The organism is Acidovorax sacchari, assembly GCF_042847045.1.
GTDB lineage: Bacteria > Pseudomonadota > Gammaproteobacteria > Burkholderiales > Burkholderiaceae_C > Paracidovorax > Paracidovorax sacchari.
Window position 1 is genome coordinate 890,252 of sequence record NZ_AP035783.1, and the last position, 56,303, is coordinate 946,554.

General features: G+C 70.1%; 45 protein-coding genes and 1 tRNA gene (2 of these 46 running past the window's edge). 21 read left to right on the plus strand and 25 right to left on the minus strand.

Features of this window, described 5'->3' with window-relative positions; genetic code table 11:
- On the minus strand, positions 1-2,068 hold the 5' portion of the coding sequence (locus ACGHC0_RS04065) for a ribonuclease catalytic domain-containing protein (protein ID WP_415267501.1). Its footprint begins 14 nt before the window's first position; only the first 2,068 of its 2,082 coding nucleotides appear in the window; its start codon is at positions 2,066-2,068; the stop codon falls past the left edge of the window.
- A 150-nt stretch (positions 2,069-2,218) separates the two neighbouring features.
- Here ACGHC0_RS04065 and ACGHC0_RS04070 point away from each other — a divergent pair, with 150 nt between their 5' ends.
- On the plus strand, positions 2,219-3,874 hold the full coding sequence (locus ACGHC0_RS04070) for a Wzy polymerase domain-containing protein (RefSeq protein WP_415267502.1): 1,656 nt from the start codon (positions 2,219-2,221) through the stop codon (positions 3,872-3,874).
- On the opposite strand, the gene ACGHC0_RS04075 is transcribed toward ACGHC0_RS04070, so the two are convergent.
- On the minus strand, positions 3,871-4,467 hold the full coding sequence (locus ACGHC0_RS04075) for a YqiA/YcfP family alpha/beta fold hydrolase (protein WP_415267503.1): 597 nt from the start codon (positions 4,465-4,467) through the stop codon (positions 3,871-3,873). The genes ACGHC0_RS04070 and ACGHC0_RS04075 overlap by 4 nt on opposite strands.
- Positions 4,468-4,584: 117 nt before the next feature.
- Here ACGHC0_RS04075 and rodA point away from each other — a divergent pair, with 117 nt between their 5' ends.
- Positions 4,585-5,745, plus strand: coding sequence for a rod shape-determining protein RodA (rodA, locus tag ACGHC0_RS04080; RefSeq protein WP_415267504.1), 1,161 nt, complete (start codon positions 4,585-4,587; stop codon positions 5,743-5,745).
- A gap of 24 nt (positions 5,746-5,769) precedes the next feature.
- Here the strand turns inward: rodA and ACGHC0_RS04085 are convergent, their stop codons facing one another.
- Positions 5,770-7,143, minus strand: a complete 1,374-nt coding sequence (locus ACGHC0_RS04085) for an amidase (protein ID WP_415267505.1) — start codon at positions 7,141-7,143, stop codon at positions 5,770-5,772.
- A 174-nt stretch (positions 7,144-7,317) separates the two neighbouring features.
- On the opposite strand from ACGHC0_RS04085, the gene tldD reads away from it, so the two are divergent.
- Positions 7,318-8,778 (plus strand): metalloprotease TldD, encoded by a 1,461-nt coding sequence (gene tldD, locus ACGHC0_RS04090; RefSeq protein WP_208943864.1) that lies wholly within the window; start codon positions 7,318-7,320, stop codon positions 8,776-8,778.
- A gap of 98 nt (positions 8,779-8,876) precedes the next feature.
- Here tldD and ACGHC0_RS04095 read toward each other — a convergent pair whose 3' ends face one another.
- The gene (locus ACGHC0_RS04095; RefSeq protein WP_368354098.1) at positions 8,877-9,884 is read right to left on the minus strand and encodes a hypothetical protein; all 1,008 of its coding nucleotides are present in this window, start codon (positions 9,882-9,884) and stop codon (positions 8,877-8,879) included.
- A 365-nt stretch (positions 9,885-10,249) separates the two neighbouring features.
- On the opposite strand from ACGHC0_RS04095, the gene ACGHC0_RS04100 reads away from it, so the two are divergent.
- From ACGHC0_RS04100 to ACGHC0_RS04110, 3 genes are all read left to right on the plus strand, one after another.
- Positions 10,250-10,816: a hypothetical protein gene (locus tag ACGHC0_RS04100; RefSeq protein WP_415267506.1), complete on the plus strand. Its 567-nt coding sequence runs from the start codon at positions 10,250-10,252 to the stop codon at positions 10,814-10,816.
- Positions 10,817-11,092: 276 nt separating this feature from the next.
- Complete coding sequence (locus tag ACGHC0_RS04105) at positions 11,093-12,238, plus strand: 3-deoxy-7-phosphoheptulonate synthase (protein ID WP_368354100.1); 1,146 nt, start codon at positions 11,093-11,095, stop codon at positions 12,236-12,238.
- Between the two features lie 120 nt (positions 12,239-12,358).
- Entirely contained in the window at positions 12,359-12,667 is a 309-nt protein-coding gene (locus tag ACGHC0_RS04110; RefSeq protein ID WP_368354101.1) for a hypothetical protein, read from the plus strand.
- Here ACGHC0_RS04110 and mpl read toward each other — a convergent pair.
- Entirely contained in the window at positions 12,661-14,082 is a 1,422-nt protein-coding gene (gene mpl, locus ACGHC0_RS04115; RefSeq protein ID WP_415267507.1) for a UDP-N-acetylmuramate:L-alanyl-gamma-D-glutamyl-meso-diaminopimelate ligase, read from the minus strand. The genes ACGHC0_RS04110 and mpl overlap by 7 nt on opposite strands.
- A 190-nt stretch (positions 14,083-14,272) precedes the next feature.
- Here mpl and ACGHC0_RS04120 point away from each other — a divergent pair, with 190 nt between their 5' ends.
- From ACGHC0_RS04120 to ACGHC0_RS04150, 7 genes are all read left to right on the plus strand, one after another.
- Positions 14,273-14,875 (plus strand): hypothetical protein, encoded by a 603-nt coding sequence (locus tag ACGHC0_RS04120; RefSeq protein WP_368354103.1) that lies wholly within the window; start codon positions 14,273-14,275, stop codon positions 14,873-14,875.
- Positions 14,872-15,456: a TlpA family protein disulfide reductase gene (locus ACGHC0_RS04125; protein WP_415267508.1), complete on the plus strand. Its 585-nt coding sequence runs from the start codon at positions 14,872-14,874 to the stop codon at positions 15,454-15,456. The genes ACGHC0_RS04120 and ACGHC0_RS04125 overlap by 4 nt, the downstream gene beginning before the upstream one ends.
- 109 nt (positions 15,457-15,565) lie before the next feature.
- Positions 15,566-16,024, plus strand: coding sequence for an acetyl-CoA carboxylase biotin carboxyl carrier protein (gene accB / locus ACGHC0_RS04130; RefSeq protein ID WP_415267509.1), 459 nt, complete (start codon positions 15,566-15,568; stop codon positions 16,022-16,024).
- 151 nt (positions 16,025-16,175) lie between these two features.
- Positions 16,176-17,525, plus strand: a complete 1,350-nt coding sequence (gene accC / locus ACGHC0_RS04135) for an acetyl-CoA carboxylase biotin carboxylase subunit (protein ID WP_092836144.1) — start codon at positions 16,176-16,178, stop codon at positions 17,523-17,525.
- 87 nt (positions 17,526-17,612) lie between these two features.
- Entirely contained in the window at positions 17,613-18,494 is an 882-nt protein-coding gene (gene prmA / locus ACGHC0_RS04140; protein WP_415267510.1) for a 50S ribosomal protein L11 methyltransferase, read from the plus strand.
- Between the two features lie 51 nt (positions 18,495-18,545).
- Positions 18,546-20,084: a DUF3426 domain-containing protein gene (locus ACGHC0_RS04145; RefSeq protein ID WP_415267511.1), complete on the plus strand. Its 1,539-nt coding sequence runs from the start codon at positions 18,546-18,548 to the stop codon at positions 20,082-20,084.
- Positions 20,085-20,179: 95 nt separating this feature from the next.
- Complete coding sequence (locus ACGHC0_RS04150) at positions 20,180-21,076, plus strand: carbohydrate kinase family protein (RefSeq protein ID WP_368354108.1); 897 nt, start codon at positions 20,180-20,182, stop codon at positions 21,074-21,076.
- An 82-nt stretch (positions 21,077-21,158) separates the two neighbouring features.
- On the opposite strand, the gene ACGHC0_RS04155 is transcribed toward ACGHC0_RS04150, so the two are convergent.
- The 8 genes from ACGHC0_RS04155 to ACGHC0_RS04190 all read right to left on the minus strand — a co-directional run bounded on the left by ACGHC0_RS04155 (position 21,159) and on the right by ACGHC0_RS04190 (position 31,503).
- Complete coding sequence (locus ACGHC0_RS04155; protein WP_368354109.1) at positions 21,159-21,788, minus strand: histone; 630 nt, start codon at positions 21,786-21,788, stop codon at positions 21,159-21,161.
- Between the two features lie 188 nt (positions 21,789-21,976).
- Positions 21,977-23,176 (minus strand): ribonucleotide-diphosphate reductase subunit beta, encoded by a 1,200-nt coding sequence (locus ACGHC0_RS04160; protein ID WP_368354110.1) that lies wholly within the window; start codon positions 23,174-23,176, stop codon positions 21,977-21,979.
- Between the two features lie 137 nt (positions 23,177-23,313).
- A complete protein-coding gene (locus ACGHC0_RS04165) occupies positions 23,314-26,265 on the minus strand; it encodes a ribonucleoside-diphosphate reductase subunit alpha (RefSeq protein WP_415267512.1) in 2,952 nt (983 codons plus the stop codon).
- A 367-nt stretch (positions 26,266-26,632) separates the two neighbouring features.
- The gene (gene ampD / locus ACGHC0_RS04170) at positions 26,633-27,265 is read right to left on the minus strand and encodes a 1,6-anhydro-N-acetylmuramyl-L-alanine amidase AmpD (RefSeq protein WP_368354112.1); all 633 of its coding nucleotides are present in this window, start codon (positions 27,263-27,265) and stop codon (positions 26,633-26,635) included.
- On the minus strand, positions 27,252-28,742 hold the full coding sequence (locus ACGHC0_RS04175) for a sigma-54-dependent transcriptional regulator (protein WP_415267513.1): 1,491 nt from the start codon (positions 28,740-28,742) through the stop codon (positions 27,252-27,254). The genes ampD and ACGHC0_RS04175 overlap by 14 nt, the downstream gene beginning before the upstream one ends.
- Before the next feature lie 20 nt (positions 28,743-28,762).
- Positions 28,763-30,472, minus strand: coding sequence for a sensor histidine kinase (locus tag ACGHC0_RS04180; protein ID WP_415267514.1), 1,710 nt, complete (start codon positions 30,470-30,472; stop codon positions 28,763-28,765).
- Between the two features lie 9 nt (positions 30,473-30,481).
- Positions 30,482-30,709 (minus strand): PP0621 family protein, encoded by a 228-nt coding sequence (locus tag ACGHC0_RS04185; protein WP_415267515.1) that lies wholly within the window; start codon positions 30,707-30,709, stop codon positions 30,482-30,484.
- A complete protein-coding gene (locus ACGHC0_RS04190; RefSeq protein WP_415267516.1) occupies positions 30,706-31,503 on the minus strand; it encodes a cytochrome C assembly family protein in 798 nt (265 codons plus the stop codon). The genes ACGHC0_RS04185 and ACGHC0_RS04190 overlap by 4 nt, the downstream gene beginning before the upstream one ends.
- An 80-nt stretch (positions 31,504-31,583) precedes the next feature.
- On the opposite strand from ACGHC0_RS04190, the gene ffh reads away from it, so the two are divergent.
- Positions 31,584-32,963: a signal recognition particle protein gene (gene ffh, locus ACGHC0_RS04195; RefSeq protein WP_208942073.1), complete on the plus strand. Its 1,380-nt coding sequence runs from the start codon at positions 31,584-31,586 to the stop codon at positions 32,961-32,963.
- 158 nt (positions 32,964-33,121) lie between these two features.
- On the opposite strand, the gene mdoH is transcribed toward ffh, so the two are convergent.
- From mdoH to ACGHC0_RS04225, 6 genes are all read right to left on the minus strand, one after another.
- Entirely contained in the window at positions 33,122-35,206 is a 2,085-nt protein-coding gene (gene mdoH / locus ACGHC0_RS04200) for a glucans biosynthesis glucosyltransferase MdoH (RefSeq protein ID WP_415267517.1), read from the minus strand.
- A 292-nt stretch (positions 35,207-35,498) separates the two neighbouring features.
- Positions 35,499-36,914, minus strand: coding sequence for a sigma 54-interacting transcriptional regulator (locus ACGHC0_RS04205; protein ID WP_368354118.1), 1,416 nt, complete (start codon positions 36,912-36,914; stop codon positions 35,499-35,501).
- Positions 36,915-36,927: 13 nt separating this feature from the next.
- Entirely contained in the window at positions 36,928-37,698 is a 771-nt protein-coding gene (locus ACGHC0_RS04210; protein ID WP_405045319.1) for a hypothetical protein, read from the minus strand.
- Entirely contained in the window at positions 37,688-39,148 is a 1,461-nt protein-coding gene (locus ACGHC0_RS04215; RefSeq protein ID WP_415267518.1) for a sensor histidine kinase, read from the minus strand. The genes ACGHC0_RS04210 and ACGHC0_RS04215 overlap by 11 nt, the downstream gene beginning before the upstream one ends.
- A 14-nt stretch (positions 39,149-39,162) precedes the next feature.
- Positions 39,163-40,512, minus strand: coding sequence for a tRNA (N6-isopentenyl adenosine(37)-C2)-methylthiotransferase MiaB (miaB, locus tag ACGHC0_RS04220; protein ID WP_368354121.1), 1,350 nt, complete (start codon positions 40,510-40,512; stop codon positions 39,163-39,165).
- A gap of 117 nt (positions 40,513-40,629) precedes the next feature.
- Positions 40,630-41,076: a hypothetical protein gene (locus tag ACGHC0_RS04225; RefSeq protein ID WP_415267519.1), complete on the minus strand. Its 447-nt coding sequence runs from the start codon at positions 41,074-41,076 to the stop codon at positions 40,630-40,632.
- A gap of 126 nt (positions 41,077-41,202) precedes the next feature.
- Here ACGHC0_RS04225 and ACGHC0_RS04230 point away from each other — a divergent pair.
- Positions 41,203-41,279, plus strand: a tRNA-Met gene (locus tag ACGHC0_RS04230).
- A gap of 55 nt (positions 41,280-41,334) precedes the next feature.
- Positions 41,335-41,760 (plus strand): GNAT family N-acetyltransferase, encoded by a 426-nt coding sequence (locus ACGHC0_RS04235; RefSeq protein WP_368354123.1) that lies wholly within the window; start codon positions 41,335-41,337, stop codon positions 41,758-41,760.
- On the opposite strand, the gene ACGHC0_RS04240 is transcribed toward ACGHC0_RS04235, so the two are convergent.
- The 6 genes from ACGHC0_RS04240 to ACGHC0_RS04265 form a co-directional block, all read right to left on the minus strand.
- Positions 41,757-42,092 carry a DUF3325 family protein gene (locus ACGHC0_RS04240; RefSeq protein WP_415267520.1) on the minus strand — a complete coding sequence of 112 codons (336 nt, stop codon included), beginning with the start codon at positions 42,090-42,092 and terminating at the stop codon, positions 41,757-41,759. The genes ACGHC0_RS04235 and ACGHC0_RS04240 overlap by 4 nt on opposite strands.
- Complete coding sequence (locus ACGHC0_RS04245) at positions 42,089-43,630, minus strand: PepSY-associated TM helix domain-containing protein (RefSeq protein WP_415267521.1); 1,542 nt, start codon at positions 43,628-43,630, stop codon at positions 42,089-42,091. Before ACGHC0_RS04245 ends, ACGHC0_RS04240 begins: the two co-directional genes overlap by 4 nt.
- Positions 43,627-43,926: a hypothetical protein gene (locus ACGHC0_RS04250; protein ID WP_368354126.1), complete on the minus strand. Its 300-nt coding sequence runs from the start codon at positions 43,924-43,926 to the stop codon at positions 43,627-43,629. The genes ACGHC0_RS04245 and ACGHC0_RS04250 overlap by 4 nt, the downstream gene beginning before the upstream one ends.
- On the minus strand, positions 43,926-46,445 hold the full coding sequence (locus tag ACGHC0_RS04255; protein WP_415267522.1) for a TonB-dependent receptor domain-containing protein: 2,520 nt from the start codon (positions 46,443-46,445) through the stop codon (positions 43,926-43,928). Before ACGHC0_RS04255 ends, ACGHC0_RS04250 begins: the two co-directional genes overlap by 1 nt.
- An 88-nt stretch (positions 46,446-46,533) precedes the next feature.
- On the minus strand, positions 46,534-47,568 hold the full coding sequence (locus ACGHC0_RS04260) for a FecR family protein (protein ID WP_415267523.1): 1,035 nt from the start codon (positions 47,566-47,568) through the stop codon (positions 46,534-46,536).
- Positions 47,565-48,080: a sigma-70 family RNA polymerase sigma factor gene (locus tag ACGHC0_RS04265; protein ID WP_415267524.1), complete on the minus strand. Its 516-nt coding sequence runs from the start codon at positions 48,078-48,080 to the stop codon at positions 47,565-47,567. Before ACGHC0_RS04265 ends, ACGHC0_RS04260 begins: the two co-directional genes overlap by 4 nt.
- A gap of 278 nt (positions 48,081-48,358) precedes the next feature.
- On the opposite strand from ACGHC0_RS04265, the gene ACGHC0_RS04270 reads away from it, so the two are divergent.
- The 5 genes from ACGHC0_RS04270 to ACGHC0_RS04290 form a co-directional block, all read left to right on the plus strand.
- Complete coding sequence (locus tag ACGHC0_RS04270) at positions 48,359-49,030, plus strand: response regulator transcription factor (RefSeq protein ID WP_415267525.1); 672 nt, start codon at positions 48,359-48,361, stop codon at positions 49,028-49,030.
- Positions 49,027-50,460, plus strand: a complete 1,434-nt coding sequence (locus ACGHC0_RS04275; RefSeq protein WP_415267526.1) for a sensor histidine kinase — start codon at positions 49,027-49,029, stop codon at positions 50,458-50,460. The genes ACGHC0_RS04270 and ACGHC0_RS04275 overlap by 4 nt, the downstream gene beginning before the upstream one ends.
- Positions 50,461-50,572: 112 nt before the next feature.
- Positions 50,573-51,814: an efflux RND transporter periplasmic adaptor subunit gene (locus ACGHC0_RS04280; RefSeq protein ID WP_415267527.1), complete on the plus strand. Its 1,242-nt coding sequence runs from the start codon at positions 50,573-50,575 to the stop codon at positions 51,812-51,814.
- Positions 51,815-51,884: 70 nt separating this feature from the next.
- Entirely contained in the window at positions 51,885-55,091 is a 3,207-nt protein-coding gene (locus ACGHC0_RS04285) for an efflux RND transporter permease subunit (RefSeq protein WP_415267528.1), read from the plus strand.
- Positions 55,088-56,303, plus strand: partial view of an efflux transporter outer membrane subunit gene (locus ACGHC0_RS04290; RefSeq protein WP_415267529.1) — the 5' portion only. 197 nt of this gene lie beyond the right edge of the window; the window shows 1,216 of its 1,413 coding nt (coding positions 1-1,216); it begins with the start codon at positions 55,088-55,090; its stop codon lies off the right edge, out of view. The genes ACGHC0_RS04285 and ACGHC0_RS04290 overlap by 4 nt, the downstream gene beginning before the upstream one ends.

A 56,303-nucleotide genomic window follows, 5' to 3' on the forward strand; every position in this document is an offset into this window, starting at 1 on the left:
GCTGTGCGTTCGTTCCCTCGGCCTCGTTGACGTCCACCGCGATGGCGATCGGGCCGGCCACGGCTTCCTCGTCGTCGCCCTCGGGCTCGCCGGCGATGGCGTCGTCCCCCGGATCGGCCGGATCGTCCAGGCGCTCGACCACCGTGCCGTTCACATCCAGCGTGATGTCGTCGATCTCGCCCAGCTTCACGCGCACGCGCGCCCCGCGGGGCAGCGCCTGGGCGCCCAGCACGGGCAGCACCAGCGGCAGCTCGTCCGCGCGCACCAGGTAGCTGCCGCCGCCACCGTCCTTGATCACGCTGGCATCGATTTCGGCGATGCCGTTCTGGCGCAGGTACTGCAGCGTCCAGAAGCGCTCCATGCCGGCCTGGTAGCCGTTGTAGGCGCTGTAGGCCGCGTCGAAGCTGCTGATGATGGAGAACAGGTCCGCATCCTTGGGCTTGAACGGCGCCGCGAGCGCGGCCGTCTTGCCGTGGCGCACGCAGGCGATGATCTGCCACTGGTTCACCAGATCGACGTAGCGGCGCAGCGGCGAGGTCGCCCAGGCATAGCTTTTCACGCCGATGCCCGCGTGGGGCAGGGCCTTGGTGCCCATGCGCACCTTCATGCCGGGCGCGAGGCTCGCCTGGCTGCGGTAGATGCCGGGCACGCCATGGTCGGCCAGCAGGCCGCCCCAGGTGCTGTTGGCCACGATGGCGGCCTCCGCCACGATCAGGTCCAGCGGCGCGCCGCGGCGGCGCGTGGTGATCGAGACGGTCTCGGCGCCGGTCGGCTCTCCGCCCTCGGGCACGCCCGCAAGGCGGAAGTTGTAGTCGGGCCGGTTGAAGGTCTCGGGCTTGCCGCGCACCACCTCGCGCTGCGCCTTGAGCTTGCGCGCCAGGCGGTGGAGGAACGACAGTTCGGCCCGGCGCTCTTGCAGCGCGGCGGGCGTGCCCTCCACCTCCACGGACGGGTCCTGCAGCCACTCCTCGGTGACGATGTGGTCCAGCCGGTCGTGGCGCAGGTTCACTGCCACGGGCACGCGTTCGAGCTTCGTCTCCGAGCCGGTGATCTCCAGCGTGGCCTCGTCGATGGACACGTAGAGCGAAACCGCCGGGTTCGCGCGGCCTTCGTCCAGCGTGTAGATCTGCACCACTTCGTCCGGCAGCATGGTGATCTTGTAGCCCGGCATGTAGACGGTGGACAGCCGTTGCCGGCCGAGCTGGTCGAGCGGTGAGCCCGGCACGATCGCCAGCCCGGGCGCGGCGATGTGGATGCCCAGCACCACCGTGCCGGTGCCCAGGCCCTGCACCGAGAGCGCGTCGTCGATCTCGGTGGTCTGCGAGTCGTCGATCGAATAGGCCTGCACGGGCGCCAGCGGCAGGTCGGCCGGCGGCTGGGGCGCCGTGAGCGACGGAAAGCCCGTGCCCTTGGGGAAGTTGTCGAACAGGAAGCGCTTCCAGTGGAACTGGTAGGGCGAATCGATGGCACCCGCCTGCTGCAGCAGGTCGAGCGGCGCCTTGTGCGTGGCGCGGCTGGCTTCCACCACCGCCTTGTACTCGGGCGCGTTCTTGTCGGGCCGGAACAGGATCCTGTAGAGCTGCTCGCGGATCGGCTGCGGGCATTCGCCGCGGCCCAGCTGCTCCGCCCAGGCTGCGATCTGCTCCTGGACCAGGCGCTTCTTCTCGATGCCGGCCAGCGCCTGCTGCAGGATCTCGGCCGGCGCCTTCTTGAAACGGCCCTTGCCGGCGCGTCGGAAGTAGTGCGGTGCCTCGTAGAGCGCGAACAGCGCGCCCGCCTGCTGGGCCAGCGTGGCGTTCTCGGAGAAATAGTCGCGGGCGAGGTCGGCGAAGCCGAATTCCTCTTCCGGGGCGAACTCCCAGGCCAGGGGCAGCTCGATGGTCGCGGCCAGGGCCTGGCCCTCGCGCAGCAGGTCGGCCGGGGCCGGCTTCTCGAACTTCAGCAGGATGTGGGCGGCCTTCACCTTCACCCGCTTGCCCGATTCGAGCTCGATCTGGGCCGAGCTTTCCGCTTCGGACAGGATGCGGCCGGCCAGGAACTTGCCGGCTTCTTCAAACAGTGCGTGCATGGCGGGATTGTCCCATGGGCCGCGCACCCGGCCGGCCCGGCGCGGCAGGAGCCGCCGGGCGCCCTATGATCTGGCGCTCGCCGGTGCCTGCCGCGCCCCCTTTTTCGCGACCGACTCCGTCCGCTTCCGCTTCCGCGTCCCTCCCATCCGATGACCGCGCCCGCGCAATCCCCCTGGCTTTCCCCCCTGCTCGCCTGCAGCGCCGCCGTGGCCATTGCGCTGCCCTTCCTGTACGGGCACACGACTCCGCCGCTGTCCAATTTCTGGCCCCTTGCCGTTTCCGGCCTGTGCGCCTTCGCGGTGGCGGCCGCCCTGGTCGCCGCCTGGTCGCGCCAGCCGGCCGGCGCGGCGGGCGACGGCCTGCGCCAGGGCGCGGCAAAGGCGGTGGCGGCCGGCATGCTGCTCGCGGGCCTGGTGGGCGCCGCGATCGGCCTGGCCCAGTTCTTCTGGGGCGATCCCGGCTGGGCGCCCTGGATCTATCCCTCCACGCACGGCATCGCCATGGGCAACCTGCGCCAGCGCAACCAGCAGGCCACGCTGCTGTGCATGGGCGCCTGGGCGCTCGCATGGTGGGTGGCGCGCACGCAGGGCAGCGAAAGCCGGCGCCTGCGGCCCGCTTCCGTGGCGCTGGCGCTGCTCGCCTTCTGGGCGCTGGCGCTGCTCGCGGCCGGCGCGGCGGCCACGGCGTCGCGCACCGGGGCGCTGGAATGGGGTTGCATGCTGGTCCTGCTGCTGCTCTGGCGCCGCTCCCTGGGCGCGCCGGCCCTGGCCCTCGGCATGGCGGGCATCGCGCTCTATGCCCTGTTCTCCGGGCTGCTGCCCATCCTGCTGGAGCGCTGGACAGGCTTCGCCATGGACGGCCTGTTCGCGCGCCTCTCGGCGCCGGAGCATGCCTGCGACAACCGCCGCGTGCTCTGGTCCAACGTACTGCACCTGATCGCCCAGAAGCCCTGGACGGGCTGGGGGTGGGGCGAACTGTCCTACGCCCACTACATCACCGAATACCCCGGCAGGCGCTTCTGCCTGCTGGTGGACAACGCCCACGACCTGCCGCTGCACCTGGCCGTGGAACTGGGCCTGCCTTTCGCGCTGGGCGCCTGCGGCCTGGTGCTCTGGCTCGTGTGGCGCGCGCGGCCCTGGCGGGAAGCCGACCCGGCCCGGCAGCTCGCCTGGGGGCTGCTGGCCATCGTCGGCGTGCACAGCCTGCTGGAGTTCCCTCTCTGGTACGGGCCCTTCCAGCTGGTGACGGCCTGCGCGCTCGCGCTGCTGTGGCCGCGCTGCTGGCGGATGCCGGCGCGCGCCGCCCTGCGCGTCCCGCTGCTGTGCGCCGCCGGACTGGCGGCGGGCCTCTGGCTGGCCGGCATCGCGCTGCTGGTGCGCGACTACCACCGCGTCTCGCAGCTCTACCTGGCCGTGGACCAGCGCGATCCTGCCTTCCGGGAGGACACCGAACGGCGTGTCGCCCATGGCACCGTCTTCTTCCGCGACACCCTGGATTTCGCCATCCTCACCACCCTGCGGCCCACGCAGTACAACGCTGCACGCGTACACGCCCTCGCCAGCCGGCTGCTGCACTACTCGCCCGAGCCCCGCGTCATCGAGGCGCTCATCGACAGCGCCACCCGGCTCGGCCTGGACGGCGAGGCCGACTTCCATACGCGGCGCTACCGCGATGTGTATCCGCAGGAATATGCCAGCTGGCTGGCCAAGCGGCCGGCGCCGGCTTCCGCCGTCCCGCCGGCGACGAGCCCTTCCGGACCACGGCCGGGCCTTCCCGGACCGCGACCGAGCCGCCCCCTGCGCTAATCCACCAGGCCGCAGAACGCCACCACTTCGCCGAGGTGGTCCGGGAACGTGCTCAGCGCGTGGTCGCCCCCTTCGAGCAGACGCACCTGCGCGCCGGCGTGGCGGGCCGCCATTTCCCGCCAGTCCAGGAGCTCGTCCCCCTTGGCGATGATGGCCAGCTTCGGGCCGGTCGGGGGAAGGCCCCGCACGTCCAGTGCCCGGAGCTCGGCGATGTATTCCGGCCGGAAGTAGAAGTGCTCTGCGGGATCGTGCCAAGCCGTCTGTTCGCCGATATAGCGCTCCAGGTCCCGGGCCGGGTCCACCGCCGGGTTCAGCACCACGCTCGTGCATCCCGGCTTCTGCCGGGCCACCCAGCTCGCGTAGAACCCGCCCAGCGAGGAGCCCACCACGGCCATGCGCTGCGCCGGCCAGTCCGCGATGCCCTGGGCGACCAGCGCCATCGCCTCCCGGGGCGACGGGGGCAGCTGCGGGCACCAGAAGTGCGCGTCCGGCCGGTGGGCCGCCATCCATTCCGCCATCTGCCGCGCCTTGGCCGAGCGGGGAGAGGAGCGGAAGCCGTGCAGGTAGAGCAGGTGGGTGGTGGTGTGCGGCATGGTCGGACGGGGTGGGAACGTGCGCAGGCAGGCGGTGAGGGCGATGGGGCACTGCGGCGGATGGGTCATTGTGCCGCCGGCCGGCCCCCGCGGGGCGGCCACCGATAATGGCGCCCCATGTCCGCCGTTTTCGACAAGCCTTCCCTGCCGCAGCGCATCCTGCCCCTGTTCCGGGGCTTCGACTGGCCGCTCATCGCGGTGCTGCTGCTGCTGTCGTCGATCGGCCTGGTGGCCATGTATTCCTCGGGCTACGACCACGGCACCCGCTTCTACGACCACGGCCGCAACATGATCCTGGCGGCGGGCATCCTCTTCGCCGTCGCGCAGATTCCTCCGCAGCGGCTCATGGCCCTGGCGGTACCGCTCTACGCGGTGGGGGTGGCCCTGCTGGTGGCGGTGGCGATGTTCGGCATCATCAAGAAGGGCGCCCAGCGCTGGATCAACGTGGGCATCGTGATCCAGCCGAGCGAGATCCTCAAGATCGCCATGCCGCTCATGCTGGCCTGGTGGTTCCAGAAGCGCGAGGGGCAGCTGCGTCCGCTGGATTTCGCGGTGGCCGGCGTGCTGCTCGCCGTGCCCGTGGGCCTCATCATGAAGCAGCCCGACCTGGGCACCTCGCTGCTGGTGCTCGCGGCCGGGCTTTCGGTCATCTTCTTCGCGGGACTGCCCTGGAAGCTGGTGCTGCCCCCGGTGATCCTGGGCGGCATCGGCATCGCCCTCATCGTGTGGTTCGAGCCACAGCTCTGCGCGGACGGCATGCGCTGGCCGGTGCTGCACGACTACCAGCAGCAGCGCATCTGCACGCTGCTCGATCCCACGCGCGATCCGCTGGGCAAGGGCTTTCACATCATCCAGGGCATGATCGCCATCGGCTCGGGCGGTGTGTGGGGCAAGGGCTTCATGGCCGGCACGCAGACCCACCTGGAATTCATCCCCGAGCGCACCACCGACTTCATCTTCGCGGCCTATTCCGAGGAGTTCGGCCTGGTGGGCAACCTGTTCCTGATCGTCTGCCTGCTGCTGCTCGTCTGGCGCGGGCTGGCCATCGCCCTGGGCGCGACGACGCTCTTCGCGCGCCTGATGGCCGGCGCCGTGTCGATGATCTTCTTCACCTACGCTTTCGTGAACATGGGCATGGTGAGCGGCATCCTGCCCGTGGTGGGCGTGCCGCTGCCCTTCGTGAGCTACGGCGGCACCGCCATGGTCACGCTGGGGCTGGCGCTGGGCGTGCTGATGTCCATCGCCCGCGCGCAGCGGCAGCCGCTGGCCCCGGCCTGAGGGGCTGGCGGCCCCCTCAGTCCGTCAGTCCGCGCGCAGGCACGCCTCCACGGCGCGGCCTGCCCGCAGGATGCGGGCATCCGCGCCGTGCAGCCCTGCCACCGACAGCCCCACCGGCAGTTCGCCCGGGGCCTCGCAGGGCAGCGACAGCGCGCAGCCATCCAGAAAGTTGATCACCGACGTATTGCGCAGCACCAGGGCGTTGGTCGCGAAGAAGTGGGCGTCGTCCTGCTCCAGCGGTGCACGCAGCGGCGCACGCACCGCCACCGTGGGCATCAGCCAGGCGTCCAGGTGGCCCAGACGCTCCTGCGCGGCGGCCTGCAGCAGGGTGCGGGCATCCTGCACATCGATGTAGTCCGCTGCCAGGATGGCTTCCCCCCGCCGGGTGCGCTGCGCCACGCGCGGGTCGTAGCGGGCCGCCACGGAGGCGTCCACGAGGCGTGCGCGATGCACCTGCCAGGCCTCCGCCGCGATCAGCCCGCCCGCCGCGTTGATGCGCGGCAGCCCTTGCAGCTCCGGAAAGGCCACCCGTTCGATGCGGGCCCCCGCCGCGGAAAGCCGGCGCAGCGCGCTCTCGAACGCGGCGGCCACCTCGGGCTCCAGCCCGTCCATGACGAGATCCTGCACCACCCCCAGCCGCATCCCGGCCAGCGGCAACGCGCCGGCAGCGTCGGCATCGCTTCCCTCGCCCGACAGCACCGCGTCCAGGATCGCGCAGCAATCCACGCTGCGCGCCAGCGGCCCGACGGAGTCGAGGCTGCGCGAGAGCGGATACGCGCCCGCGAGCGGCACCCGCCGTGCCGTCGGCTTGAAGCCCGTGAGCCCGCAAAACGCCGACGGAATGCGGATGGAGCCACCCGTGTCCGTGCCCAGTGCCGCGGCAGCCAGGTCCAGCGCCACCGTGGCCGCCGCGCCGGAGCTCGATCCGCCGGTGACCCGGCCGGCATCCCGCGGGTTCGCCGGCGTGCCGTGGTGGGGGTTGAGGCCCAGGCCGGAAAAGGCGAACTCGCTCATGTTGGTGCGGCCCAGCAGAATGGCGCCCGCGGCGCGCAACCGGGCCACGGCGGCCGCGTCGCGCGGGGCGGGCGCGGCATCGGCGAGCACGGCGGAGCCGGCGCGCGTCACCTGCCCGCGCACATCGAACAGGTCCTTGACCGACACCGGCAGGCCCGCGAGCGGGGACGGCACGTGGCCCGCGGCACGGGCCAGGTCGCTCGCACGCGCCGCCAGCCGCGCGGCCAGCGCGTCCACTTCGCCGACGTAGGCGGCGCCTCCGCCAGCACGGTGCGCCGCGATGCGCTCCAGTGCCGCCTCCACCAGGGCCTCGCTCGTCGTGGCGCCTTCGGCCAGGGAGCGGGCGAGTTCGCGGATCGTGGGAAGGGTGGGGCGGTCGGACATGGGCGGCGGTCTCCTGGGCTGGGCCGGGTGGATGAAGCAGGGAAAGGGCTGACCGTGCATTCTTGCAGGCCGGCGCTGCGCCCCGGCCCCGGACGGGTCCCGAGAGGCCACGACGGCAGGCGGGATGTGGCGCCCCCGCGGACGGGCGGCGGCGGGCCCTTCTAGAATCTCCGGATGATCTCCCGCGAACCGACCATCGAACGCCTGTCCATCGCCCGCCAGCTGCTGCTGGAACCCTTCGGGCTGGACGAAACCCACCTCGCGCGCGCGCTGTCGGACATCCGGGCCCACCGGGTGGACGACGCCGACCTCTACTTCCAGTACACCCGCAGCGAGGGCTGGAGCCTGGAGGAAGGCATCGTCAAGACCGGCTCCTTCAGCATCGACCAGGGCGTGGGCGTGCGGGCCGTGAGCGGCGAGAAGACCGCGTTCGCCTATTCGGACGACATCTCCGAGGCCTCGCTGCGCGACGCGGCGCACACGGTGCGCTCCATCGCCGCGGCGGCGCAGCAGGGCCGCGCGAAGGTCGCCGCCCGCAAGGTGGCGGCCAGCCGCTCCCTCTACCCCGACCTGGATCCGATCGCCACGCTCGACAGCACGGCCAAGGTGGCGCTGCTGGAAAAGGTGGAGCAGCGCGCCCGCGCCAAGGACCCGCGCGTGGCCCAGGTCATGGCCGGCCTCGCGAGCGAATACGACGTGGTGCTGGTGGCCCGTGCCGACGGCACGCTCGCGGCCGACGTGCGCCCCCTGGTGCGCCTGTCCCTGACGGTGATCGCCGAGCAGGGCGGCCGCCGCGAGATGGGCTCCGCCGGCGGTGGCGGCCGCTTCGGACTGGCCTACTTCGACGACGGGCAGATCGGCCGCTACGTGGACGAGGCCGTGAATGCGGCCCTGGTCAACCTGGAGGCCCGCCCGGCGCCTGCCGGCGAGATGACGGTGGTGCTCGGCCCCGGCTGGCCCGGCATCCTGCTGCACGAGGCCGTGGGCCACGGCCTGGAGGGCGACTTCAACCGCAAGGGCTCCAGTGCGTTCAGCGGGCGCATCGGGCAGCGCGTGGCCGCCAAGGGCGTGACGGTGCTCGACGACGGCACCATCGCCGACCGCCGCGGTTCGCTCAATGTGGACGACGAAGGCCATGCCAGCCAGCGCAACGTGCTCATCGAGGACGGCATCCTCCGGGGCTACATCCAGGACTCGCTCAATGCCCGCCTGATGGGCGTGGCCCCGACGGGCAACGGCCGCCGCGAAAGCTACGCCCACATCCCCATGCCCCGCATGACCAACACCTACATGCTGGGTGGCGACAAGGACCCGGCCGAGATCGTGGCCAGCATCCAGCGCGGCCTCTATGCCACCAACTTCGGTGGCGGGCAGGTGGACATCACGAGCGGCAAGTTCGTGTTCTCCGCCAGCGAAGCCTACTGGGTGGAAAACGGCAAGATCCTCTACCCCGTCAAGGGCGCAACCATCGTCGGCAGCGGCCCGGAATCGCTCAAGCGCGTGAGCATGATCGGCAACGACATGGCGCTCGACAGCGGTGTCGGCACCTGCGGCAAGGAAGGCCAGAGCGTGCCCGTGGGCGTGGGCCAGCCCACGCTGCGCATCGACGGCCTGACCGTCGGCGGAACGGCCTGAGGGCACGCTCCCGCCCGGCGCGCAGTGCGCGCGGGCAGCGAAAAGCCCGGCGGTGAATGCGTCACCGGCCGGGCTTTTTTCATCCCCGCAGGACTGCGTCAGGCCGCGACCACCACGCCCGCAGGGCGCTGGCGACGGAAGCCCAGCACGCCGGCGCCGGCGGCGACCAGGGCGCCGATCAACAGCACCACCAGGGTGCCCCAGGATCCGCGCGCAACGTTCCTGGCGGCTTCTGCGCCGGCCTCGCGGGCCTTCTGCTCGGCCTGCTGCTTGGCTTCCTCCAGCTTGGCGCGGGCCTGGTTGTAGGTCTGCTCATAGTTGCTGGCGATCTGCTCGGCCTCGGCGCGGGACTTGCCCGTGCGTGCCACGATGATGTTCACCAGCGCTTCCTTGTCCGCCGCGTTCAGCACCCGCTCGCCGCGCTGCATCACGCCGGCCAGCCAGCTCTTCGCATCCACGTCGGCGGTCTGCGGGGCCTGCGCCGCGCTGCTCGCGCTGGCCTGGGCCTGGCTGGCGGCGGCCTGGGCTTCGTTCTTCAGGTTCTCGGGCTGCAATTCCGGCTTGCCGGTCTGGCGCAGCAGCTTTTCGAGTTCGGCCTGCAGACTGTTCGCATCCAGCGAGATGCCGGCCTGGTCGAGCTGGCGCTGCACCACGTTGCCCAGTGCCGGAGCGGCTGCGGAAACCCCTGCACCGGCCACGGCACCCACCGTGGTCAGCCCGGTCTTCGCCGCGCCACCCGCTGCGTTGAGGGCGCTGCCCGTGGCGCTGACGACCAGGTACACGGTCACCAGCGTCGTCATGCCCCAGGCCAGCAGGCCGTGCAGGGCGCCCGAGCGGCGCGCGAGATAGCCTGACACGAAGCCGCCGACGGCGATGGCCAGCAGCGTCGTCACCCCGGCCCAGATGCCGGCGCCCACGCCGAAGCCGCTGAAGGGATTGCGATCGCCCAGGGGGTCGATCGCCGAGGCACCGATGGCCGTGCCCAGCACGGAGAGCACGAGATAGACGATCAGCGAAAGGACGAGGCCGGCGAAGACGGCGCCCCAGGAGACGGTGGGCACCCCGAGGCGCTCCTCGTGGATGACGGCGGTGGTGTGGACGGACATGGCAGCTCCTCAGGTAGATATGCACGGCGCTGGGCACCGCGGCGATGGCGACCCGGCGGCCACGCTGTCACCGTGTCGCACCGTGATCCGCAGGCTTCGGCCCCGGATGCTGTCGAGCTTAGGAAGCGCCTGTAAGCATTCGCGTCTCCCGATACACCGTGCACCGGTAGGACGGGGCCGTATGGAAGAGCTGCGTTCCGCTTTGCAGCATGCCCGGGCATCGCAGTCTTGCTACATTGGGCCCATGTCCCACGGTTTCCGCCGCCTGCGCCCGTCGCACCTCCCAGGCCCCCGCACATGCGGCGGGGAGGGCCTGGCCGCTGCCGGCCTGGTTCCGCAACGTTGACGCATCGCCCCGGTCTAGCATGGCGACGCATCCTGCCCCGCTTCCCAGCAGCCTGCAGACCTTCGGCGACATCAGCCGCTGGCTGCGCGAAAGCGTGGCGGACGAGGATTCCCTGCAATTCCGGGAAGCCGTGACGGCGCTGTCGGCGCGGGTCGAGGCGGCCGTGCAGATCCGCCGTGCCCGGCAGGTCGATCCGCAGGCCGTGCTGGAGTGTGCAGGCCAGTTGCTGGACGAGGCGCGCGCGCACCAGCTCTTCCTCTCCGGCCTGGGGTCCGCGTGGCATGCCCTGTACGAGTTCGGGGCCTATGAAAGCGCGCTGCGCCAGCTGATCCGGGCCACGGCGGCCTGGCAGGAGGCCCTGCAGCGGCGCAGCCGCAACGAGGCACAGCGCTTCCATGCATTCGAAGGGGATGCCTGGAGGGCCCTGGGCGAGGCCGTGCTCGCGATCGACCTGTACCAGCAGGGCGGCGTGGGCCCGAGCGACATGCAGGACCTGCTCGCCAGCAGTCCCCTGTCCCTGCCCGCCCACGGCTGGTGGTCGCGCCTCGGGGCCTGGCTGGGCCGCCGGCGCGGCGCGGCGCGCTGACCGGGGCCGTGCTGCCGCCGCCGATGCGTGTCGCCGATGCGCAACGTGGCGCGCTGCCGTGCCGCGCCGGGAAAAAGAGTGCTACATTGGCAGATATGCCGATTCGCAGCGCGTTTTACTTTTGGTCCTTTTGGTTCTCTGTCCCTGGCGGATGAGAGGTTAGCGCGCAGCCACCCCTGAAAGCACCTACCCCCTGAAGACCGCCGAAGCTGAAAAGCCCGGCGGTTTTTTGTTTTTCCCGTCCCACTTTTCGAACCACCTCACGAGGAAGCAGCCATGACGGCCCCTGTCCAATCCGCACCCTCTTCCAGCGATGCCTGGTACCGCCACGTCGAGAAAACCAGCGAAACCGACGACGAACGTATCAAGGACATCACCGTGCTGCCCCCTCCCGAACACCTGATCCGCTTCTTCCCCATCCGGGGCACCGCGATCGAAACCCTCATCTCCCGCACGCGGCACCGCATCCAGGACATCATGGCCCGCCGCGACGACCGCCTGCTGGTCGTGATCGGCCCGTGCTCCATCCACGATCCCGCCGCTGCGCTCGAATACGCGCGCCGCCTGCAGGCCGTGCGCGCCCAGTACGCCGACACGCTGGAAATCGTGATGCGCGTCTACTTCGAGAAGCCGCGCACCACCGTGGGCTGGAAGGGCCTCATCAACGATCCCTACCTCGACGAGAGCTACCGCATCGACGAGGGCCTGCGCATCGCGCGCCAGTTGCTCATCGACATCAACCGCCTGGGCGTGCCGGCCGGCAGCGAGTTTCTCGACGTGATCTCCCCGCAATACATCGGCGATCTCATCAGCTGGGGCGCGATCGGCGCGCGCACCACCGAGAGCCAGGTGCACCGCGAGCTGGCATCCGGCCTGTCCGCACCCATCGGCTTCAAGAACGGCACGGACGGCAACATCCGCATCGCCACGGACGCCATCCAGTCCGCGAGCCGGGGCCACCACTTCCTCTCCGTGCACAAGAACGGGCAGGTCGCCATCGTCAACACGCAGGGCAACCGCGACTGCCACGTCATCCTGCGCGGCGGCAAGACCCCCAACTACGATGCCGACAGCGTGGCCGCCGCCTGCAAGGACCTGGAAGCCGCCAAGCTGCCGCCGACCCTCATGGTGGACTGCAGCCATGCCAACAGCAGCAAGCAGCACGAGCGCCAGCGCGACGTGGCGCGCGACATCGCCGGCCAGATCGCCGGCGGCTCGCACAGCATCTTCGGCGTGATGGTCGAGAGCCACCTCGTGGCCGGCGCCCAGAAGTTCACGCCGGGCAAGGACGATGCCTGCGCGCTGGAATACGGCAAGAGCATCACCGATGCGTGCCTGGGATGGGAGGATTCCCTGGGCACGCTGCAGGAGCTGTCGGACGCCGTGCAGGCGCGCCGCGCCGCCGTCGCCCTGGCGGCCTGACCTGCGCCGGGCCTGCCCGCGCGACCCCCGGGTTTACCGGGAGGCGGCGGCGGTTGCGGACGGGGGAGGCCGCCGTGTAAGCTTTTCGGCATCTCCCTCACCGGCACAAAGGCTTTTCCCATGCGCAGCGAAGTCACCGTCCTCCTCGGGCCCGGCCAGGAATTCCGCTTCGATCTTGAAGGCGAGGTACCCATGGCCCACGAGATCGCGCGCCGCTGGCTCGACGAGGAGTTCGTTCGCCTGGAATGCGAGCCGCTGCGCGCCAGCGGCAAGGTGCTGACGGCCGACAAGGTGCTGGTCGTCGCCCAGGCCGCGGGCCCGGCCCTGCTGGCGCAGGAATGGGGCCGCCGGTTCGCCGCGGCGGCGTCCGCGGCGCTGGCCCGGCCGGTGGTGCGCGTCGATCTGCCGGCGATGGCGATCAGCTACTGACCGGCGCGCTCCGCCAGGGCGCCCAGCAGCCGGGCGTGGATGCCGCCGAAGCTGCCGTTGCTCATGCACACGACATGGTCGCCCGGCCGTGCCGCCGCGGTGATCCGTTCCACCAGGGTGGCGATGTCGCCCGCCGTGCAGGCCCTGCTCCCCAGCGGGGCGAGCGCCTCGGCTGCATCCCAGTCCAGCCCCGCCGTGTGGCAGAAGGCGAGGTCGGCGGCTTCCAGCGCCCAGGGAAGCTGCGACTTCATCGTGCCGAGCTTCATGGTATTGCTGCGCGGCTCGAAGGCCGCGAGGATGCGCGCATGCGGCCCGACACGGCGGCGCAGGCCGTCCAGCGTGGTGCGCAGCGCGGTGGGGTGGTGCGCGAAATCGTCGTACACCGCGACGCCGCCGGCCGTGCCGCGCAGTTCCATGCGCCGCTTGACGTTGCGGAACCGTCCCAGCGCCGCCGCGGCCTCGGAGGGCGCCACGCCCACATGGTCCGCGGCCGCGATGGCCGCCAGTGCGTTGAGCTGGTTGTGCACGCCGCTCAGCTCCCACTCCACGCGGCCGACGGCATGGCCGCCGCGCAGCACGTCGAAGGCCTGCGGCTCGCCGCGCGCCGTGAAATCGCTCACCGCCGCACCGAAACTGGCCATGCCGCTCCAGCAGCCCTGGTGCAGCACCCGTGCCAGGCTTTCCTCCAGCCCGTTGAACACCACCCGGCCCGAAGGCGGCACCGTGCGAACGAGGTGGTGGAACTGCCGCTCGATCGCGGCCAGGTCGTCGAAGATGTCCGCGTGGTCGAACTCGAGGTTGTTCAGCACCGCGGTGCGCGGGCGGTAGTGGACGAACTTGCTGCGCTTGTCGAAGAAGGCCGTGTCGTATTCGTCGGCCTCGATCACGAACAGCGGCGCGCCGCCGGCCGGGCCGTCCTGCGCCACCGGCCGCTGCGCCGCGCCCAGCCGGGCGGAGACACCGAAATCCAGTGGAACGCCGCCCACCAGGAAGCCGGGCTGCAGGCCCGCGCATTCGAGGATCCAGGCGAGCATGGACGTGGTCGTGGTCTTGCCGTGCGTGCCCGCCACCGCGAGCACATGGCGCCCCTGCAGCACATGCTCGGCCAGCCACTGCGGGCCGCTCGTGTAGGGGGTTCCCGCGTCGAGGATGGCTTCCATCAGCGGGAACTTGGGACTGCCGTCGGGAAGCCGCGCGCGGCTCACCACGTTGCCCACCACGAACATGTCCGGTGCCAGGTCCAGCTGTTCGGCGCCGTAGCCTTCGATCAGTTCGATGCCCAGCGCGCGCAACTGGTCGCTCATCGGCGGATACACCCCGGCATCGCAGCCCGTGACCTTGTGGCCCGCCTCCCGCGCCAGCGCGGCCAGGCCTCCCATGAACGTTCCGCAAATGCCCAGAATGTGAATATGCATGGGCGCCGATTCTAAGGTTCGGCCCGCACGCTCCGGCGGGCGGGCTGTCGATGCTATGCATTCAATAGCGACAGGCTGCCGCTGGCAGGGCTGCAGGGCAAGACCCCGCTCCGGGCGGGCGCATTGTGTCTCCCCGCCGCCGCCCCATCCCGCCACAATGCGGGTATTCCCTCCCTACCGAGACGCCGCCATGTCCAACGCCCTCGCCACCGAGATCGCCAATGCCGCAGCCCGCCTCGTCGTCGAGGAGGGGCTCGAATGGGGCCCGGCCAAACGCCGGGCCGTCCGGCAGCTGGGCCTGCCCGCCCGCACCGCGCTGCCCGACAACGATTTGGTGGAAAACGCCGTGCGCGAGTACATCGGCCTTTTCTGCGCCGACACCCAGCCTGCCGAACTGCGTGCACTGCGCGAACTGGCCCTGGTCTGGATGGAGCGCATGGCGGAGTTCCGCCCGCACCTCGGCGGGGCCGTCTGGTACGGCACGGCCACGCGGCTCTCGGACATCTACCTGCAGCTCTTCTGCGACGACTGCAAATCCGCCGAGATCGCGCTCATCGACCACCACGTGGATTACGAACCCCGCACGGTCACCGGCTTCCACGGCGAATCGGTGGAGGCGCTCAGCCTCTCCAGCCATGCCCCCGGCCTGGGCGAGACCGTCGGCGTGCACTTGCTTGTCTATGATCTGGACGACCTGCGCGGCGCGCTGCGCCCCGATGCGCGCGGGCGCGTGCCCCGGGGCGACGCCCGGGCCGTGCGCAGACTGCTGGACAACGAGGACACCCCCGAATGACCGATACCCCCTCCGCGGCAGGAGCTGCCGCTTCCGGCGCCGCGCCGGTGAGCCGGCCGCGGCGCCGCGCCCTGTATGCCGCCGCCGCGGCCGTGGCTGCAGCGGGCGGCGCGGGCCTGGCGTGGTGGCGCTTCCAGCCGCACGCTACCGCTTCGGATGCCGAGGCCGCGCTCTGGGGCATGCGCTTCGACGCGCCCCAGCCCGGCAGTCCGCCTCTGGACATGCAGGCCTTCCGTGGCCGCCCGCTCCTGGTGAATTTCTGGGCGACCTGGTGCCCGCCCTGCGTGGAAGAGCTGCCCATGCTCAATACCTTCTACCGGACGCAGCAGGCCAGGGGCTGGCAGGTGGTGGGCCTCGCGATCGACCAGCCCTCGTCGGTGCGGCAGTTCCTGGCCCGGATACCGCTGGACTTTCCCATCGGACTGGCAGGCCTGCAGGGCACGGACCTGGGACGCAGTTTGGGCAACCTGGCGGGCGGGCTTCCCTTCACCGTCCTGTTGGGCGCAGATGGCACCATCATGCATCGTAAAATGGGGCAGATCACGGCCGATGACCTCCGCCAGTGGGCCGCGCTGGGATGATTTCAGTGCAACCCATTCGTAGATGATGGAATTTGCGCTCGGATAGGGGTGGAAAGGGCCAAATTGGGGTAAATTCGCGCCCTATTTCGTTTTAGGCGTTGGAGTCCCCATGGATTTGCGAAAACTCAAGACCTTGATTGACCTCGTCTCCGAGTCGAACGTGTCGGAGCTCGAGATTACCGAGGCGGAAGGCAAGGTCCGCATCGTCAAGAGCGGCGGCGCGGTCGTCCAGCAATTCGTGGCGGCGCCGGCTCCGGCCCCCGCCGCGGCGCCCGCTCCGGCCGCCGCCGCACCGGCGCCCGTCGCCGAGCTGCCGGCACCGTCCGTTCCTGCCGGCCACATCGTCAAGTCGCCCATGGTGGGCACGTTCTACCGCGCTTCCAGCCCCGGTGCCAAGGCATTCGTCGAAGTGGGCAGCCAGGTCAAGGAAGGCGACACCATCTGCATCATCGAGGCGATGAAGATCCTCAACGAGATCGAGGCCGACAAGTCCGGCACGGTCACGCGCATCCTCGGCGAGAACGGCCAGGCGGTGGAATACGGGCAGCCGCTGTTCGTCATCGAGTAAGCCTCGCTGCGCCACCGCAGACCTGCAGCGAACCAGGAATTTCATGTTTAAAAAGATCCTTGTCGCCAATCGCGGCGTTCTTGCCGTGGGCAAGGCGCAGCAAAGCGCCCTGGCACGCGTCAGCGTGCAGCGATGAGCCGCGAGAAAGCCTATGTTCAAAAAGATCCTTGTCGCCAATCGCGGCGAAATCGCCCTGCGCATCCAGCGCGCCTGCCATGAGCTGGGCGTGAAGGCCGTCATGGTGTATTCCGAGGCCGATCGCGACGCCAAGTACGTCAAGCTGGCCGAAGAGGCCGTGTGCATCGGCCCCGCGCCCTCGCCGCTGTCCTACCTCAACATGCCGGCGATCATCTCGGCCGCCGAGGTGACCGATGCCGAGGCCATCCACCCCGGCTATGGCTTCCTGTCCGAGAACGCCGACTTCGCCGAGCGCGTGGAAAAGAGCGGCTTCCAGTTCATCGGTCCCACGCCCGAGTCCATCCGCACGATGGGCGACAAGGTGTCTGCCAAGCAGGCCATGATCCGCGCGGGCGTGCCCTGCGTGCCGGGTTCGGACGGCGAGCTGCCCGACGATCCGGTGCAGATCCGCCGCATCGCACGCACCGTCGGCTACCCCGTCATCATCAAGGCGGCGGGTGGTGGCGGTGGTCGCGGCATGCGCGTGGTGCACACCGAGGCCGCGCTGGTGAATGCCGTGCAGATGACCAAGGCCGAAGCGCAGGCCGCGTTCGGCAACCCGGCCGTGTACATGGAGAAGTTCCTCCAGAACCCGCGCCACATCGAAATCCAGATCCTGGCGGACAAGTTCCGCAACGCGGTCTACCTGGGCGAGCGCGACTGTTCCATGCAGCGCCGCCACCAGAAGGTGATCGAGGAAGCGCCGGCGCCCGGCATTCCGCGCAAGCTCATCGAGAAGATCGGCGAGCGCTGCGTGGCCGCGTGCAAGAAGATCGGCTACCGCGGCGCGGGCACGTTCGAGTTCCTCTACGAGAACGGCGAGTTCTACTTCATCGAAATGAACACGCGCGTGCAGGTCGAGCACCCGGTGACGGAGTGGATCACGGGCGTGGACATCGTGAAGACGCAGATCATGGTCGCCGCGGGCGAGAAGCTGCCCTTCACCCAGCGCCAGATCGAGATCCGCGGCCACGCCATCGAATGCCGCGTGAATGCCGAAGACGCCTACAAGTTCACGCCGTCGCCCGGCCGCATCACCATGTGGCACGCGCCGGGCGGCCCGGGGGTGCGCGTGGATTCGCACGCCTACACCAACTACTACGTGCCGCCCAACTACGACTCCATGATCGGCAAGATCATCGTGCACGGCGACACGCGCGAGCAGGCCCTGGCCCGCATGCGCACGGCCCTGTCCGAGACGGTGATCGAGGGCATCCACACCAACATCCCGCTGCACCGCGAGCTGATGGTGGATGCCAAGTTCGTCGCCGGGGGCACGAACATCCATTACCTGGAAGAGTGGCTGGGCGCGCACAAGCGCTGACCGGCACCGGCCCGTCGCCGGTCACTGGCATGCTGGCCGCCCGGAAACGGGGGCCAGCATTGTCGTTTCTGCAGGAGATTGACATCCATGTATGAGCTGAGCCTGTTGTGCCCCGAGGGGCGGATCGAAGCCGTGGGCGAAGCCCTCGAAGCGCTGGATGCCCTGAGCGTGTCGGTCGAGGATGCCGATGCGCAGACCGAGGCGGAACAGGCCCTGTTCGGCGAGCCCGGGATGCCGCCGCCCCGCGACGGCTGGCAGCGCAGCCGGGTGGTGGCGCTGTTTCCCACGCAGGAGGCCGCCGGGGAGGCGCGCGCGCTGCTGGAGGTGCAGGATTTCTTCGACGGCTGCCGCGTCCTGGGCCTGGCCGAGGTGCCCGACCAGGACTGGGTGCGCCTGACCCAGTCGCAGTTCGCGCCGGTGGAGATCACGCCCGAGTTCTGGATCGTGCCCACCTGGCACGAGTTGCCCGCGCAGGCGAAGCGCCACATCCGGCTGGACCCGGGCCTGGCCTTCGGCACCGGCACGCACCCGACCACGCGCATGTGCCTGCGCTGGATCGCCGGGCGCGGCGGCGACTTCGGCCGGGTGCTGGACTACGGTTGCGGCTCGGGCATCCTTGCGATCGGTGCCGCCAAGTTCGGCGCCGCCGACATCGACGCGGTGGACATCGATCCCGCCGCCGTGGAATCGACGCGGCTCAATGCAGAGGCCAACGGCGTGGCCCTGAAGGCCGGCCTGCCCGAGGCCGCGCAGGGCCGCTACGGCACGGTGCTGGCCAACATCCTCGCGACGCCGCTCAAGGTGCTGGCGCCGCTGCTGTGTGCCCACGTCGATGCGGGAGGGCACCTGGTGCTCGCGGGCATCCTGGAGCGCCAGGCCGAGGAACTGCGCGAGGCCTATGCCCCCTGGCTCCCGCTGCAGGTGAGCGACGCCGAGGACGGCTGGATCCTGATGACCGCCGCGCGCTGAGGCAGCGGCCCCCGCAGGGCGGCGCAGGGCGCCCCCTACAATTCCGAGTCGATGAGCCAGATCACCCGCTGCCCCGCCTGTGGCACGACCTTCAAGGTCGTCGCGGACCAGTTGCGCATTTCCGAAGGCTGGGTCCGGTGCGGGCAGTGCAAGGAGGTGTTCGACGCCTCCGCGAATCTCCTGCCGGGGCCGGCGCGGCCTGCGGAGCTGTTGCCGCCCATGGCGTTGCCGGGAAGCGCGCCTGCGCCTGTTCCCGCGCCGGCGGCCGCCGCCCCGGCTGAGTCGGCGCCCGCCCCGGTGTCCGGCCCGGCCGTACCGAGCGTCCCGACGGCCCGGGCGCAGCAGGCAGCGCCGCCGCGTCCCGGGGAGCCGGTGGCCCTGCCCGGATCGGCTCCTGCCGCCGTGCCGGCCTTCCTGTCGGCACGGGCAGCCTCTCCGGAGGCGCATGGCGAGGATCCCGGCTGGAGCCTCGAGCCGCTGTCGCCCATGGCATGGCGCGTGCGCGCGCCGGCCGCGGCACCGCGGGCGGATCCCCTGCCTGCCCAGGCGCCGGCACCTTCTGTACCGCGCGCCGCTGCCGAGGAAGCCGCCAGGGAGCCCGGTCCTGCCGGCGCCATCCTGCCCCATCCCCCGGGTGCATTGCCCGCGCCGCAGGAGTCCGACTCGGGCGGCTACGAACTGCCTTTCGCCGAGCTGCGCGATTCCGGATGGCCCGACGAGGAGGCGCTGGACGCGGAGGACTCCCTGTCGCCGCAAGGCGGCATGCCCCTGCCCGGGCGCATGGAAGCCGCCTCCGAACCCGCCCCCGCGCCGCAGGACGAGGATGAATCGCCGCTGGACGATGCGTCGGAGCAGGCCGTCGCCAGGGAACTGGCGCACGAGGGCATCGATACGGACACCGACCCGGTGGACATCGCCACCCAGGCGATGCCGCTGCCCGAGCCCGCCATGCCTGCCGTGGCGCCACCGTCCCCGCCCTCGGTATGGCGCTCCGCGCGTACACCGGCGCCCAGCCGGGGCACGGAGGACGACGACGATGACGATCCGGACGGGGAGGGTGCTCACGCCTCCAACGAGCCGGGATTCATGCGCGCAGCGCGGCGCAGGGCGTGGTGGCGCAGGCCGGCGGTGCGCATTGCGCTGGGCCTGGCCGGCGTGCTGTTGCTGGGGGCGCTGCTGCTGCAGGTCGGCCTGCAGGAGCGGGACCGGCTGGCCTCGCAGCATCCTGCGCTGCGTCCCCTGCTGCAGGTGCTGTGCGCTCCGCTGCAGTGCCGCATCGCTCCGCCCCGGCGCATTGCCGACGTGGTCATCGACAGCTCTTCCTTCAACAAGGCGCGCGGGGACGGTTTCCTGCTCGCGCTCACCATCCGCAGCCGTGCGGATTTCCCCGTGGCCATGCCGGCGCTGGAGCTGACGCTCACCGACGCGCAGGAGCAGCCCGTCCTGCGGCGCGTGCTGCTGCCGCAGGATCTCTCGGCCCCCGCGGAACTGCCCGCCCATGGCGAGTGGGGCGGCACATGGCCGGTGAACGTGGGCGCGGCCGGCGGTGCGCGCGTGGCGGGCTACCGGTTGCTGGCCTTCTATCCATGAGGCCGGGCCCTGCGCGCATCCGCATGGCTGCGCGGTGTTCGCGCTTCCTTCCGTTTCCGTTCCCTTGATTTTCCATCCCGATTGACAGGATTTCTATGGCTGCCCTGATTTGCGGTTCCCTGGCCTTTGACACCATCATGACCTTCGAGGGTCGCTTCGCCGAGCAGATCCTGCCGGACCAGCTGCACATCCTCAATGTGTCGTTCCTCGTGCCGTCCCTGCGGCGGGACTTCGGCGGCTGCGCGGGCAACATCGCCTACAGCCTCAAGCTGCTGGGCGGCAATCCCGTGCCCATGGCGATGCTGGGCAGCGATGGCGGCGACTACCTGCAGCGCCTGCAGGACCTCGGCATCGATACGCGCCATGTGGGCCGGGTGGACGAGACCTATACCGCGCAGGCGCTCATCATGACCGACCGCGACAACAACCAGATCACGGCCTTCCATCCGGGCGCGATGATGCTCGCGCACCGGTCGCGCATCACCGCCGAGCCCGACCTGCGCCTGGGCATCATCGCGCCGGACGGCCGCGATGCCATGATCGAGCACGCTGCGCAGTTCGAGGCCGCGGGCATCCCGTTCGTGTTCGACCCGGGCCAGGGCCTGCCGATGTTCGGCGGCGAGGAGCTTGCGCGCTTCATCGGCCAGGCGAGCTGGGTGACCGTGAACGACTATGAAGGCCGCATGCTGTGCGAGCGCACGGGCTGGAGCTTCGCGGAGATCTCGCGCAAGGTGCGCGGCCTCGTGGTCACCCTGGGCGCGGACGGCTGCGATGTCTGGGAGGACGGCGTGGCCACGCGCGTGCCGCCCGTGCAGCCGGCCAGCGTGGTGGACCCCACGGGCTGCGGCGACGCATGGCGTGGCGCGCTGCTCTTCGGCCTGGAGCAGGGCTGGCCGCTCGCGCGCTGTGCGGCGCTGGGCAACCGCCTGGGAGCGCTCAAGATCGCGCAGCGCGGGCCGCAGAACTACCAGCTCGATTTCGTGCCGGCCTGAGGCCGCGCAGGCATAAAAAAACCCGGTGCATGCACCGGGTGGGACCAGCCCCGCGGACGGGGCGGCGGGCCGCTGTGGTCGCTCAGGGCTTGGTGCCCGTCGGGAAAGGCCATGCGGCCTGCGGGTTCAGCGTGGTCTGTGCTGCAGGAGCAGGCGCAGGGGCAGAGGCCTTGGAGGCCGCCTTTTTCGGAGCAGCCTTCTTCGGTGCGGCAGCCTTGGTGGTGCCGGTGGCCTTCTTGGCAGGAGCTGCTGCGGCCTTCTTCGCCGGTGCGGCTGCCTTCTTGGCGGGAGCTGCGGCCTTCTTCGCCGGTGCAGCTGCCTTCTTGGCGGGGGCTGCGGCCTTCTTCGCCGGTGCGGCTGCCTTCTTGGCGGGGGCTGCGGCCTTCTTTGCCGGTGCGGCTGCCTTCTTGGCGGGGGCTGCGGCCTTCTTCGCCGGTGCGGCTGCCTTCTTGGCGGGGGCTGCGGCCTTCTTTGCCGGTGCAGCTGCCTTCTTGGCGGGGGCTGCGGCCTTCTTTGCCGGTGCAGCTGCCTTCTTGGCGGGGGCTGCAGCCTTCTTCGCCGGTGCGGCCTTCTTCGTCGTGGCGGCGGCCTTCTTGGCCGATGCCGGTGCTGCGGCGGCCTTCTTCACGGTCGTCGCTGCCTTGGTGGAAGCCGCTTTCTTCGCGGCGGGTGCTGCCTTCTTGGCGGCGGTCGTCTTCTTCGCAGTTGCCATCATTTTCTCCTTGGGTCGATTTGCAAAGAGCGCTCCATGCCTGCATTGGACAGGGAGCGATCCATGGCGATGGGGGCTCTCGGGCACCCACCGCCATGAACGCGGGAACGCCCCGCACGGCAGGGCCCTTGCGGGCTGCCGGTGCGGGGCGTGGAATGAAAATACATGGCCTGGAATTACGGGATCGACTAATCCCAGGACAGTGCGCCGCCGGACTGGTACTCGATGACGCGCGTCTCGAAGAAGTTGCGTTCCTTCTTCAGGTCGATCATCTCGCTCATCCAGGGGAAAGGATTCTCTTCGTTGGGGAAGAGCGCCTCCAGGCCGATCTGCGTGGCGCGCCGGTTGGCGATGTAGCGCAGGTAGCCCTTGAACATGGACGCGTTCATGCCCAGCACGCCGCGGGGCATGGTGTCTTCCGCGTACTGGTACTCCAGCTCGACGGCCTTCATGAACAGGCCCTTGATCTCTTCCTTGAACTCCGCGGTCCAGAGGTGCGGGTTCTCGAGCTTGAGCTGGTTGATCAGGTCGATGCCGAAGTTGCAGTGCATCGACTCGTCGCGCAGGATGTACTGGTACTGCTCGGCGGCGCCGGTCATCTTGTTCTGGCGGCCCAGCGCGAGGATCTGCGTGAAGCCGACGTAGAAGAACAGGCCTTCCATCAGGCAGGCGAACACGATGAGCGACTTCAGCAGGGTCTGGTCGGTCTCGGGCGTGCCGGTCTTGAAGTCGGGGTCCATGATCGCCTCGATGAAGGGGATCAGGAACTCGTCCTTGTTGCGGATCGAATCGACTTCGTTGTAGGCGTTGAAGATCTCGCTCTCGTCGAGGCCGAGCGACTCGACGATGTACTGGTAGGCGTGCGTGTGGATCGCTTCCTCGAAGGCCTGGCGCAGCAGGAACTGGCGGCACTCGGGCGCGGTGATGTGGCGGTACGTGCCCAGCACGATGTTGTTGGCGGCCAGCGAATCGGCGGTGACGAAGAAGCCGAGGTTGCGCTTGACGATGCGGCGCTCGTCCTCGGTCAGGCCGTTCGGGTCCTTCCACAGCGCGATGTCGCGGGTCATGTTGACCTCCTGCGGCATCCAGTGGTTGGCGCAGGTGGCCAGGTACTTTTCCCAGGCCCACTTGTACTTGAAGGGAACGAGCTGGTTGACGTCGGTCTGGCCGTTGATGATGCGCTTGTCGGCGGCATTCACGCGGCGGTGCTGTGCGGGTGTCGCGGCGTTGGAAGTCGAGGCCGCGGCGGGGGATGCGGAGGTGGCCACGGCCTGCAGTGCCGGGCTCTGGAAAGACGCAGGGGGCGCCATGTCGGGACGGTGGCTTTGCAGACCGCCGTCCGGAGTTTTCTGCGATGAGGGCTTGACTTCTTCGTCCCAGTTCAGCATAGGTCTTCCAATGGTCGGATTATGAAAGCAGCGCTGCAAAAATAAAAGCGCCGCAGCGTGGCGCAGAGATGTTTTTGTTGCTTCACAGCACATGCGAGGAAGGTCCCGCGCGGGGACCTTCCTCGCAGCGCGTCACATCACTGGCAGGCTTCGCAGGTGGGGTCGTCGATGGCGCAGAACTTCACGTCGGTCGCGGGCAGCGCGGCGGCCTGCGATTGCGCTGCGGCGGCGGCCGCATCGAGCGCGCCGGGGCGTGCGGCGCCGCTGCCGGCGGCCTGCATCGCGCCGTCGCTGCCCGACGAAACGGCGTTGAGCTGGCGCGTGTTCACGGTGCTCATCTCGACGTGCGTCGCGCTCTGCGTGCGCAGGTAGTACGTGGTCTTGAGGCCGCGCACCCAGGCGAGCTTGTAGGTCTCGTCGAGCTTCTTGCCGGATGCGCCGGCCATGTAGATGTTCAGGCTCTGCGCCTGGTCGATCCACTTCTGGCGGCGCGATGCGGCCTCCACCAGCCACGTGGGCGCCACTTCGAAGGCGGTGGAATACAGCGCCTTCACGTCCTGCGGCACGCGGTCGATCGGGTGCAGCGATCCCTTGAAGTGCTTGAGGTCCATGACCATCACGTCGTCCCACAGGCCCAGGCGCTTGAGGTCGCGCACGAGATAGCCGTTGATGACGGTGAACTCGCCCGACAGGTTCGACTTGACCGACAGGTTGCCGAAGGACGGCTCGATCGAGGCGTCCACGCCGACGATGTTGGAGATGGTGGCCGTGGGGGCGATGGCCACGCAGTTGGAGTTGCGCATGCCGTCGCGGGCGATCTTCTGGCGCAGCGCGTCCCAGTCGAGGGTGGCGGCGCGGTCCACTTCCACGTAGCCGCCGCGGGCCTTCTCCAGCAGGTCGAGCGTGTCGATCGGCAGGATGCCGCGGTCCCAAAGCGAGCCGGGGTAGCTGGAGTACCTGCCGCGTTCCTGGGCGAGTTCGGTGGAGGCCCAGTAGGCGTAGTAGCAGATCGCTTCCATCGAGCAGTCGGCGAATTCCACCGCGGCCTGCGAGGCGTAGGGAATGCGCAGCTCGTACAGGCTGTCCTGGAAGGCCATCAGGCCCAGGCCCACCGGGCGGTGGCGCATGTTGGAGTTGCGAGCCTTCTCGACCGCGTAGTAGTTGATGTCGATCACGTTGTCGAGCATGCGCATGGCCGTGGAGATGGTCTTGCGCAGCTTGGCGTGGTCGAGCTCCTTGCCGTCCGGGCCGTCCTTCAGGTGGCGCACGAGGTTCACCGAGCCGAGGTTGCACACGGCAGTTTCGGCGTCGCTGGTGTTGAGCGTGATCTCGGTGCAGAGGTTGGACGAGTGCACCACGCCGGCGTGCTGCTGGGGCGAGCGCACGTTGCAGGCGTCCTTGAACGTGATCCAGGGGTGGCCGGTCTCGAACAGCATCGTGAGGATCTTGCGCCACAGGTCGGTGGCCTGCACGGTGCGCGAAGGCTTGATCTCGCCGCGCGCGGCCTTCTCTTCATAGGCGACGTAGGCCTTCTCGAAGTCGGCGCCGAACAGGTCGTGCAGGTCCGGCACGGAAGAGGGAGAGAACAGCGTCCAGGTGCCCTTTTCCATCACGCGGCGCATGAACAGGTCGGGGATCCAGTTGGCCGTGTTCATGTCGTGCGTGCGGCGGCGGTCGTCGCCGGTGTTCTTGCGCAGCTCCAGGAACTCCTCGATGTCGAGGTGCCAGGTTTCCAGGTAGGTGCAGACGGCACCCTTGCGCTTGCCGCCCTGGTTCACGGCCACGGCCGTGTCGTTCACCACCTTGAGGAACGGCACCACGCCCTGCGATTCGCCGTTCGTGCCCTTGATGTGGGAGCCGAGCGCGCGCACGCGGGTCCAGTCGTTGCCCAGGCCGCCCGCGAACTTGGAGAGCAGGGCGTTTTCCTTGATGGATTCGTAGATGCCGTCGAGGTCGTCGGGCACCGTGGTCAGGTAGCACGAGGACAGCTGCGAGCGCAGCGTGCCGCTGTTGAAGAGCGTGGGCGTGGACGACATGAAGTCGAACGACGACAGCACCTCGTAGAACTCGATGGCACGGGCCTCGCGGTCGGGCTCGTTCAGCGCCAGGCCCATGGCCACGCGCATGAAGAAGCACTGGGGCAGCTCGATGCGGGTCTTGCGCACGTGCAGGAAGTAGCGGTCGTACAGGGTCTGCAGGCCCAGGTAGTCGAACTGCTGGTCGCGGCCGGCATCGAGCGCGGCGCCCAGGCGGGCCAGGTCGTACTGCAGCAGGCGGGGGTCTAGCAGTTCGTTGTCCACGCCCTTCTGGATGAACTGCGGGAAGTAGGCGGCATAGGCCGGGCCCATGTCGGCGGGCACCACGTCCTGGCCCAGCACCTCGCGCACGATGGTGTGCAGCAGCAGGCGGGCGGTGGCGTAGGTGTAGTCGGGGTCCTTCTCGATCAGCGTGCGCGCGGCCAGGATGGAGGCCTTGTACACCTCGTCCATCGGGACGCCGTCATACAGGTTGCGCAGCGTCTCGGCCACGATGGGTGCGGCGTGCACGTCCTGGCCGAGGTTGGCGCAGGCGGAGTCGATCAGGCCGCGCAGGCGGGCCTCGTCGAGCGGCACGCGCTGGCCGTTGTCGATCACGTGCAGCACCGGCGTGGAGGGCACGGGCTGGCGGTCGTGCTGCTGGTGCGCACGCTCCTGGGTGCGGCGCTCGCGGTAGAGCACGTAGGCGCGGGCGACTTCATGGTGGCCGCCGCGCATGAGGCTCAGTTCCACGTTGTCCTGCACGTCCTCGATGTGGAACGTGCCGCCGCCCGGGCGCGAGCGCATGAGCGCGCGCACCACGGACTGGGTCAGGGTGTCCACCGTCTCGCGCACGCTGGCCGAGGCCGCGCCCTGGGTGCCGTGCACCGCGAGGAAGGCCTTCATCATGGCCACGGCGATCTTCTGCGGCTCGAAAGGCACGACCGCGCCATTGCGGCGGATGATCTGGTAGTGCGAGAGCGGGTGGCCGCCGGCCGCGGGCTCGGTGCCCTGCGCCGCAGGCGTCTGATCGGGTGCGGTCGTGGCGGATGATGGGCTCAGCGCAGGCTGCATACAGGAAACCTCGGTGGATGGGGTGGCAGAAAAGGACGGTGGTGTAGGCGCACACCGCCAGTTGATTGCGTAATGCGGAACGCTATAGGTAGTGGTCAAATGACTACCTGGGCACTACATGTAGTGTATCTCTTGAAATTCGATGCGTGTAGCCACGCGATGTTTCCATGCGTTGGCACGGAAGGGGGAGACCGGTCCTGGAGGCCGCGCCAGACGGTGGTTCCGGAGCGTTCAGCAAGGCCTGGCGCGTGTTGCGGGACCAGAGCGCGGCGCGGACCGGCGCCAGTGCTGGTGGGGCGCAAGGGGAGCGAGTGTCGCGATTTGCCCTCGTCCGCGCCAGCGCTTCGGGAAAACCCTTGCTCGCCGGTCAGGAGGGCTTGACTTGCGGCGGGAAGTCGATGCGCGGGCTGCCCAGCCGGGACTGCAGTTCCCGCCAGTCGAACCCCGGTCCGGGGTCCTGCTTGCGCCCGGGCGCGACATGCTCGTGGCCCGCGACGTGGGCCACGGGATAGCGTTGCGCGATGTCGCGGCACAGCGTGGCGAGCGCCTGGTACTGGGCGGGTTCGAAGGTGTCGCCTTCCAGTCCTTCCAGTTCGATGCCGATCGAGTCGTCGTTGCAGTTGTCCCGGCCCCGGTAGGCGGACGGGCCGGCATGCCATGCGCGGTCGCCGCAGTCCACGAACTGCCACACCCGACCGCTGCGCTCGATGAAGAAGTGGGCCGAGACCTGCAGGCCGCGGATGCCGGCGTAGTAGGGGTGGGCATCCCAGTCCAGCGCATTGGTGAAGAGGCGCTGGACTTCGCCGGTGCCATATTCGCCCGGGGGCAGGCTGATGGAATGCACCACGATGAGATCGATGGCGGCCCGGGTGGGGCGGGGGCCGAAGTTCGGCGAGGGCAGGGCGGTGGCGGGCAGATACCAGCCACCGTTCCAGCGCGGGCCGGCCTCGCCCGGGCCGCTGCCGCCCCGGGCATCGTTCATGGGGTCAGGAGGCTGCATGGTCGTCGGGCGCGTCGTCGTCCTGCGGCGTGGCGATGGCCAGGCGGTCGATGCGGTAGCGGATCTGCCGCAGGCTGATGCCCAGGCGGGCGGCGGTGGCCGTGCGGTTGAACCCGTGCTCGCGCAGGGCGCGCACCAGGATCTCGCGCTCCTGCTGGTCGAGCCAGCCCTGCAGGTCGCTGGGCAGGGGCACGTGGGCCGCGGGGAGCGGGTCCGCGGTGCCGGCCGGCACGCCGGGGGCCTCGGGCGCCGGGGCTGCGGCCGCGGGTGCGTGCGGCGTGCCGGCAGCGGCGTCCGCGGGGCATTCGATGTGGAGTTCGCCGCCGTCGCTCAGCGCCACGGCGCGGTGCAGCAGGTTCTCCAGTTCGCGCACGTTGCCGGTGAGCGGGTGCCGGGCGATGTCCGCCAGGGCCTCGGCGGTCAGCGGCGGCGCGGGCAGGCCGGTCTCCGCGGCGATGCGGTCGAGCAGCGCGGCGCACAGGGCGGGAAGGTCCTCGCGGCGCTCGCGCAGCGGCGGGATCACGACCTCGATCACGTTGAGGCGGTAGTAGAGATCCTGCCGGAAGCGGCCCGCCTGCACGTCGGCGGCGAGATCGCGGTGGGTGGCGCTGACGATCCGCACGTCCACGGTGTCCTCCTGGGTGGACCCCAGGGGGCGCACGCTGCGCTCCTGGATGGCGCGCAGCAGCTTGGCCTGCATGGACAGGGGCAGGTCGCCGATCTCGTCGAGGAACAGCGTGCCCCCGCGGGCGGCCTGGAAGTAGCCGTCCCGGTCCTGGCTGGCGCCGGTGTAGGAGCCCTTGCGCGCGCCGAAGAATTCCGCCTCCAGCAGGTTCTCGGGGATGGCGCCGCAGTTCACGGCCACCAGCGGGCCGTCGGCGCGCTGGCTGCAGCCGTGCAGGGCACGGGCGACGAGTTCCTTGCCGGTGCCCGATTCGCCGCGGATCAGCACGGGAGCCATGCTGCGCGCGACCTTGGCGATGCGCTGCTTGACGTTGCGCATGGCCTCCGAATCGCCCACGAGCGGATCGAGCCCGGACAGGCTGGCGGCCGTGGCAGCTCCCGGCGGGCCGGGCCGCGCGGAGCGGGGCGGCGGCACGCCGCCCGTGCCCTGCACGGCCGAGGCGACCACGGAGCGGAACTGCTTGAGGTCCACCGGCTTGGTGAGGTAGTCGAACGCGCCGGAGCGCAGTGCCTCGACGGCGTTCTCCGCCGAGCCGTAGGCGGTCATCACCACGCAGCGCTCGCGCCGCTTCTGCTGGCGGATCTCCTGCAGCAGTTCCATGCCGAAGCCGTCCGGCAGGCGCATGTCGGTGATGACGGCGTCGAACCGCCGGCTCTGGAGCTGCCGGCGCGCCTCCTCGACGGTCGCCGCCGTCTCCACGCGGTAGCCCTCGCGCAGCAGCGTGAGTTCGTAGAGCGTGCGCAGGTCGGGCTCGTCATCGACGACCAGGATGGTGGCGGCGGGGGCATTCATGGCGGAGCGGGCAGGCAGTGTCAGACGACGATTGTGTCAAACAGCGTGGACGACGGCCCGCCCGGCCTCGCGGCGCGGCGGAAGGCCACCGTGAACGCGTTGCCGCCGATAGCCCCGCGCTCCAGCACCCGCGTGAGCCGCTGGTAGCCGACGGAGGCGCCATGGCGCTGGCAGAGTTCGCGGCAGATATAGAGGCCCAGGCCGCTGGAGCGGCTCTCGGACGAGAAGAAGGGCTCGAACAGGTGGCGCTCCACGGTCTTGTCCAGCGGAGCGCCATCGCTCCAGACCTGCAGGTGTGCCTGGCCCCCGGCATTGGTGTAGGTGGAGATGCACAGCGAGTCCGGCTCGGCGCCCATGTAGCGCAGGGCGTTGTCCAGCAGGTTCACCAGCACGCGCCGCAGGTGGTCGGCGTCGAATTCCACCTGCGTGCCCGCCGCATGCAGCGACAGCTGGGCGCGGCGGCTGTGCGGGCTGTGCGACTGCCAGTCCCGGCAGACCTGGGCCACCGAGTCGTCCAGCGGCAGCGTGCCGGCAGGCGCATGGTCGATCTGGTGCTGCACGCGTGCGATGTCCAGCACCTCTTCCGCGATGCGGGCGAGCCGGTCGGCATTCTGCTGCACCATGTGGGCGAGCCGCCGGTGGGCCGGGTCGGACAGGTCTTCCTCCAGCAGCGCGTTGGCCTGCACGATGGCGGCCAGCGGATTGCGGATCTCGTGGGCCACGGCGGCGGACATGCGCCCCATGGCGGCGAGCTTCTCGGTGCGCAGGCGCGCCTCCATCTCGCGCAGGTCGTGCAGGAACATGACGCACATCTGCGCACCGCCGGTGTCGAGCGCGATCAGGGGCGAGGCCGTGAGCCAGGTCCGCACGTGCAGCGCGAGCGGGCTCTGGCCCGGCTGCAGGATGTCCACATCGGCGCCCTGCGGCTGCGCCAGGCGGAAGGTCTGCCGGGCCATGTCGAGCAGGGGGCCCCAGGACGGCGAGCTCGTGAGAGGGAACGGCGGTGCAGGCTGGGGCGATTCGCCGAGCAGCAGCAGGGCGGCCGGGTTGGCGAGGCGGACGGTGTCGCGGCCGTCCACCACGATCACGCCGTCGGAGAGGTGGTCGATCACGAGCGCGCTCACCTGTTCCTGCAGCTTCGCGGCGAGCTGGCCTTCCAGCGCCAGCTGCTGCTCGCGGTGCAGGCGCGTGGCCAGCTGGTGGACGAGGTAGGCGACGATGAAGTAGCCGGTGCCCGTCAGCGCGGCCTGGAAATAGCGCTGCGTCGATTCGGCCGTGCCCGCGCCGCCCAGCCACCAGGTCCAGGCCAGCAGCAGCAGGGTGGCGGCCGCGGTCGTGCCCAGCGCCAGGGTGAGGGTGCCCAGCACGCCCGCCATGAGGATGGGCAGGCCGAACAGGGGCGTGTAGTTCATCGCGCCCGACTGCAGCATCTGCAGGCTGGCGATCAGCGCCAGGTCCACCCCGATGGTGGGCAACCAGCGGATGCCGGCCTGCGGCGGGGGCGGCTTCTCGCCCGAGATGGCCAGCGTCATGACCGCCGCCAGCAGGTAGAGGGTGCACAGGCCCGTGAGAGCCGGGCCGGCGCCCTGGTTGAAGGCGAAGCCCAGGGCCTGCAGCAGCAGCAGGGCCACGGCCACCACCACGCGGCCGGCGAGGAAGCTGGTCCACAGGCGCGCGAAGGGCGGATCCGCCACGGGCACCTGCAGGGTGGAGTGGGACCACTGGGACACGTTGCGGCCCTAGCGGGGGCCCAGGCGCTGGTGCTCCGGGCCGCAGTAGGTGTGCCCGCCGTGCGCGATCGCCTGCGAGGCCGGCACGTGCACGCCGCAGTGGGCGCACGGCACCATGTCCTGCGGCTTCGCCAGGCGGGCGCGGGCCTCGGCGCTGGCCACCTGGCCGCGCCGCGCGCCGCCGCGCCACAGCCAGAAGGCGACGGCCAGCACGAGCAGCAGCACGAGGTATTTCACACCGAGCGCCCCAGCACCACTTCGAGCACGAAGCGCGATCCCACGTACGCCAGCAGCAGCAGGCCGGCCCCGGCGTAGAGCACGCGCACCGCGATGCGGCCGCGCCAGCCGAACCGGGAGCGCCCGATGAGCAGCACGGCGAAGGTGAGCCACGAGAGCACGGAGAACACGGCCTTGTGGTCCCAGTTCCAGGCACGGCCGTAGAGCGTTTCGCCGAACAGCAGGCCCGCCGCGAGCGTGGCGGTGAGCAGGACGAAGCCGGCCACGACGAAGCGGAAGGTGAGCCGCTCCAGCGTGAGCAGCGGCACCCCGCTGCGCGGGTCCGCCGCCTGGCGGATGCGGCGCTCGGCGCGGGTCATGAGCCAGGCGTGCACGACGGCCGCGGCGAAGAGTCCGTAGGAGGCGATGCCCAGGGCGAGGTGCAGCGGCAGCCAGGCCGAGGCGTTGACGTGCAGCGGCTGCCCGGGGAACACCAGGGCCAGCAGCACGGCCGCGGCGCCCAGGGCGGCGAGCATCCAGCGCGTGCGCATCTGCGGGAAGACCTGGTGCTCGATCGCATAGACGGTGAGCACCAGCCAGGCCGTCATCGAGAGCGCGGGTGCGAAGCCGAAGCGGGGCGTGTCGCCCAGCAGGCTCCAGGCCAGCACCGCGGCGTGCAGCACCCAGGCCACCCAGAGCGCGGCGCGGCCGCGTTCCGCGCCGATGCGGGCGGCCGCCAGGGCCGGTACCGCGTAGGCCAGCGCCGCGCCCAGGGAGAGCAGCCAGTGGGCGGAGGAGACGCTGGGTAAAATCATGGGCCCACAGTTTAGCCCGCCGCTGCCCAGGCGGCCCGGCCCGGATGCAGCGTCCGGCCCGCCCAACCGGAATACGTCCCATGGCATCCGCCCTCACCGAAAAACTCTCCCGGCTCGTCAAGGAGATGCGCGGCCAGGCCCGCATCACCGAATCCAACGTGCAGGACATGCTGCGCGAGGTGCGCATGGCGCTGCTGGAGGCCGACGTGGCCCTGCCGGTGGTGCGCGACTTCATCGCGCGCGTGAAGGAAAAGGCCCTGGGCCAGGAAGTGCTGGGCTCGCTCAAGCCCGGGCAGACGCTGGTCTCCATCGTGAACCGCGAGCTGGCCGCGACCATGGGCGAGGGCGTGTCGGACATCAACCTCGCCGCCCAGCCGCCGGCCGTGATCCTGATGGCGGGCCTGCAGGGCGCCGGCAAGACGACGACCACGGCCAAGCTCGCCAAGCACCTGATCGAGAAACGCAAGAAGAAGGTGCTCACCGTCTCCGGAGACGTGTACCGCCCGGCGGCCATCGAGCAGCTCAAGACGGTGACCAGGCAGGCGGGCGCCGAATGGTTCCCCAGCACGCCCGACCAGAAGCCCCTGGACATCGCGCGCGCCGCGATCGACCACGCCCGCCGCCACTATTTCGACGTGCTGCTGGTCGATACGGCCGGCCGCCTCGCGATCGACGAGGCGCTCATGAACGAGATCAAGGAGCTGCACGCGGCGCTGAACCCGGTCGAGACGCTGTTCGTGGTCGATGCCATGCAGGGCCAGGATGCGGTCAACACCGCCAAGGCGTTCAAGGAGGCGCTGCCGCTCACCGGCATCGTGCTGACCAAGCTCGACGGCGACTCCCGCGGCGGCGCGGCTCTGTCCGTGCGGCAGGTGACGGGCGCGCCCATCAAGTTCGCCGGCGTGTCCGAGAAGATCGACGGCCTGGAAGTGTTCGACGCCGAACGCCATGCAGGCCGCGTGCTGGGCATGGGCGACATCGTGGCCCTGGTGGAGCAGGTGAGCGCGGGCGTCGATCTGGAGGCAGCGCAGAAGCTGGCCGCCAAGGTCAAGAGCGGCGACGGCTTCGACCTGAACGACTTCCTCGGCCAGCTGCAGCAGATGAAGCAGATGGGCGGCATCTCCAGCCTCATGGACAAGCTGCCCTCCGAACTGATGGCCAAGGCTGGCCAGGTGGACATGAACAAGGCCGAGAAGGACATCCGCCGCAAGGAAGGCATCATCCAGAGCATGACGCCCCAGGAGCGCCGCAAGCCCGAGATCATCAAGGCCACGCGCAAGAAGCGCATCGCGGCCGGGGCGGGCGTGCAGGTGCAGGAGGTGAACCGCCTGCTCAACGAGTTCGACCAGATGCAGGGCATGATGAAGAAGATGAAGGGCGGCGGCCTCATGAAGATGATGAAGAAGATGGGCGGCATGAAGGGCTTCGGCGGGGGCGGCATGCCCAAGCTGCCGTTCTGATCCTTTCCACGTCGTCTTTCTTCTTCACTCTCGATCCAGGCCCTGCCCCGCAGGGCCTTTTCTTTGGCCGCGGCCCTGCCGGCCGTCCATGAAAAAAGCCGGCCCAGGGGGCCGGCTTGAAAGTGCGCGCCGTGCGCGCACGAGGGGCAATCGGTGCCTCAGGCCGCCTTGAGCAGCGGCGCGGGCTGGCGCAGCGGGCCGCCGTTCTTCAGCTGGGTGGCGTGCATCCAGGCGCGGCGCAGCACGGGCGGCGACCAGGCCTCTTCGGGGATCAGCAGCAGGCGCTGGGCGCGCAGGGTGCGGCCGAGGGCGATCTGGCTGGACAGCACCACCAGGGGAATGGCCATCACCAGCGGCAGGCCCACGGGCATCAGCCAGACCAGCGCGGTGGGGTCGATCAGCGCCACGCCCACGCCCAGCAGGGCGATCACGAGGCTCATCGGGGCCAGTTGGCGCAGGGCGTCCTTCCAGGGCACGGCATTGGCTTCGCGGGGGGGCGACTTCCAGTCGAGCTTGAGGCCGGTCAGGGCGACGATCACGAAGAGCGAATGGCCGAGCATGCGGATGGGCGCCTGCAGGATGGCCATGGCGCTTTCCAGCGCGGCGCTCTTGAACACGCTGGCCGTGCCGCCGTACTGCTTCTGCTCGCCCTTCATGAGGATGGCGGCCACGCCCAGCACGCGGGGCAGGAACAGCATGCACAGCGTCCACGCCCACAGGGCCATCAGTTCGCCGGGCAGCACGTTCCAGTCGGCCACGAGGCGGGCGCCGGACAGCCACAGCACGGTGCCGAAGGTGATGAAGGCCAGCCACAGGGGGGCCGAGAGGTAGGCCATGGCGCCGGTCACGAACATGGCGCGGTGCACGGGGTGGATGCCGGGCTCGGCCATCAGGCGGGCGTTCTGCAGGTTGCCCTGGCACCAGCGGCGGTCGCGCTGCAGTTCGGACAGCAGGTCCGGCGGCTGCTGTTCATAGCTGCCCACCAGGTCGGAGACCAGCCATACGTGGTAGCCGGCGCGGCGCATCAGCGCGGCCTCGACGAAGTCGTGGCTCATGATGCCGCCGCTCATGCCGCCCGTGCCCTTGATGGGGGCCAGGGCGCAGTGGTCCATGAAGGGCTTCACGCGGATGATGGCGTTGTGGCCCCAGTAGTGGGATTCGCCGAGCTGCCAGAACTGCATGCCCAGCGTGAACAGCCGGCCGGTGACGCGCGAGGCGAACTGCTGGGCACGGGCGTGCAGCGTGACGTGGCCGATGGCCTGCGTGGCGGTCTGGATGATGCCGGCGCGCGGATGGGCTTCCATGAGCTTGGCCATGGAGACGATGCAGTCGCCGCTCATCACGCTGTCGGCGTCGAGGACCACCATGTACTTGTAGTCCTTGCCCCAGCGGCGGCAGAAATCGGCCACGTTGCCGGCCTTGCGGTGGCTGCGGCGGGTGCGCAGGCGGTAGTACACCTCGACCTGCGGCTGGTTGGCGTTGGCGGCCAGCACGGCACGCAGTTCTTCCCAGGCGGCGCGCTCGGCGGCGGCGATCTCGGGGTCATAGCTGTCGGAGAGCACGAAGACGTCGAAGGTCTTCGCATGGCCCGTGGCGGCCACCGATTCGCAGGTGGCGCGCAGGCCCGCGAACACCGTCGCCACATCCTCGTTGCAGATGGGCATGATGATCGCGGTGCGGGCGTCGGGGCTCAGCACGTCGTTGCGGACGCTTTTCGCCGACAGGGCGTGGCGGTCGCCGCGCAGCATCACCCAGAAGCCCATCATGGCCGTGAGGAAGCCGGTCACCACCCAGGTGGAGAGCAGGGCGAAGAGGGCGAGCTGGCCGTATTCGAGCCAGGCGCTGTCATAGCTGGGCTGCACGCCGGCAAAGAGCGTCGTGGCCAGGGCGCTGGTGGCGAGGGCCAGCAGCAGGAAGATGTTGCGGCGCTGGCGGGCGGCGCGCTCCCAGGGCTCCTGCGGCGCGGCGGGGGCTGTCGCGGCGGAGGCCTTGCGGCCGTTGAGGCGCATCAGCACGGCGGTGCCGATGCTGTTCCAGAAGCCGCGCCAGGGCAGCGGCGCCATGGAGCCGCGGTGCACGGGCGGTGCGGTGAGCGAATTGGGATGGCGGTCTTCGCGCAGCGTGCTGCGCGACGACTCCACCGGTCGGGGGTAGCGTGCGCCACGGCGCGCCACCACGGCGGGAGCGGGCGTGCCCGCGGTGTTGCGGGGGGCGGCTTCCGGTCGGGAGGATAGGGATTCCATGGTTGTGCTCACTCGGTTGTGGTGTTCCAGGAAGACAGGTGCGTAACCCTCTCGCGAACGCGTTGCGGCCGATGTCGGCGCAGCGCTGGAGGGGGAGTAGGCCTGTGGCATGCGAGCAATAGGGCAAACCCTGTGCCAGCCTGGAAAAATCCTTGTGAATCAAGGACTTGTGAGCACGAAAGCGTGTAAGTAGTTGTGCGGAGGGCCTGGATGGCCCCAAAACCCCGGTTTTTGTCGCAAACCAGCGACCATGGATGCCGGTGAAAAGCAGAAATCCTTTGAAATCAACGACTTATTCTTGTCGCTCTTCGGCGACATCGTCTGGCGGGGCCCCGTCGCTCTTGAACTGGCCCGGCGTCAGCGCGTGCTTCTGCAGCAGGCGGTAGAACTCGGTCCGGTTGCGCTGCGCCAGCCGCGCGGCATCGGCGACGTTGCCGTCGGTCATCTTCAGCAGGTCCACCAGGTATTCGCGCTCGAAGCGCTGGCGGGCCTCGGTGAAGCTCAGCACCTGCACGGTGGGCGTGCGCAGCGCGCGCTGCACGAGGCCCAGCGGCACCAGGGGCGTGGTGGAGAGCGCGCAGGCCTGCTCCACCACGTTGTAGAGCTGGCGCACGTTGCCGGGCCAGGGCGCTGCCGTGAGCGCCTTGAGCGCCTCCGGCGAAAAGCCCGACAGGCGCTTGTCGTACTTGCGCGCCAGCTGGTCGAGGAAATGGTTGGCCAGCAGTGGGATGTCCTCGCGGCGGTCGGCCAGGGTGGGCAGCGTCAGCGTGACCACGTTGAGGCGGTAGTAGAGGTCCTCGCGGAACTGGCCCGTGGCCATGGCGGCCTCCAGGTCGCGGTGCGTGGCGGAGACGATGCGCACGTTCACCGGCGTGGCCTGGCTCGCGCCGACGGGGCGCACGGCGCGCTCCTGCAGCACGCGCAGCAGCTTGACCTGCAGCGCGGGCGGCATGTCGCCGATTTCGTCGAGCAGCAGCGTGCCGCCGTCGGCTGCCTGGAAGAGGCCCTTGTGGTTGCTGTGCGCGTCGGTGAAGGCTCCCTTCATGTGGCCGAACAGTTCGGACTCCAGCAGGGCCTCGGGGATGGCGCCGCAGTTCACGGCCACGAAGGGCCGCGCCGCGCGCGGGCTGGCCCGGTGGATGGCGCGCGCGAGCAGCTCCTTGCCGGTGCCGCTGTCGCCCAGCAGCAGCACGCTGGCGTCCGACTGCGCCACCATGCGGGCCTCGGCGAGCAGGTCGGCCATGCGGTTGGAGCGGCTCACGATCTCGGCGCGCCAGGTGCTGTCGGCCTGGGGCGTGCGGGTGGCGGGCGCGCTCAGCGCCAGGGCCTGCGCGATCTTGTCGAGCAGGTCCTTGGCCTCGTAGGGCTTGGTGAGATAGGTGAACACGCCGCGGGCCGTGGCCTCGACCGCGTCGGGAATGGTGCCGTGCGCGGTGAGCAGGATCACGGGCAGCGAGGGATGGCGCGAGCGCACCTCGTCGAACAGGGCCAGGCCGTCACGGCCGGGCAGGCGCACGTCGCTCAGCACGAGCTGCGGGCGGCTGGTCTCCAGCTGGGCGAGCGCGGCTTCGGCGGAGGGGACGGCCGTGATTTCGTAGCCGGCCGCGTTGAGCCGCAGCGACAGCAGCCGCAGCATGTCGGCGTCGTCGTCCACCACGAGGATGCGTGGACGGGGCGCGGAGGGTTTCGTCGGGGGCGTGGCGGGCATGCTCGGGGCCGGTTCAGCGGGGGGATTCGGTCGGTGCGGGGTGCGCGGCCCTGCCGTTGCCCGGGGCTCCGGGGCGGGCGTTGAGGCTGCGTTCGATGGCGCGCATGGCCTCCAGGCGCTCGTTCAGCTGGTCGATGCGCCGCTGCCCCTCCTTGAGCTGCTGGGACTGGCGGTCCAGCTGGTCTTCCAGCCGGCGCTGCTGCAGCAGGCGGTTCTCGAGCAGGCGCGCCAGCGGCTGCAGCGACGCTGCGGCCGGCCGGTTGTCGGACAGCAGTTTCTGCACCAGCCCCAGCGAGCGCGCGGTGTCGGCCGGCTGGCGCGTCTGCAGCAGGACCAGGGCCAGCTGGAACGACTTCTCCGGCGGGCTGCCGGCACTGGCCTGCGCGTCCGACAGGCGGGCGATCTCGGCCATGAGTTCGGGCGGCGGCAGGCTGCGGACGCGGTCGGCGTACAGCAGCATCTGGCGTGGCAGCGAAGCGGCAGGACGGGCGGACTCGGCGGAGGCGGCCGGAGCACTGCCGTCCGTGGACGGCATGCCGGCGGCATCCGCCCCGGGCTTGTCCGCCTCTTCCGCGGGCACGGGAGAGGGTTCCGGCACGGCGGCGGGAATGGCCGGCACCGGCTCGGCCGGCGCAGGCTCGGGCACGGCGGCGCAGCCGGCCAGCAGTGCCAGTGCGGTCGCCATTGCCAGATGCGCCAGATGCGTCAGGTGCGCCCCTGCGGGGCGCGGGGCGCCGGGACGGGGGCGTGCGCCATGGCGCGGCAGCGGATGATCAGGAAGCATGGGGCAGTTCGATGCGGAAGGGTGTACGTTCGCCGTCCTCGACGAGGCTCACGCGCCCGCCATGGGCGGCGACGTACTCCTGGACGATGGACAGGCCGATGCCGGTGCCACGCGCGGCGTCTTCCGGCTGCCGCACCCCCCGGTAGAAAGGCTCGAAGATGCGTGCCCGGTCATTTTCATGCACGCCGGGGCCTTCGTCGGCCACATCGATGCGGATACGGTCTTCGAAACGTATGAGTTGAATCAGAATCCTGCTGCCCGGGGGCGAGAAACGGATCGCGTTGGAGAGCAGGTTGCCCACGGCCGAGGCGATCTTCTCGGCGTCCACCGGCAGCGTGACGGGCTTGCCCTCGACCACCACGTCGAGCTTGCGGGCCTGCCACTGCAGGCGCTGGGTCTCGACCTGGGCCTCGATCAGCGCGAGCAGGTCGGTGGGCGCGCGGTGCAGCTGGCGGGCCTCGAAGGCCGCGGCGTTGAAGCGCAGCAGGGCCTCGATCTCGCTTTGCAGCACCAGGGTGTTCTGGTGCAGGATGTCCACCACCTCGCGCTGGCCCGCGCCCAGTTCGCCGGTCACGCCGTCCTGCAGCAGGGCGACGCCCTCGCGCATGGAGGCCAGGGGGGTCTTGAGTTCGTGCGAGATGTGCCGCAGGAACCGGGCCTTGTCGGCGTCCAGTTCCAGCAGCCGCACGCGCAGCCACTCGAGCTGCTGGCCCACGCGGCGGATGTCCACCGGGCCGGGGATCTCCACCGACTGGGCGAGTTCGTTTTCCCCCAGCAGGCGGATGGCGTGCTCCAGGCGCTTGAAGGGCCGGGCGAGCCAGATGCCCAGGGCCAGCGCGAGCGCGAGGGCCAGCACGATCACCCCGACCACCTGGTGGGTCACCTCGCGGCGGCTGGCTTCGATTTTTTCCTGCAGTTCGGTGCTGCGGCGGGTGTTGATGTCCTGCACCGACTGGGCGATGGCGCCGTTCACGCCATCCAGTTCCAGGAACAGCCCGGCCACGGCGCGCTCGTTGTCCAGCGAGAGGGCGGGAGGGCCGTCGAGCAGTGCGGTGACCTGGGCGAGGTGCGCGCGCCACTGTGCGGCGAGTTCGTGCGGCAGGCCCTTGGTTTCCAGGCGCTGCAGGATCTCGTGCGCCTCGCGCGAGATGTCGTCGAACCGGCGGCGCAGCGAGCGGTCGGCCAGCACCAGCGATTGCCGGGCAGCGCGCTCCAGTGTCTGGCCGCGGGCGTTCAGGCTCTGGGCCGCGGCGTTGAGCTGGATGGCTTCGGCCGCGCCGTTGCGGCTCTGGACCATGAGTTGCTCCAGCGTGAAGATGGCGCGCAGCGAACTGGCGCCCTGCAGCCCGGCGATGAGCAGGAAGGCCAGCAGCAGCATCTGCTGGAACGACAGCCCCCCGAGGGCGGCGACGCCCTGCTGGCGGCGGAAGAGGCGCGCGGCGAAGCCCATGCGGCCCTCTTCTTTCAATGCGCGGCCAGCGCGCCGTGGTCCGCCGTGACCACTTCGCCCCGCAGCGTGTAGGCCTTGGCCTCGGTGATGGTGACATCGACCATCTGCCCGACGAGCCGCGGGTGGCCCGCGAAGTTGACCACGCGGTTGCATTCGGTGCGGCCCATGAGCTCGCTGCCGTCGCGCCTGGACGCGCCTTCCACCAGGATGCGCTGCACGGTGCCCACGCGGCTTTCGCTGATCGACTTGATGTTGGCGTTGATGACGGCCTGCAGTTCCTGCAGGCGGCGCAGCTTGACCTCGTGCGGCGTGTCGTCGTGTAGGCTGGCGGCGGGCGTGCCGGGGCGCGGGCTGAAGATGAAGCTGAAGCTGTTGTCGAAGTGGATGTCGTCGATGAGCTTCATCATCTTGCCGAAATCCTCTTCGGTCTCGCCGGGGAAGCCCACGATGAAATCGCTGCTCATGGCCAGGTCGGGCCGGATGGCGCGCAGCTTGCGGATGGTGCTCTTGTATTCCATGGCCGTGTAGCCGCGCTTCATGGCCATCAGGATGCGGTCGGAGCCGTGCTGCACGGGCAGGTGCAGGTGGCTGACCAGCTTGGGGATGCGCGCGTAGGCGTCGATCAGGCGCGGCGTGAATTCGTTGGGGTGGCTGGTGGTGAACCGGATGCGCTCGATGCCCGGGATGTCGGCCACGTATTCCAGCAGCAGGGCGAAGTCGGCCACCTCGGCCGTGCCGCCCATCTTGCCCAGGTAGGCGTTCACGTTCTGGCCGAGCAGGGTCACTTCCTTCACGCCCTGGTCGGCCAGGCCCGCCACTTCGACCAGCACGTCGTCGAAGGGGCGGCTGACTTCCTCGCCGCGCGTGTAGGGCACCACGCAGTAGCTGCAGTACTTGCTGCAGCCTTCCATGATGGAGACGAAGGCGCTCGCGCCCTCGACGCGCGCCGGAGGCAGGTGGTCGAACTTCTCGATCTCGGGAAAGCTGATGTCCACCTGCGGGCGGGCCAGGGCCTCGCGCTGCGCCAGCAGCTCGGGCAGGCGGTGCAGGGTCTGGGGGCCGAAGACCACATCGACGTAGGGCGCGCGCTTGATGATTTCGTCGCCCTCCTGGCTGGCCACGCAGCCGCCCACGCCGATCTTCACGCCGCGGGCCTTCAGGTGCTTGAAGCGGCCCAGGTCGCTGAAGACCTTTTCCTGCGCCTTCTCGCGCACGGAGCAGGTATTGAACAGGATCAGGTCGGCCTCTTCGGCGTTCTGCGTGGGCTCGTAGCCCTGGGCGGCATGCAGCACGTCCACCATCTTGTCGGAGTCGTACTCGTTCATCTGGCAGCCGAAGGTTTTGACGAAGACTTTTTTGGCCATGGCGGGAAATTCCGGAAAAGGGGAGTGGCGGCGCCGTGCGGGCGCCGGGTGCGGGCCGCGCGAGGGCGGCCGGGGCATCGGGACGAGGGGGCGTGGTCGCGGGGACGGCCCGCGCCCTCAGCTGCCGGAGCCGAACAGCGAATCGAAGAAAGAGCCGCCGCCGCTGCCCTTGCGGGGCACGGCGGCCTCCGCCTTGGTCAGGATCCACACGGTGTGCAGCAGGCCCGTGGCGGGTTCGATCGTGTAGTTGACGGTGAACGACTGGCCGATCACCGAGTGGGCCATCACCAGCGTGTTCTGCGGGCTGAAGATGCGCAGGCCGGGCGCCATGCGCACGGTGCTGCCATTGAGCTGGGCCTCGGCTGTGCTGAGCACCACCAGGGTGCCGCGCTGGGCGGCCTCGGGGAAGTTGCGCACGCCACCCATGCCGGGCTGCACCTGCTGCGCGGCGGCCGGAAGGGCCATGAAGGCCGGGGCGGCCGCGCCGAGGGCCAGGAGCAGGGCGGCCGCGCGGGTACCGGGGCGCAAAAGGATGGGAGTCGTGGGGGGCTTGCAGCGGGTCATGGTGTTCATCCAGGGGCTGAAGCGCGGAATTCTACGGCCGGGCCCCTTGCGGGCATTCCGGGCGCGCGAGTGGGGATGCAGGAAGTTGTTGTGCGGGCGGAAAAAAGCGCTATACTTGAGGGCTCAGGCGCTTTAGCTCAGTCGGTTAGAGCGATGGAATCATAATCCACAGGTCCGCGGTTCGAATCCGTGAAGCGCCACCAGATGCGAAAAGCCTTGCAGGTCACGAGCCTGCAAGGCTTTTTTTCTTGGAGCCCCATGACCATCACCATCCGGCCTGCCACCGCTTCCGACTTCGATGCCGTCGCCGAGGTGTGGGAGGCTTCCGTCCGGGCTACGCACCATTTCCTGCCCGTGTCCGAGATCGAGGCGTTGCGCCCCGTGCTGCGCGAGCAGTACCTGCCGGCGGTCGATCTGCAGGTCGCCGTCGGCGCCGACGGCGGGATCGCCGGGTTCATCGGCACGGCGGCCGGGAAGATCGAAATGCTGTTCGTCGCCCCGGCCGCGCGGGGCTCGGGTGTCGGCACCGCACTGATGGCGCGCACCGATGCGCCGGAGGTGGACGTGAACGAGCAGAACACCCAGGCCCTGGACTTCTACCAGCGCCGGGGCTTCCACGTCGTGGGCCGCTCGCCGCTGGACGGGCAGGGCCGTCCGTATCCGCTGCTGCATCTGCGGCGCTAGGGCGAGCCCTGGCAGTGCAGATGGCCGAAGGTCGCCAGGACCAGGCGCGCCATCCATCGGGGCGCCCAGACCAGCAAGGCCATGAGGCCGAAACCGCTGGAACTCGACAGACAGGCCCAGAGCAACGTTCCCATGGCCATGCCGTCGGCAGCCGTGCACGCATGCCATGCCAGCGCTGCCAGCGCCGCCGAAACGATCCGCAGGCCCGTCACCGACCTGGGGGGCATGGGGGCGGGCAAGGTGTCCCGCACCCGCCGGGTCGCCAGGTACAGCAGCCACCATGCGGCGCCCATGCAAGCCGCTGCGCAGGCCGTCAACGCGCCCGCGCTCATGCGGCGGCACTTCCGCGTGCAATGCGCTGCGCAGACCATGCCGCCACGGCGGCCAGCAGCAATAACAGGATGTCCACCCCGACGACAGCGACCGGCGTGCGCGGCCATGCCGTGCCGTAGGCACCCGTAGTGAGCGCGTTCAGCACGACACACCCCACGGCGAGGCCGGAGATGGCCGCGGCCTGGTCGCACCAGGCCTTGGGACCACGCGCTACCGCCAGCGCCAGGCAGGCCAGCCAGGTGCCGTAGAACGCGGCCGCCTCCAGTTCCGGGCGGGTCCAGCCCATGGCATGCGCTGCATCGGGCAGCAGGCGATTGGCAGCCAGGAAGGCCAGCGTGGCCACCACGGTGCCGGCGATGCCGGCGATGCACAGCGACTCGACCAGGCGCCACCGCAGGCCCGGTGGCGTGCGTGCGCGCCGCGCGGCCAGCCAGTGCACCAGGCCGCTCGCGATGAGCACGCAGCCCGAAAGTCCCAGGCCGAAGTACAGCCAGCGCAGCAGCGGATGCTCGAACTGGATGAAATGCAGGCCCGAGATGAAGCGCTGCACGCCCATGGCCGGAGCAGCCTCGAAGCGGTGCAGCGGATGGCCGGTGGCAGCGTCGAAGAAGAGCTGGTCCAGGTTCATCGGCACCTCGCGCGCATAGGAGCGGCGCAGCTCCACCGTGGCGTGGCGGTCGCCCGGGTTCCAAACGCGCAGGAAGTACGGTTCGGCCCCCGCGCCCCAGGTGCGGCGTGCGGCGTCGGCCATGGCGTCCAGCGATGCCATGGGTGCGGTCGCCGGACCTGCGCGCGGGCGCTGGTAGCGGCCATAGCCGTCGGCCTGCAGGGCGGCGCGGGCTTGGGGGCCATCGCCATAGACGCCCACGTGCGCCAGCGGAAAATACAGCGACCAGAAGATCACCAGCCCCGATACCGTGATCGCCACATGGAAGGGCAGGCCCATCACGCCGGTGATGTTGTGCAGGTCCAGGCTGCTGCGCGGCAGCCGGCTGCGTGGCCGGAAGGTGAAGAAGTCCGCCAGCAGGCGGCGGTGTATCACCACGCCCCCCACGAGCAGCACCAGCATGCCCATCCCGGCCAGGCCCACCAGCCACTTGCCGAGGTCCTTCCAGTCCCAATGCAGGCCATAGTGGAACGGGAAAATGAAACCGCTCGCGCCCCAGGTCTCCGGCGCGGGCAGCACCGCCAGCGTGGCCGCATCGAGGTAGCGCTGGCCACGCCCGCCATCCGGGCCCTGCCAGGACAGGCGCAGCACGGGCGTGCGTGGCGTGGCCCAGTCGATGCGCCATTGGCGCGCGCCGGCCGGCACCAGCGCCTGGACGACGGGCTGCAGCGCGTCGAGCGGTGGCGGGCGCTGTGGCGCGGGCAGCCGGGTGGCGGGCATCATCCAGCGGTCCAGTTCCCTGTCGAACACGCTGAGCGTACCCATCCAGAAGACGAGCAGCAGCACCACCCCCAGCACGATGCCGCACCAGGTGTGCACACCTGCCATGCGCCTGCGCCAGCCGGCATTGGAAGCCGGGGCCGCGTTCATGCGGGCATGCCCGGTTGCAGCCACCAGCCCGCCGCAGCGCAGCCCGCGGCGGCCAAGCCCAGCACGCCGGCCAGGCGCAGCAGCCGGGGGCACGCCAGCGCCCAGAGCAACACGCCCAGGTAGGCTGGAAAGCCCAGCATGGCAGCCGCCACGACGGCATCGGACGGTGCCAGGCCGCCGCGGGCCATCGCGCTGGCGGTGACCGTTACCGCCAGATGCACCACGCCATAGCCGCCGGCCACGGCCACCACCGCGCGTGCCGCGGCGAACGCCACCGTCGCTGCGCTGTAAGCCATCAGAAGTCCACCGAATAGCCCAGCGTCAGTGTGCGGCCGCGGCCCGCGAAGTAACGCAGCGGTTCCACCAGCGCGCTTTGCGAGTAGTAGGTGATGTAGTCGCGGTTGAACAGGTTGGCCACGGCCAGTCGCACGCGGCCCTTGGGCAGCCTGTACTGCAGGCTGGCGTCCACCAGCGTGTAGCCACTGAAATTCATGGCCGGGTTGTCGAAGGTGCGGCTGAAGGCGCGCTGCACCTGCACGAAGGACGAGAGCTGTTCATTCCACTGCGCCGTCCAGCTGGCCACCAGCCGGTCGGGCGCGATGTTCAGGCCGTCGAGCCGCGCGTCCAGGCGGCCATCGTTGTTGCTGTCGTAGCGGCCCCTGGTGCGCGAATAGGCCAGCCTGGCCTTGTGGGCGCGGTGGACCTGCCAGCCCAGGCTGGCCTCCAGCCCGTCGATGCGGTTCTTCTCGCGTGCGAGCATGAAGGCCTCGTTCACCCGCAGCACCCGCGTGCCGTAGTCGGAGGACGACCGGAACCAGCTGGCCTCGGCGTCCCAGTCACCGCGTTTCACGCGCGTGCCCAGTTCCACGCTCTGGGTGACGATGGGGCTCAGGCTCTTCATGTCGTCCACGTTCTGGCCCGGCGTGTTGATGGACCGCAGCACGCGGCCCACGTCCGGCATGCCGAAGCCTTCGGAATAGCTGGCATAGACGTTCCAGTCCCTGGCAGGCTCGTAAACGATGCCGGCGTTGTAGAGCGTCTCGTCGAAGTCGAGCGTGCCGCCCTGCACCGCCACGCGGTTGTAGGCCGCCAGCGTGCGGTAGCTGTCGACCTTCAGATCCGCGTATTCCCTGCGCACGCCGCCGTGCAGCGTGACCTTGTCGAGCAGCCTGTATTCACCCTGCAGGAAGAGCGCCAGGTTGCGGTATTCCGATTCGGGCACGTAGGTTCGACCGGTACCGAACAGGTCCTGCTTGCCCTTGTCCACCAGCGTGTCGAAGCCGCCGGTGAGCTTGAGCCGGCTGTCCAGCAGATCGGCCTTGGTCAGCGTGACCTTGGTGCCCAGCTTGGACGACTTGGCGCGCGACTGGTCCACCAGCGTGCCACGCGGCGCGATCAGCGGGTCCTGGAAGGTGGCCGAGCGGTCGCCGCCGAACAGCGCCTCGAATTCCTGGCTGAACGCCAGGGCCGACAGCTCCATGCCCGCCAGGTTGTAGTGGTCGTAGGTGATGGCCGAGGTCTGGACCTCGTTGAAGGGTGGCGCGCCCGCTGGCGTGCCCTCGATGGAGGTGGTGGGAATGCCGCGCGCGCGATCGCCCGCCACGCCGATGTAGTGGGACTGCGACTTGATGCGGTAGCGGTTGACAGACAGTTGCAGCCGCTGGTCGTCATCCAGCCAGTAGCCCAGCTTGCCCAGCACGTCATGGCTGCGCGCGTCCATCAGGTCCCCCTGGGTGTTGTCGGCGCCGATGCCGCGGCCCCGCGCGTCGCGCCACAGGCCCTGGTCCTCGACTGCGATGGAGAACAGGTAGTCCAGCCTGTCCTGCCGGCCATTGGCGCTGTAGGCCATCTTGGTGGACAGGCTGTCGCTGCCGCCGTGCCCGGCGGGCGCGGTGGCCTGCACGTCCACGTGCTGGTTGAGCGCGCCGTTCTCGGGTCGCTTGGTGATGAGGTTGATGGTGCCCCCCGTGGCGCCCAGGCCGTTGATGGCGTTGGCGCCCTGGACCACCTCCACCCGGTCGATCATGGCGAAGTCGATGGTATGCGCCTCGCGCCCCGTGGGACGGATGGGGTTGGACTGCGGCACGCCGTCCACCAGGATCAGCGGCGTGCGGCCCCGCAGCGTCTCGCCGCTGCCGTTCATCTTGCCGCGGCTGGGCGTGTACGACGGGATCAGGTTGCTCAGCACATCCGACGAATTGGTGGACAGCGCCAGCTGCTGCTCGATCTGCGCGCGCTGGATGATCTGCACCGTCTGCGGCGCCTTCTCGGCCTCCATGTTGGAGCGCGAGGCCGACACGGTCACCGTTTCCAGCGTGCCGCGGCCCGCTGGCGCGCGGGCCGCCGGGGCGTCCTGCGCCGCATCGCCGGTGGGAGCGGCCGCGTCGGCGGCCGCGGCCTGCGCGGGGGCCGGGCGGGTGCCCGTGCGGTCCTGCTCACCGGCCGCGGGTGCCGCAGGCACGGAGGCCGGAAGCGCAGGCGCGAGCCCGTAGCCGGCACCGGTCTTCCGGATGGTGTGGCCGCTGCCCTTGAGCAGTTGCGCAAAGCCTTCTTCCACGCCATAGCGGCCCTGCAGGCCGGCGGTGGTGGCTCCGGCCACCCGGCTGGCATCCACCGCCAGCGACACGCCCGCCTCCTGCGCGAAGCGGTTGAGCGCCGGGCCCAGGGCGCCGGGCGGGATGTCATAAGCCTGCACCACGGCAGCCGCGCCGGACTGGGCCTGCACCGCAGGGGACAGCGCCGCCATTGCCAGGGACAGCGACAGTGCCAGGGGCGGGAGGCCGCCGCGCGGGCCGGAACGCTTGAAGTCGCGCATGTTGGGAGATCCTTTGGTCATTGGTTTCACAGCCCTTGACGGGCCAGAACGCAAAACCGGAACCTCTTCACGCAAAAAAATCTGCTCCTCAGGGCGGAGCCGCTGCCAGGCTCACCCATACCCAGCGCGAGGCGAGCGACCGTACCCGCAACTGCGGGAAGGTCTGCTGCAGCAACTGCAGTGCCTGCCCGGGGTCATCCAGCGGCAGCACGCCCGTCATGCGCACCCGTGACAGTGCAGCCCGGTCGAAGTGCAGGCTGCCCGGGTGGTGCCGGGCCAGTTCGTCCAGTACCTCGGACAGCGGCCGGTCATCCACCACCAGTTGATGGCGGCGCCAGCCCTGTTCCACGCCTTGCGGATCCAGCGGCTCGACGCGTCCCACGCCGGCAGCGCCCAGGGTCACGCGCTGGCCGGCGCTGACTTCCACGGCCTCGGGGCTGCCGGACTGCCACTGTTGCGGCGTCTGGACCGCCACGCGCGATTCGAGCATTTCCACCCGTACCCCGGCCGCGTCGTAGGTCACGGTGAAACGGGTGCCCAGCGCACGCACCCGGCCCAGCGGCGTCTGCACGTAGAAGGGCCGCGACGCATCGTGTGCCACCTGCACCAGAACGCTGCCGCGCAGCAGTTCCACCACGCGCTGCTGCGCATCCAGGCGCCAGCGCACCGCGCTCGCGCCGCTCAGCGTGAGTTGCGAGCCATCGTCGAGCACCTGATGGCGCCACTGTCCTTCGGTGCTGCGCAGGTCGGCCAGCTCCTGCGCCCAGGGGCTGGCGGGGTGGTCGCGCAGCATCCACCCCGCGGGCACGGCCAGCACCGTGGCCAGCGCCAGCGCACTGCCCCAGCGCACTGCCCGCTGGCGGCGGCGCAATTGCCATGCCGCCCGCATCGCCGCATGCGCGGCCTGGCCGTCCCCCGGCGCCTGCCGGCGTACCGCCTGCACTTGCTCGATGAAGGATTCCATGCGCGCCGCCGCCTGCGCGTGCCGCGGATCCTGCGCCTTCCAGGCGGCAAAGCCGGCCTGGGCCCGGGCGCGTTCTTCCGCGTCGTCGCTGTCCAGGCGCACGATCCAGTCGGCGGCCTGTTCGGCGATGGCCGTACTCTCGTGCGGCAAGGTGCTCACCCGTCCACCGCCTGGTGGCAGCACACCAGCGCCTGGACCAGGTACTTCTGCACCATGCGGGTGGACACACCCAGCGCGGCTGCCACATCCGCGTGCGGCAGCCCTTCCAGGTAATGCAGCAGAAAAGCCTGCTGCGCCCTGGCCGACAGGTCCTGCAGCGCGGCCTCGATGCGTACCAGGCTCTGTACCGTCTCCACCACCTGCTCGGTCGAAGGCCCGCCATCGGCGGCGGCCACCACGGCCAGCGCGTCCAGGTAGGCCTGCTCGATCACGCGGCGCCGGCCCTCGTCGATCAGCAGTCGCCTGGCGGTGGTGACCAGGTAGGCGCGAGGCTCGCGCAGCGTCGGCAGCACGGCGGGCGAGCCCAGGATGCGCAGAAAAGTGTCATGGGCCACATCGGCCGCCTGATGCCCGCAACCGAGCTTGCGGCGCAGCCACGCCAACAACCATCCATGATGTTCGCAATACAGCGCACGGACATGCTGCTGCCGCGCCGTTTCCACGGCTGCCATACCCCTACCCTTCATGACCTCGGCAGGGCGCCGAGTAAGTGAGAACGGTTCTCAGTCTAACTGAGTCGCGGCGGGCTGTCAGGACGCATCTGCCGGAGACGATGACGCGCCCCGGGCCGCACGGCTTTTTTCGCCGGGTGGCCGCGCAGTGTGCGGGGCCGCGGCCAATAATCCCGGCCATGTCCGAAACGACCGGCCCGGTGCGCCCGTGATCCACCTCCCGTTTTTTCCACTCCCCGTCCGCCGCGGCCGGCCGTGCCGCCCCGGGCGCCGCTGACATGCGCATCCTCGTCGTCGAAGACGATCCCGCGCTGCGGCTGGGCATCCGCCGGATGCTGCAGTCCGAAGGCTGGCAGGTGGATGTCGCCAGCGATGGCGAACTCGCCCTGACGGCGGTGGCCACGGCCGAATACGACGCGGCCGTGCTGGACCTGGGCCTGCCGCGGCGCGACGGCTTCGAGGTGCTGCGCCGCTGGCGCGAACAGCGGCGCGACCTGGCGGTGCTGATCCTCACGGCCCGGGACGAACTGGACCAGCGCGTGCGTGGCCTGAACGAAGGGGCGGACGACTTCCTGGCCAAGCCGTTCGAGGCGCAGGAGCTGGTGGCCCGCCTGCGGGCGATCACGCGGCGGCGCAGCAAGGGGCTGATGACCAACGTGCTGTGCATCGGCGACCTGAGTCTCGATACCGAGAGCCGCGAGCTGCGCCTGCGCGAGGAGCGGCTGCCGCTGAGCCCGCGCGAGGCGGCGCTGGTGGAACTGCTCATGGCATCGCCCGGGAAGGCGGTGGCCAAGAGCCGGATCGTTTCAGCCATGTCCACCTGGGAGACGGATTTCAGCGCGAACGCGGTGGAGATCTACATCCTGAAGCTGCGCCGCAAGCTCGCCGGCAGCGGCGTGGCCATCGTCACGGTGCGCGGCGTGGGCTACGCCATGGAGTCCGAGCCGTGACACGGCCGCTGCCGTGGCCGCTGCGCGGCGCCAACAGCCTGCGGCGCAAGCTGGTCGCGCCGCTGCTGTGGACCTGGATCGCCTCGGCCGTGGTGGCGTCGCTGGCGGCGTTCTGGCTGACCGGCCGGGCGACCCAGCTGGTGCTGGACCGCGTGCTGCGCGACGATGCCGTGGCGCTGGCATCGCAGATCCAGTGGAACCCGGGCGGGCCCGTGCTGGCCATCGATTCGCGCACGGCGTCGTCCATGGTCTATGACTCCTTCGCGCCGTCGCACTTCACGCTGCGCACGGACGACGGTACCGTGCTGGCCGGCAATGCCGAACTCGCCCTGCCGCAGCAGCGGGGCGACCGCGAGGGCGATGCCGACGGATCGTTCTTTTTCGAGCACGACACGCCCTGGGGGCGGCTGCGGCAGGTGGCGGTGCATGCGCGCCATGCCGGCTCGCCGGGGGTGTGGGTGATCGTGGGCGAGTCGGTGGCCAAGCGGCAGATGCTGACCCGGGAACTGGCGCAGTCGATCTTCGTGCCGGTCGCGGTGCTGGGTTTCGTGATCGTGCCGCTGGTGCTGTTCGGCGTGCGCCGCGGCCTGCAGCCGGCCCGCGCCGTGGGTGACGCGATGGGGCGGCGCGGCATCGACGACCTCTCGCCCCTGCCGCTGGAGGACGTGCCCGACGAACTGCGCAGCATGGTGCAGCACACCAACGACCTGCTGCGGCGCCTGGGGGAGTCGGTGGATTCGGAGCGCCGCTTCATCTCGGATGCCGCGCACCAGCTGCGCACGCCCGTGGCCGGCATCCACCTGCTGGTGGAGGACCTGCGTCGGGTGTACCAGGCCGACCCGGGGCAGCCGCCCGATGCGGAGGTGCTGTTCGAGCTGCATTCGGCCGCTGACCGGGCCACGCGGCTGGTGCGCCAGTTGCTGTCCCTGGCGCATGGCGGCACGGACGGTGGCGCGGCGGCCGAGCCCGTGGCCCTGGCGCCGCTGGCGCTGCGCACCGTGGAGCGCCACATGCCTGCAGCGGCGGCAGCCGGGAAGGCGCTCGAGGCCGGCGATGGCCTGCGGGGGAATGGCGTGCAGGCACGCGCACTGGCGCTGCCGCTGTTGCTGGAAGAGGCGCTGGCGAATGTGCTGGACAACGCCATCCGCTATGGCGGCGCGCATATCCGCCTGGATCTGCTGCCTGACCCCGGGCTGCCCGGCGGCGGCTGGTGCTTGCAGGTGGACGACGACGGGCCGGCGCTGCCGCAGGCGCACCGCGAGGCCATGCTGGCCCCGTTCTGGCGTGCGGGCGAGTCCACCTCGGAAGGCTCGGGGCTGGGCCTGCCCATCGCCCTCAAGGCCTTGCGCCGCATGGGGGGCGACCTGCCGGTGCCTGAAGCGCCGCCCGGCGGGGGCACGCGGGTGCGGCTGCTGCTGCGCGCGGCCTGAGCGCGCGGCACGCCGGCTGCCTGCGGGCATTAAGCCAACGATAAGGGTTTCCCCCGAAGAATCGCTCCGCCCGCAGGCCTCGCAGTGAGGCCTCGCTGTCTGGAAGCGATCCATGAAGACCACGTTCCCGAACCTGAGCAAGCGCATGGCCTGGTGCGGCGGTGCAGCCCTGCTGACCGCCGTCGCCGCCGCGGCGGTGCTGGTGCTGCTGCCCTCCAGGGAGTCGGCCGCCGCCGATGCGCCCGCGCCGTCGCTGCCCGAGCTGTCGCGGTCCGGCAAGGTGGCCGACGGCGTGGTGCGCGTGTCCTCCAGCCAGGCCGCCACGCTGGACCTGGGGCCGGTGCAGCAGCGCGCCTTCGAGGACGTGCAGCAGGCCATCGGCAACATCGACTTCAACCAGGACCGCACGGTGCCCGTCTCCACCGCCTATGCGGGCCGCATCGCGCGGGTGCTGGTCAAGGCCGGCGACACCGTGCGCGCCGGGCAGACGCTCTACACGGTGAACGTGCCCGACATCGCGCAGGCCGCATCGGCGCTGGTATCGACCGCGGGCACGCTGCGCTCGGCCACCGAGACCCTGCGCCGCGCGCAGGCGCTGGTGGGCGACAACAGCATCGCGCAGAAGGAATACCAGCAGAACCTGTCGGACCAGCAGGCGGCCGATGCTGCGTACCGGGCCGCGCGCAAGACGCTGCAGCTGTTCGGCCTGGCCGAGGCCGACATCCAGCGCATCGAGCGGGACCATGCCATCGATGTCGAGATGCCGGTGAAGAGCCCGATCGATGGCCGCGTCGTCGCGCGGTCCGCCCAGCCGGGGCTGCTGACCCAGCCCGGTGCATCGCCCGCGCCGGTCACGGTGTCGGACGTGCGCACGCTCTGGATGGTGGCCAGCGTGCCCGAGTCGGATTTCTCGCGCTACAAGGTGGGCCAGCCGGTGAGCGTGCATGTGCAGGCGTGGCCGGGCCGGGACTTCACCGGCCGCATCAGCTACGTGGGGGACACGGTGGATGCCGGCACGCATCGCTTCGTGGTGCGGGCCGACGTGGCCGACCCCGATCGCGCGCTGCGCCCGCAGATGCTGGCGGACTTCCGCATCACGCTCGCGGCGCCGCAGGAGGCCGCCGCGGTGCCGGCGACGGCGGTGGTGCGCGAGACCTCGGGCGACAACGTGGTCTGGGTGGCGCAGGGCGCCAGGGACCCGCTGGGCGTGCGGCTGCAGCGCCGCGCCGTCACCGTGGGGCGCAGCGACGGGGGCGAGGTGCAGATCATGGCCGGCCTGCAGCCGGGCGATCGCGTCGCGCAACGCAATGCGCTGCTGCTGAGCAACCTGTACGAGGCCGGCGCGGCCGAGTAGCCCACCCCACCCTGGCCGCCGGCCACCCGCCGCGTTCCCCGCCCGCCGATCCTCCGCAGGAGCCCGTTCCGTGTTTCGACCCCTTCTGGCCTTCGTGCTCTCGCGCCGGCCCATCGTGCTGCTGGGCCTGCTGGCCTTCATGGCCGCCGGCATCCTCGCCTTCCTCCACCTCAACGTGGAGGCCTACCCCAACCCGGCGCCGGTGATCCTGGAGATCACGGCGCAGGCGCCCGGCCAGTCGGCCGAGGAAATGGAGCGCTACTACACCCGGCCTATGGAAGTGGGCCTGGCCACCACGCCGGGCGTGGACAACATCCGCTCGACCTCGTTCTACGGCCTGTCGTTCGTGCGCGTCACCTTCAAGTACGGCACCGACTACTACTTCGCGCTCACGCAGGTGGCCAACAACCTGCAGGCCAACGTCAGCCTGCCGAACAGCGTGCAGCCGCAGATCCAGGCGTCGAGCCTGGTGGGCGAGATCCTGCGCTACCAGGTCAAGGGGCCGCCGGGCATGGGCCTGACACAGCTGCGCACGCTGCAGGACTGGGTGATCCAGCGCCGGCTGCTCACGGTGCCCGGCGTGGCGCAGGTGGTGACCTGGGGCGGCACCACCAAGGAATACCACGTGGAGCCGGACCCGAAGCTGCTGGAGTCGCGCGGCGTGACGCTGCAGCAGCTCATCTCCGCCATCGGCAACGCCAACCTCAACGTGGGCGGGCGCGCCGTCAGCGTGGGCGACCAGTCGGTCAACATCCGCGGCCTGGGCGCGGTGGAGAACCTGGCCGACATCGGCAACGTGGTCATCACCCAGCAGAACGGGCTGCCGATCCAGGTGAAGGATGTGGCGCGCATTGCCGAAGGCACGGTGCCGCGCCTGGGCGAGGCCGGGCGCGACGACCAGAACGACGTGGTGACCGGCGTGGTGATCATGAACCGCACGCTGCACACCAAGGACGTGATGGAGCGCGTGCAGCAGGCGGTGGAGAAGATCAACGGCGACCACAGCCTGCCGCCCGGCGTGCACCTGGCGCCGTACTACGACCGCTCGGCGCTGGTGAACGTGACCACGCACACGGTGCTGCACAACCTGGTGTTCGGCTGCCTGCTGGTGTTCCTCATCCAGTGGATCTTCCTGGGCGACCTGCGCAGCGCGGTGATCGTGAGCGTGAACATTCCGTTCGCGCTGTTCTTCAGCATCATGATCCTGGTCCTGACCAACGAATCGGCCAACCTGCTGTCGCTCGGGGCGGTGGATTTCGGGATCATCGTGGACTCGGCGGTGATCCTGGTGGAGAACGTGTTCCGCAACTTCCAGCGCAGCCGGGGCGACCGGGCGACGGCGCTGCGCGCGCTGGCGCGCGAGCCCGATGGGGCGGTGCTCGCTCCCGCCACGGGATGGACGGCGCGGTTGCGCACCATCTACCTGAGCGCCCGGCAGGTGGACAGCTCGGTGCTGTTCTCCACCTGTATCACGATCGCCGCGTTCACGCCGCTCTTCACCATGCAAGGGGTGGAAGGGCAGATCTTCGGGCCCATGGCGCGCACCTACGGCTACGCCCTGGCGGGCGCGCTGCTGGCCACCTTCACCGTCACGCCGGTGCTGGCGAGCTACCTGCTGCCGCGCAAGGTGGAGGAGAAGGAGACGCTCATCGTGCGCGCCATCCACCGCGCCTACCGGCCCGCGCTGCACTGGGTGCTGGCCCATGCGCGCACCACGGTGGCGATCGGCTGCGTCGCGCTGCTGGCGGGCGGCCTGCTGGCGACGCGCCTGGGCAGCGAATTCCTGCCGGCGCTGGAAGAGGGCAACCTGTGGATACGCGCCTCCATGCCGCCGACCATCTCGCTGGAGGCCGGCACCGAGCAGGTCAACCGCATGCGGGCGCTGATCAAGGCCTATCCGGAGGTCGTCACCGTGGTCTCGCAGCATGGCCGGCCGGACGATGGCAGCGATGCCTCGGGCTTCAACAATGTGGAGCTGTTCGCGCCGCTCAAGCCCTTCGGGGAGTGGCGGCCCGGCATGACCAAGGAACGCCTGGTGGCCGAGCTGCAGTCGAAGTTCGAAAGCGCCTTCCCGGGCGTGGGTTTCAATTTCTCGCAATACATCCAGGACAACGTGGAAGAGGGCCTGTCTGGCGTGAAGGGGGCCAATTCGGTCAAGATCATCGGTCCCGACCTGCCCACGCTGGAGCGTCTGGCCGACGAGGTGATGGGGGTGATGCGGCAGGTCGATGGCGTGGCCGACCTGGGGACCTTCCACACGCTGGGCCAGCCGAACATGAACATCCACATCGACCGTGCCCGCGCCGCCCGCTACGGACTGAACACGGGCGACGTGAACGCCACCATCCAGGCCGCGCTGGCCGGCACCAATGCCACCACGGTGCTGGAAGGCGACCGTCAGTTCGGCCTGACGGTGCGCTTCCCGAAGGAGCAGCGCGGCAGCATCGACGCGGTGCGGGCGCTGCGCATCGGCTACACCACGAGCGGCGGCGGCACGGCCTTCATTCCGCTGACCGACGTGGCCACGATCTCGGTGGACACGGGTGCCACCTACATCTACCACGAGAGCAACGAGCGCTACATCCCGATCAAGTTCAGCGCGCGCGGCCGCGACCTGGGCAGCACGGTGTCGGAGGTGCAGCGCAAGGTGGCCGAGCAGGTGCGGCTGCCCGAGGGCTACCGCATCACCTATGCGGGCGAGTTCGAGGAACTGCAGCAGGCCAAGGCGCGCATGATGATCGCCATCCCGCTGGCGGTGGCGCTGATCGTGGTGCTGCTGTATGCGCTTTTCAGCAATTTCGCGTACAGCCTGCTCACGCTGGCGGCCGTGCCCTTCACCGTGCTGGGCGGGGTGCTGGCGCTCTGGGTGTCGGGCCAGGTGCTGAGCGTGTCGGCCATCATCGGCTTCATCTCGCTGCTGGGCGTGTCGGTGATGGACGGCATCCTGATCCTGACCTGCTTCAAGGAGCTGCGCGCGGCGGGCCGCAATGCCCTGGACGCGATCACCGAAGCGTACGAGAGCCGCATGCGGCCGCTGTTGATGACGGCGCTCTCGGCCTGCATCGGGCTGTTCCCGGCCGCCCTGTCGCACAGCATCGGCAGCGAGGTGCAGCGGCCCCTGGCCACGGTCGTGGTGGGCGGCATGCTGATCGGGCCGCTGTTCCTGCTGCTGGTCGTGCCGGCCCTGCGCCTGTTGGTGCTGCGGCGCATGAAGTTGTCCAGCCGCCGCCAGGGACTGGGAGGCAAGAGGCCACGCGTCGAGAGGGAAGGGATATGACCTTGATGTTTGAAAGAGCGCTTTGCGCTGCCGCCGTGTCGCTGGCGCTGGCCCTGGCGGGTTGCGCGGTGGGGTCCGACTATGCCGCGCCCGCCACGCCGGCCCCGGCGTCGCTGACCCGCGAGGCGTTGGCATTGCCGCTGCGGCCCGGGCCGGTGGCGCCGGACTGGTGGAAGGTGTTCGGCAGCGCGCCGCTCGATGCCCTGGTGGCCGAGGCGCTTGCGCACAGCCCCACGGTCGATGCCGCGCGCGCCACCCTGCGCGCGGCGCAGGAGAACGTGGCTGCCCAGCGCGGGCTGTTCTATCCGCAGGTACAGGCAAGCCAGAACAACACGCGGCAGAACACGGGGAAAACCCAATCGTCACCGCTGAATTCGGGCGACACGGTGTTCAACTACCACACCGCGCAGCTCAGCGTGGCCTACACGCCCGACCTGTTCGGCGGCAACCGGCGCCAGGTCGAATCGCTGCAGGCCTCGGCCGAGCAGCAGCGTTGGCAACTGGAGGGCGCGCGCCTGACGTTGGCGAGCAACCTGGTCGGTGCCGTGCTGCAGGGGGCCATGCTGGCCGAGCAGGTGGAGCTGACCGGGAAAGCCGTGGCTGCGATGCAGGAGCAACTGCGGGTGATGCGCAACCTGCAGCGCGCCGGCTATGCCAGCGGCCTGGACGTGGCCACGCAGGAGAACCTGCTGAGCCAGGCGCAGCAGGCGCTGCCGCCGCTGCAGAAGCAGCTGGAGCAGACCCGCAACCTCGTGGCGGTGCTGGCGGGCCGTACCCCCGACGCTGTGCTGCCCCTGCCGCGGCTGGCAGACCTGGCTCCGCCGCCGCTGCCACAGGCCGTGCCGTCGCAGCTGGTGGCTCAGCGGCCCGACGTGCGCGCGGCCGAGAGCGCGCTGCATGCGGCCAGCGCATCGATCGGCGTGGCGGAGGCAGCGCGCTTTCCGCAACTGTCGCTGACGGCGGCGCTGGGGGGCGGCGCCACGGATTTCGGCCGCATGTTCTCTGCGGGCAATGCGGTCTGGTCGCTGGGCGCCGGCCTGCTCATGCCGATCTTCGACGGCGGGACGCTCGCCGCGCGCCAGCGCGCGGCCGAGGCGCAGTTCGATGCGGCGGCGGCGCAGTACCGCGGCGCGGTGCTGACGGCGTTCCAGAACGTCGCGGACACGCTGTATGCGCTGTCCATCGACCAGCGGGCCCTGCAGGTGGCCGATG

What these genes read in the sequence shown, in the direction of transcription:
- ACGHC0_RS04070 (WP_415267502.1), top strand. Translation starts at nt 2,219, where the DNA reads ATGACCGCGCCCGCGCAATCCCCCTGGCTTTCCCCCCTGCTCGCCTGC.
- ACGHC0_RS04075 (WP_415267503.1), bottom strand. Translation starts at nt 4,467, where the DNA reads ATGCCGCACACCACCACCCACCTGCTCTACCTGCACGGCTTCCGCTCC.
- rodA (WP_415267504.1), top strand. Translation starts at nt 4,585, where the DNA reads ATGTCCGCCGTTTTCGACAAGCCTTCCCTGCCGCAGCGCATCCTGCCC.
- ACGHC0_RS04085 (WP_415267505.1), bottom strand. Translation starts at nt 7,143, where the DNA reads ATGTCCGACCGCCCCACCCTTCCCACGATCCGCGAACTCGCCCGCTCC.
- tldD (WP_208943864.1), top strand. Translation starts at nt 7,318, where the DNA reads ATGATCTCCCGCGAACCGACCATCGAACGCCTGTCCATCGCCCGCCAG.
- ACGHC0_RS04095 (WP_368354098.1), bottom strand. Translation starts at nt 9,884, where the DNA reads ATGTCCGTCCACACCACCGCCGTCATCCACGAGGAGCGCCTCGGGGTG.
- ACGHC0_RS04100 (WP_415267506.1), top strand. Translation starts at nt 10,250, where the DNA reads ATGGCGACGCATCCTGCCCCGCTTCCCAGCAGCCTGCAGACCTTCGGC.
- ACGHC0_RS04105 (WP_368354100.1), top strand. Translation starts at nt 11,093, where the DNA reads ATGACGGCCCCTGTCCAATCCGCACCCTCTTCCAGCGATGCCTGGTAC.
- ACGHC0_RS04110 (WP_368354101.1), top strand. Translation starts at nt 12,359, where the DNA reads ATGCGCAGCGAAGTCACCGTCCTCCTCGGGCCCGGCCAGGAATTCCGC.
- mpl (WP_415267507.1), bottom strand. Translation starts at nt 14,082, where the DNA reads ATGCATATTCACATTCTGGGCATTTGCGGAACGTTCATGGGAGGCCTG.
- ACGHC0_RS04120 (WP_368354103.1), top strand. Translation starts at nt 14,273, where the DNA reads ATGTCCAACGCCCTCGCCACCGAGATCGCCAATGCCGCAGCCCGCCTC.
- ACGHC0_RS04125 (WP_415267508.1), top strand. Translation starts at nt 14,872, where the DNA reads ATGACCGATACCCCCTCCGCGGCAGGAGCTGCCGCTTCCGGCGCCGCG.
- accB (WP_415267509.1), top strand. Translation starts at nt 15,566, where the DNA reads ATGGATTTGCGAAAACTCAAGACCTTGATTGACCTCGTCTCCGAGTCG.
- accC (WP_092836144.1), top strand. Translation starts at nt 16,176, where the DNA reads ATGTTCAAAAAGATCCTTGTCGCCAATCGCGGCGAAATCGCCCTGCGC.
- prmA (WP_415267510.1), top strand. Translation starts at nt 17,613, where the DNA reads ATGTATGAGCTGAGCCTGTTGTGCCCCGAGGGGCGGATCGAAGCCGTG.
- ACGHC0_RS04145 (WP_415267511.1), top strand. Translation starts at nt 18,546, where the DNA reads ATGAGCCAGATCACCCGCTGCCCCGCCTGTGGCACGACCTTCAAGGTC.
- ACGHC0_RS04150 (WP_368354108.1), top strand. Translation starts at nt 20,180, where the DNA reads ATGGCTGCCCTGATTTGCGGTTCCCTGGCCTTTGACACCATCATGACC.
- ACGHC0_RS04155 (WP_368354109.1), bottom strand. Translation starts at nt 21,788, where the DNA reads ATGGCAACTGCGAAGAAGACGACCGCCGCCAAGAAGGCAGCACCCGCC.
- ACGHC0_RS04160 (WP_368354110.1), bottom strand. Translation starts at nt 23,176, where the DNA reads ATGCTGAACTGGGACGAAGAAGTCAAGCCCTCATCGCAGAAAACTCCG.
- ACGHC0_RS04165 (WP_415267512.1), bottom strand. Translation starts at nt 26,265, where the DNA reads ATGCAGCCTGCGCTGAGCCCATCATCCGCCACGACCGCACCCGATCAG.
- ampD (WP_368354112.1), bottom strand. Translation starts at nt 27,265, where the DNA reads ATGCAGCCTCCTGACCCCATGAACGATGCCCGGGGCGGCAGCGGCCCG.
- ACGHC0_RS04175 (WP_415267513.1), bottom strand. Translation starts at nt 28,742, where the DNA reads ATGAATGCCCCCGCCGCCACCATCCTGGTCGTCGATGACGAGCCCGAC.
- ACGHC0_RS04190 (WP_415267516.1), bottom strand. Translation starts at nt 31,503, where the DNA reads ATGATTTTACCCAGCGTCTCCTCCGCCCACTGGCTGCTCTCCCTGGGC.
- ffh (WP_208942073.1), top strand. Translation starts at nt 31,584, where the DNA reads ATGGCATCCGCCCTCACCGAAAAACTCTCCCGGCTCGTCAAGGAGATG.
- mdoH (WP_415267517.1), bottom strand. Translation starts at nt 35,206, where the DNA reads ATGGAATCCCTATCCTCCCGACCGGAAGCCGCCCCCCGCAACACCGCG.
- ACGHC0_RS04205 (WP_368354118.1), bottom strand. Translation starts at nt 36,914, where the DNA reads ATGCCCGCCACGCCCCCGACGAAACCCTCCGCGCCCCGTCCACGCATC.
- ACGHC0_RS04210 (WP_405045319.1), bottom strand. Translation starts at nt 37,698, where the DNA reads ATGCTTCCTGATCATCCGCTGCCGCGCCATGGCGCACGCCCCCGTCCC.
- ACGHC0_RS04215 (WP_415267518.1), bottom strand. Translation starts at nt 39,148, where the DNA reads ATGGGCTTCGCCGCGCGCCTCTTCCGCCGCCAGCAGGGCGTCGCCGCC.
- miaB (WP_368354121.1), bottom strand. Translation starts at nt 40,512, where the DNA reads ATGGCCAAAAAAGTCTTCGTCAAAACCTTCGGCTGCCAGATGAACGAG.
- ACGHC0_RS04225 (WP_415267519.1), bottom strand. Translation starts at nt 41,076, where the DNA reads ATGACCCGCTGCAAGCCCCCCACGACTCCCATCCTTTTGCGCCCCGGT.
- ACGHC0_RS04235 (WP_368354123.1), top strand. Translation starts at nt 41,335, where the DNA reads ATGACCATCACCATCCGGCCTGCCACCGCTTCCGACTTCGATGCCGTC.
- ACGHC0_RS04240 (WP_415267520.1), bottom strand. Translation starts at nt 42,092, where the DNA reads ATGAGCGCGGGCGCGTTGACGGCCTGCGCAGCGGCTTGCATGGGCGCC.
- ACGHC0_RS04245 (WP_415267521.1), bottom strand. Translation starts at nt 43,630, where the DNA reads ATGAACGCGGCCCCGGCTTCCAATGCCGGCTGGCGCAGGCGCATGGCA.
- ACGHC0_RS04250 (WP_368354126.1), bottom strand. Translation starts at nt 43,926, where the DNA reads ATGGCTTACAGCGCAGCGACGGTGGCGTTCGCCGCGGCACGCGCGGTG.
- ACGHC0_RS04255 (WP_415267522.1), bottom strand. Translation starts at nt 46,445, where the DNA reads ATGCGCGACTTCAAGCGTTCCGGCCCGCGCGGCGGCCTCCCGCCCCTG.
- ACGHC0_RS04265 (WP_415267524.1), bottom strand. Translation starts at nt 48,080, where the DNA reads ATGGCAGCCGTGGAAACGGCGCGGCAGCAGCATGTCCGTGCGCTGTAT.
- ACGHC0_RS04270 (WP_415267525.1), top strand. Translation starts at nt 48,359, where the DNA reads ATGCGCATCCTCGTCGTCGAAGACGATCCCGCGCTGCGGCTGGGCATC.
- ACGHC0_RS04280 (WP_415267527.1), top strand. Translation starts at nt 50,573, where the DNA reads ATGAAGACCACGTTCCCGAACCTGAGCAAGCGCATGGCCTGGTGCGGC.